This is a genomic window from Brevundimonas sp., assembly GCF_030704825.1.
GTDB lineage: Bacteria > Pseudomonadota > Alphaproteobacteria > Caulobacterales > Caulobacteraceae > Brevundimonas.
This window is the reverse complement of the sequence record NZ_JAUYNX010000038.1, coordinates 54,580-108,851: the sequence shown is the minus strand read 5'-3', so window position 1 is coordinate 108,851 and position 54,272 is coordinate 54,580. Positions and strand designations below refer to the sequence as shown.

Annotated in this window: 58 protein-coding genes and 1 tRNA gene (2 of these 59 only partly in view); 34 read left to right on the top strand and 25 right to left on the bottom strand. The window is 69.0% G+C overall.

Features of this window, described 5'->3' with window-relative positions:
* Together Q8Q71_RS16665 and nhaA are read right to left on the bottom strand one after the other, a co-directional pair.
* Nucleotides 1–1,035, bottom strand: the 5' portion of a protein-coding gene (locus Q8Q71_RS16665; RefSeq protein ID WP_305760718.1) for a TonB-dependent receptor. The gene continues 1,566 nt to the left of window position 1, outside the view; only the first 1,035 of its 2,601 coding nucleotides appear in the window; it begins with the start codon at nt 1,033–1,035; the stop codon falls past the left edge of the window.
* A 230-nt stretch (nt 1,036–1,265) separates the two neighbouring features.
* The gene (gene nhaA, locus Q8Q71_RS16660; protein WP_305760717.1) at nt 1,266–2,480 is read right to left on the bottom strand and encodes a Na+/H+ antiporter NhaA; all 1,215 of its coding nucleotides are present in this window, start codon (nt 2,478–2,480) and stop codon (nt 1,266–1,268) included.
* A gap of 201 nt (nt 2,481–2,681) precedes the next feature.
* Between nhaA and Q8Q71_RS16655 the strand changes: the two genes are divergently transcribed.
* The 5 genes from Q8Q71_RS16655 (at nt 2,682) to Q8Q71_RS16635 (ending at nt 8,249) form a co-directional block, all read left to right on the top strand.
* Entirely contained in the window at nt 2,682–4,097 is a 1,416-nt protein-coding gene (locus Q8Q71_RS16655; RefSeq protein WP_305760716.1) for a protein adenylyltransferase SelO, read from the top strand.
* A 174-nt stretch (nt 4,098–4,271) separates the two neighbouring features.
* On the top strand, nt 4,272–4,694 hold the full coding sequence (locus Q8Q71_RS16650; RefSeq protein WP_305760715.1) for a DoxX family protein: 423 nt from the start codon (nt 4,272–4,274) through the stop codon (nt 4,692–4,694).
* A 114-nt stretch (nt 4,695–4,808) separates the two neighbouring features.
* Complete coding sequence (locus tag Q8Q71_RS16645) at nt 4,809–5,294, top strand: MerR family DNA-binding transcriptional regulator (RefSeq protein WP_305760714.1); 486 nt, start codon at nt 4,809–4,811, stop codon at nt 5,292–5,294.
* A 4-nt stretch (nt 5,295–5,298) separates the two neighbouring features.
* Nucleotides 5,299–7,083 carry an acyl-CoA dehydrogenase C-terminal domain-containing protein gene (locus Q8Q71_RS16640; protein WP_305760713.1) on the top strand — a complete coding sequence of 595 codons (1,785 nt, stop codon included), beginning with the start codon at nt 5,299–5,301 and terminating at the stop codon, nt 7,081–7,083.
* A 2-nt stretch (nt 7,084–7,085) separates the two neighbouring features.
* Nucleotides 7,086–8,249, top strand: coding sequence for an acyl-CoA dehydrogenase family protein (locus tag Q8Q71_RS16635; RefSeq protein ID WP_305760712.1), 1,164 nt, complete (start codon nt 7,086–7,088; stop codon nt 8,247–8,249).
* On the opposite strand, the gene Q8Q71_RS16630 is transcribed toward Q8Q71_RS16635, so the two are convergent.
* Entirely contained in the window at nt 8,218–8,496 is a 279-nt protein-coding gene (locus tag Q8Q71_RS16630; RefSeq protein WP_305760711.1) for a hypothetical protein, read from the bottom strand. The genes Q8Q71_RS16635 and Q8Q71_RS16630 overlap by 32 nt on opposite strands.
* 153 nt (nt 8,497–8,649) lie before the next feature.
* Here Q8Q71_RS16630 and Q8Q71_RS16625 point away from each other — a divergent pair, with 153 nt between their 5' ends.
* The 3 genes from Q8Q71_RS16625 to Q8Q71_RS16615 all read left to right on the top strand — a co-directional run bounded on the left by Q8Q71_RS16625 (nt 8,650) and on the right by Q8Q71_RS16615 (nt 12,497).
* The gene (locus Q8Q71_RS16625; protein ID WP_305760710.1) at nt 8,650–9,369 is read left to right on the top strand and encodes a 16S rRNA (uracil(1498)-N(3))-methyltransferase; all 720 of its coding nucleotides are present in this window, start codon (nt 8,650–8,652) and stop codon (nt 9,367–9,369) included.
* Between the two features lie 76 nt (nt 9,370–9,445).
* A complete protein-coding gene (locus Q8Q71_RS16620) occupies nt 9,446–10,807 on the top strand; it encodes a glutamate--cysteine ligase (RefSeq protein ID WP_305760709.1) in 1,362 nt (453 codons plus the stop codon).
* 67 nt (nt 10,808–10,874) lie between these two features.
* A complete protein-coding gene (locus Q8Q71_RS16615) occupies nt 10,875–12,497 on the top strand; it encodes an ATP-binding protein (protein ID WP_305760708.1) in 1,623 nt (540 codons plus the stop codon).
* Nucleotides 12,498–12,509: 12 nt separating this feature from the next.
* Here Q8Q71_RS16615 and Q8Q71_RS16610 read toward each other — a convergent pair whose 3' ends face one another.
* Nucleotides 12,510–12,926, bottom strand: a complete 417-nt coding sequence (locus Q8Q71_RS16610) for a nuclear transport factor 2 family protein (RefSeq protein ID WP_305760707.1) — start codon at nt 12,924–12,926, stop codon at nt 12,510–12,512.
* Nucleotides 12,923–13,222: a hypothetical protein gene (locus Q8Q71_RS16605; RefSeq protein WP_305760706.1), complete on the bottom strand. Its 300-nt coding sequence runs from the start codon at nt 13,220–13,222 to the stop codon at nt 12,923–12,925. The genes Q8Q71_RS16610 and Q8Q71_RS16605 overlap by 4 nt, the downstream gene beginning before the upstream one ends.
* 137 nt (nt 13,223–13,359) lie before the next feature.
* Between Q8Q71_RS16605 and Q8Q71_RS16600 the strand changes: the two genes are divergently transcribed.
* Both Q8Q71_RS16600 and Q8Q71_RS16595 read left to right on the top strand, forming a co-directional pair.
* A complete protein-coding gene (locus Q8Q71_RS16600) occupies nt 13,360–13,941 on the top strand; it encodes a TetR/AcrR family transcriptional regulator (protein WP_305760705.1) in 582 nt (193 codons plus the stop codon).
* A 31-nt stretch (nt 13,942–13,972) separates the two neighbouring features.
* Nucleotides 13,973–14,722: a DUF72 domain-containing protein gene (locus Q8Q71_RS16595; protein WP_305760704.1), complete on the top strand. Its 750-nt coding sequence runs from the start codon at nt 13,973–13,975 to the stop codon at nt 14,720–14,722.
* Between the two features lie 4 nt (nt 14,723–14,726).
* On the opposite strand, the gene Q8Q71_RS16590 is transcribed toward Q8Q71_RS16595, so the two are convergent.
* The gene (locus Q8Q71_RS16590; RefSeq protein WP_305760703.1) at nt 14,727–15,134 is read right to left on the bottom strand and encodes a cupin domain-containing protein; all 408 of its coding nucleotides are present in this window, start codon (nt 15,132–15,134) and stop codon (nt 14,727–14,729) included.
* A gap of 75 nt (nt 15,135–15,209) precedes the next feature.
* Between Q8Q71_RS16590 and Q8Q71_RS16585 the strand changes: the two genes are divergently transcribed.
* The 4 genes from Q8Q71_RS16585 to Q8Q71_RS16570 all read left to right on the top strand — a co-directional run bounded on the left by Q8Q71_RS16585 (nt 15,210) and on the right by Q8Q71_RS16570 (nt 18,376).
* Entirely contained in the window at nt 15,210–15,587 is a 378-nt protein-coding gene (locus Q8Q71_RS16585; RefSeq protein ID WP_305760702.1) for a GFA family protein, read from the top strand.
* Nucleotides 15,588–15,646: 59 nt separating this feature from the next.
* Complete coding sequence (locus tag Q8Q71_RS16580; RefSeq protein ID WP_305760701.1) at nt 15,647–16,705, top strand: NAD(P)-dependent alcohol dehydrogenase; 1,059 nt, start codon at nt 15,647–15,649, stop codon at nt 16,703–16,705.
* Nucleotides 16,706–16,805: 100 nt separating this feature from the next.
* On the top strand, nt 16,806–17,531 hold the full coding sequence (gene phbB / locus Q8Q71_RS16575) for an acetoacetyl-CoA reductase (RefSeq protein ID WP_305760700.1): 726 nt from the start codon (nt 16,806–16,808) through the stop codon (nt 17,529–17,531).
* A 98-nt stretch (nt 17,532–17,629) separates the two neighbouring features.
* Nucleotides 17,630–18,376 (top strand): DUF4908 domain-containing protein, encoded by a 747-nt coding sequence (locus tag Q8Q71_RS16570; RefSeq protein WP_305760699.1) that lies wholly within the window; start codon nt 17,630–17,632, stop codon nt 18,374–18,376.
* Nucleotides 18,377–18,379: 3 nt separating this feature from the next.
* Here Q8Q71_RS16570 and gloB read toward each other — a convergent pair whose 3' ends face one another.
* Nucleotides 18,380–19,108: a hydroxyacylglutathione hydrolase gene (gene gloB / locus Q8Q71_RS16565; protein WP_305760698.1), complete on the bottom strand. Its 729-nt coding sequence runs from the start codon at nt 19,106–19,108 to the stop codon at nt 18,380–18,382.
* Nucleotides 19,109–19,153: 45 nt separating this feature from the next.
* On the opposite strand from gloB, the gene Q8Q71_RS16560 reads away from it, so the two are divergent.
* The 5 genes from Q8Q71_RS16560 to Q8Q71_RS16540 all read left to right on the top strand — a co-directional run bounded on the left by Q8Q71_RS16560 (nt 19,154) and on the right by Q8Q71_RS16540 (nt 23,859).
* Nucleotides 19,154–19,930, top strand: coding sequence for a class I SAM-dependent methyltransferase (locus Q8Q71_RS16560; protein WP_305760697.1), 777 nt, complete (start codon nt 19,154–19,156; stop codon nt 19,928–19,930).
* A gap of 10 nt (nt 19,931–19,940) precedes the next feature.
* A complete protein-coding gene (locus tag Q8Q71_RS16555; protein WP_305760696.1) occupies nt 19,941–20,444 on the top strand; it encodes a histidine phosphatase family protein in 504 nt (167 codons plus the stop codon).
* Nucleotides 20,441–20,797: a DUF952 domain-containing protein gene (locus tag Q8Q71_RS16550; RefSeq protein ID WP_305760695.1), complete on the top strand. Its 357-nt coding sequence runs from the start codon at nt 20,441–20,443 to the stop codon at nt 20,795–20,797. The genes Q8Q71_RS16555 and Q8Q71_RS16550 overlap by 4 nt, the downstream gene beginning before the upstream one ends.
* Nucleotides 20,788–21,825 (top strand): quinone-dependent dihydroorotate dehydrogenase, encoded by a 1,038-nt coding sequence (locus Q8Q71_RS16545; RefSeq protein WP_305760694.1) that lies wholly within the window; start codon nt 20,788–20,790, stop codon nt 21,823–21,825. Before Q8Q71_RS16550 ends, Q8Q71_RS16545 begins: the two co-directional genes overlap by 10 nt.
* A gap of 66 nt (nt 21,826–21,891) precedes the next feature.
* Nucleotides 21,892–23,859 (top strand): ATP-binding protein, encoded by a 1,968-nt coding sequence (locus tag Q8Q71_RS16540; protein ID WP_305760693.1) that lies wholly within the window; start codon nt 21,892–21,894, stop codon nt 23,857–23,859.
* On the opposite strand, the gene Q8Q71_RS16535 is transcribed toward Q8Q71_RS16540, so the two are convergent.
* Entirely contained in the window at nt 23,820–24,266 is a 447-nt protein-coding gene (locus Q8Q71_RS16535; RefSeq protein WP_305760692.1) for a very short patch repair endonuclease, read from the bottom strand. The two genes, Q8Q71_RS16540 and Q8Q71_RS16535, sit on opposite strands and share 40 nt — an antisense overlap.
* A gap of 55 nt (nt 24,267–24,321) precedes the next feature.
* Nucleotides 24,322–24,807 (bottom strand): peroxiredoxin, encoded by a 486-nt coding sequence (locus tag Q8Q71_RS16530; RefSeq protein ID WP_305760691.1) that lies wholly within the window; start codon nt 24,805–24,807, stop codon nt 24,322–24,324.
* Nucleotides 24,808–24,935: 128 nt separating this feature from the next.
* Between Q8Q71_RS16530 and Q8Q71_RS16525 the strand changes: the two genes are divergently transcribed.
* Entirely contained in the window at nt 24,936–25,505 is a 570-nt protein-coding gene (locus Q8Q71_RS16525; RefSeq protein ID WP_305760690.1) for a YqgE/AlgH family protein, read from the top strand.
* A 565-nt stretch (nt 25,506–26,070) separates the two neighbouring features.
* On the opposite strand, the gene Q8Q71_RS16520 is transcribed toward Q8Q71_RS16525, so the two are convergent.
* The 11 genes from Q8Q71_RS16520 to coxB all read right to left on the bottom strand — a co-directional run bounded on the left by Q8Q71_RS16520 (nt 26,071) and on the right by coxB (nt 36,298).
* Nucleotides 26,071–27,738, bottom strand: coding sequence for a bifunctional diguanylate cyclase/phosphodiesterase (locus Q8Q71_RS16520; RefSeq protein ID WP_305760689.1), 1,668 nt, complete (start codon nt 27,736–27,738; stop codon nt 26,071–26,073).
* Nucleotides 27,739–27,770: 32 nt separating this feature from the next.
* Nucleotides 27,771–28,361, bottom strand: coding sequence for a GNAT family N-acetyltransferase (locus tag Q8Q71_RS16515; protein WP_305760688.1), 591 nt, complete (start codon nt 28,359–28,361; stop codon nt 27,771–27,773).
* A 25-nt stretch (nt 28,362–28,386) separates the two neighbouring features.
* Nucleotides 28,387–29,598: a pitrilysin family protein gene (locus Q8Q71_RS16510; protein WP_305760687.1), complete on the bottom strand. Its 1,212-nt coding sequence runs from the start codon at nt 29,596–29,598 to the stop codon at nt 28,387–28,389.
* Between the two features lie 50 nt (nt 29,599–29,648).
* Complete coding sequence (locus Q8Q71_RS16505; RefSeq protein WP_305760686.1) at nt 29,649–30,401, bottom strand: SURF1 family protein; 753 nt, start codon at nt 30,399–30,401, stop codon at nt 29,649–29,651.
* The gene (locus Q8Q71_RS16500; protein ID WP_305760685.1) at nt 30,391–30,783 is read right to left on the bottom strand and encodes a DUF983 domain-containing protein; all 393 of its coding nucleotides are present in this window, start codon (nt 30,781–30,783) and stop codon (nt 30,391–30,393) included. Before Q8Q71_RS16500 ends, Q8Q71_RS16505 begins: the two co-directional genes overlap by 11 nt.
* Nucleotides 30,780–31,688 (bottom strand): cytochrome c oxidase subunit 3, encoded by a 909-nt coding sequence (locus Q8Q71_RS16495; protein ID WP_305760684.1) that lies wholly within the window; start codon nt 31,686–31,688, stop codon nt 30,780–30,782. The genes Q8Q71_RS16500 and Q8Q71_RS16495 overlap by 4 nt, the downstream gene beginning before the upstream one ends.
* Before the next feature lie 50 nt (nt 31,689–31,738).
* Nucleotides 31,739–32,257 carry a cytochrome c oxidase assembly protein gene (locus Q8Q71_RS16490; protein ID WP_371315977.1) on the bottom strand — a complete coding sequence of 173 codons (519 nt, stop codon included), beginning with the start codon at nt 32,255–32,257 and terminating at the stop codon, nt 31,739–31,741.
* 50 nt (nt 32,258–32,307) lie between these two features.
* Nucleotides 32,308–32,487, bottom strand: a complete 180-nt coding sequence (locus Q8Q71_RS16485) for a hypothetical protein (protein ID WP_305760682.1) — start codon at nt 32,485–32,487, stop codon at nt 32,308–32,310.
* A 5-nt stretch (nt 32,488–32,492) separates the two neighbouring features.
* Nucleotides 32,493–33,467, bottom strand: a complete 975-nt coding sequence (locus Q8Q71_RS16480) for a heme o synthase (RefSeq protein ID WP_305760681.1) — start codon at nt 33,465–33,467, stop codon at nt 32,493–32,495.
* Nucleotides 33,468–33,584: 117 nt separating this feature from the next.
* On the bottom strand, nt 33,585–35,261 hold the full coding sequence (gene ctaD, locus Q8Q71_RS16475; protein ID WP_305760680.1) for a cytochrome c oxidase subunit I: 1,677 nt from the start codon (nt 35,259–35,261) through the stop codon (nt 33,585–33,587).
* A gap of 23 nt (nt 35,262–35,284) precedes the next feature.
* Complete coding sequence (gene coxB / locus Q8Q71_RS16470; protein ID WP_305760679.1) at nt 35,285–36,298, bottom strand: cytochrome c oxidase subunit II; 1,014 nt, start codon at nt 36,296–36,298, stop codon at nt 35,285–35,287.
* A gap of 255 nt (nt 36,299–36,553) precedes the next feature.
* Here coxB and Q8Q71_RS16465 point away from each other — a divergent pair, with 255 nt between their 5' ends.
* The 4 genes from Q8Q71_RS16465 to tldD are packed head-to-tail and all read left to right on the top strand — an operon-like array spanning nt 36,554 to nt 39,778.
* The gene (locus Q8Q71_RS16465) at nt 36,554–36,928 is read left to right on the top strand and encodes a PadR family transcriptional regulator (protein ID WP_305760678.1); all 375 of its coding nucleotides are present in this window, start codon (nt 36,554–36,556) and stop codon (nt 36,926–36,928) included.
* Nucleotides 36,925–37,497 carry a DUF1700 domain-containing protein gene (locus tag Q8Q71_RS16460; RefSeq protein ID WP_305760677.1) on the top strand — a complete coding sequence of 191 codons (573 nt, stop codon included), beginning with the start codon at nt 36,925–36,927 and terminating at the stop codon, nt 37,495–37,497. Before Q8Q71_RS16465 ends, Q8Q71_RS16460 begins: the two co-directional genes overlap by 4 nt.
* Before the next feature lie 13 nt (nt 37,498–37,510).
* Nucleotides 37,511–38,287 (top strand): GIN domain-containing protein, encoded by a 777-nt coding sequence (locus tag Q8Q71_RS16455; RefSeq protein ID WP_305760676.1) that lies wholly within the window; start codon nt 37,511–37,513, stop codon nt 38,285–38,287.
* 60 nt (nt 38,288–38,347) lie between these two features.
* On the top strand, nt 38,348–39,778 hold the full coding sequence (tldD, locus tag Q8Q71_RS16450) for a metalloprotease TldD (RefSeq protein WP_305760675.1): 1,431 nt from the start codon (nt 38,348–38,350) through the stop codon (nt 39,776–39,778).
* 88 nt (nt 39,779–39,866) lie between these two features.
* Here tldD and Q8Q71_RS16445 read toward each other — a convergent pair whose 3' ends face one another.
* The gene (locus Q8Q71_RS16445; RefSeq protein ID WP_305760674.1) at nt 39,867–40,886 is read right to left on the bottom strand and encodes a TraB/GumN family protein; all 1,020 of its coding nucleotides are present in this window, start codon (nt 40,884–40,886) and stop codon (nt 39,867–39,869) included.
* Between the two features lie 170 nt (nt 40,887–41,056).
* Between Q8Q71_RS16445 and Q8Q71_RS16440 the strand changes: the two genes are divergently transcribed.
* The gene (locus Q8Q71_RS16440; protein ID WP_305760673.1) at nt 41,057–43,096 is read left to right on the top strand and encodes a TonB-dependent siderophore receptor; all 2,040 of its coding nucleotides are present in this window, start codon (nt 41,057–41,059) and stop codon (nt 43,094–43,096) included.
* A 126-nt stretch (nt 43,097–43,222) separates the two neighbouring features.
* The gene (locus tag Q8Q71_RS16435) at nt 43,223–45,319 is read left to right on the top strand and encodes a TonB-dependent siderophore receptor (protein ID WP_305760672.1); all 2,097 of its coding nucleotides are present in this window, start codon (nt 43,223–43,225) and stop codon (nt 45,317–45,319) included.
* A gap of 107 nt (nt 45,320–45,426) precedes the next feature.
* Here the strand turns inward: Q8Q71_RS16435 and Q8Q71_RS16430 are convergent, their stop codons facing one another.
* Entirely contained in the window at nt 45,427–47,301 is a 1,875-nt protein-coding gene (locus Q8Q71_RS16430) for a peptide MFS transporter (RefSeq protein ID WP_305760671.1), read from the bottom strand.
* A 184-nt stretch (nt 47,302–47,485) separates the two neighbouring features.
* Between Q8Q71_RS16430 and Q8Q71_RS16425 the strand changes: the two genes are divergently transcribed.
* The 7 genes from Q8Q71_RS16425 to Q8Q71_RS16395 all read left to right on the top strand — a co-directional run bounded on the left by Q8Q71_RS16425 (nt 47,486) and on the right by Q8Q71_RS16395 (nt 52,702).
* Complete coding sequence (locus Q8Q71_RS16425) at nt 47,486–48,430, top strand: hypothetical protein (RefSeq protein WP_305760670.1); 945 nt, start codon at nt 47,486–47,488, stop codon at nt 48,428–48,430.
* Nucleotides 48,431–48,582: 152 nt separating this feature from the next.
* Complete coding sequence (locus Q8Q71_RS16420; RefSeq protein WP_305760669.1) at nt 48,583–49,647, top strand: isoaspartyl peptidase/L-asparaginase family protein; 1,065 nt, start codon at nt 48,583–48,585, stop codon at nt 49,645–49,647.
* Nucleotides 49,644–50,015, top strand: a complete 372-nt coding sequence (locus Q8Q71_RS16415) for a cupin domain-containing protein (RefSeq protein WP_305760668.1) — start codon at nt 49,644–49,646, stop codon at nt 50,013–50,015. Before Q8Q71_RS16420 ends, Q8Q71_RS16415 begins: the two co-directional genes overlap by 4 nt.
* Nucleotides 50,015–50,521, top strand: coding sequence for an isoprenylcysteine carboxylmethyltransferase family protein (locus Q8Q71_RS16410; protein ID WP_305760667.1), 507 nt, complete (start codon nt 50,015–50,017; stop codon nt 50,519–50,521). Before Q8Q71_RS16415 ends, Q8Q71_RS16410 begins: the two co-directional genes overlap by 1 nt.
* Nucleotides 50,512–50,778 carry a hypothetical protein gene (locus Q8Q71_RS16405; protein ID WP_305760666.1) on the top strand — a complete coding sequence of 89 codons (267 nt, stop codon included), beginning with the start codon at nt 50,512–50,514 and terminating at the stop codon, nt 50,776–50,778. Before Q8Q71_RS16410 ends, Q8Q71_RS16405 begins: the two co-directional genes overlap by 10 nt.
* A 116-nt stretch (nt 50,779–50,894) precedes the next feature.
* Nucleotides 50,895–51,650: a hypothetical protein gene (locus Q8Q71_RS16400; protein WP_305760665.1), complete on the top strand. Its 756-nt coding sequence runs from the start codon at nt 50,895–50,897 to the stop codon at nt 51,648–51,650.
* Nucleotides 51,651–51,694: 44 nt separating this feature from the next.
* Entirely contained in the window at nt 51,695–52,702 is a 1,008-nt protein-coding gene (locus tag Q8Q71_RS16395) for a fumarylacetoacetate hydrolase family protein (RefSeq protein ID WP_305760664.1), read from the top strand.
* On the opposite strand, the gene Q8Q71_RS16390 is transcribed toward Q8Q71_RS16395, so the two are convergent.
* Nucleotides 52,699–53,016, bottom strand: a complete 318-nt coding sequence (locus tag Q8Q71_RS16390) for a hypothetical protein (protein WP_305760663.1) — start codon at nt 53,014–53,016, stop codon at nt 52,699–52,701. The two genes, Q8Q71_RS16395 and Q8Q71_RS16390, sit on opposite strands and share 4 nt — an antisense overlap.
* A gap of 174 nt (nt 53,017–53,190) precedes the next feature.
* Here Q8Q71_RS16390 and Q8Q71_RS16385 point away from each other — a divergent pair.
* Nucleotides 53,191–53,275, top strand: a tRNA-Leu gene (locus Q8Q71_RS16385).
* A 16-nt stretch (nt 53,276–53,291) separates the two neighbouring features.
* Here Q8Q71_RS16385 and Q8Q71_RS16380 read toward each other — a convergent pair.
* Together Q8Q71_RS16380 and arsC are read right to left on the bottom strand one after the other, a co-directional pair.
* Complete coding sequence (locus tag Q8Q71_RS16380) at nt 53,292–53,840, bottom strand: hypothetical protein (protein WP_305760662.1); 549 nt, start codon at nt 53,838–53,840, stop codon at nt 53,292–53,294.
* Nucleotides 53,841–53,902: 62 nt separating this feature from the next.
* Nucleotides 53,903–54,272, bottom strand: the 3' portion of a protein-coding gene (gene arsC / locus Q8Q71_RS16375) for an arsenate reductase (glutaredoxin) (RefSeq protein WP_305760661.1). Its footprint extends 44 nt past the window's final position; only the last 370 of its 414 coding nucleotides appear in the window; the start codon falls outside the window, past its right edge; the stop codon is at nt 53,903–53,905.

Genomic DNA, 54,272 nt, shown 5'->3' with positions numbered 1-54,272 from the left:
CCAGTTACGCCACGATGTGACCGAGGTCAGGGTGGCGTTCATCGACTCGAGATCGATGTTGGCCTCGGCCGACAGGCCCATGTCCTCGACGCTCTGTCCGGTCTCGCGGTTGGCGAAGCCGGTGCGCGAGAAGGGCAGCAGGCCGAAGCCGGCGGCCGGCGGGCGCTGGCCGGTGCCGTTCGACAGCAGATCGACGAACGGATAGGTCGGGCCGGTGCGGATCTGGGTGCCGACGCAGCAGTATTCGTCGCGGGTGCTGTAGTCGGCGATCAGCTTGATCGAGGCGTTGTCGTTCGGCAGGATCAGCAGCTGGCCGCGAACGGTGGAGAAGGCGACGTTGTTGTCGTCGGTTTCCTGACGCGGGCCGTCCCCGGTGTCGATGTTCATGAAGCCGTCGCGCTCGCGCGTGCCGGCGTACAGGCGGTAGGCCACCTGGTCGTTGATCGGGCCGGTTATGGAGCCGGAAACGCCCCAGGCGCCATAGTTGCCCATGGTGACTTCACCGTTGAAGCCGGGGGTGAACGACGGCGCCTCGGTGATGATGTTGATGACGCCGGCCGAGGTGTTCTTGCCGAACAGGGTGCCCTGCGGGCCCTTCAGGACCTCGATGCGCTGCAGTTCGCCCAGGTCGCCGAAGCCGACCGAGTTGCGCGAGCGATAGACGCCGTCGATGACCACGCCGACCGAGCTTTCCAGGCCGGGGTTGTCGCCGACCGTGCCGACGCCGCGGATGCGGGCGGTGGTCGAGGCTTCCGACGAGGTCGAGGTGACCGTCATGCCGGGGGTCAGGATCTGCAGGTCCTTGATGTCGCGGACGCCGGCGTCCTGCAGCACTTCCTGCGACAGGCTGGTGACCACGATCGGCACGTCCTGCAGGTTCTGTTCGCGCTTCTGGGCGGTGACGATGATGTCGTCGATGGTGGCCGGACCCTCCTGGTCCTGGGCCTGCGCCGAGGACACCCCGGCGAGGCCGAAGGCGCAGGCGCCGACGACGGCCGCCGAGACGGTGGTGCGAAGAAGGTTGGTAAGGCGCATGGTGGCTCCCCGACATGGGCCGGGACCCCGTGCTGGACGGCGACCCCGGCGTTTCCTGATCCCTGGCCCGCGCTCTTCTTGATGGAACGCGGTAAGTCCAGCCTTCGGGGTAATCCAAGCCGGACTCAGCGACAAGGAGCGGCGCGCGCCGGGGTCGCATTTCCGTCTTGGCGGAAGGCCGACTGTGACGCAAAAGCGACAGAAATCGGTGACGCTAGGTCAATATTCGCCTAGTCCGCGTCAGTATCCGCGCCTTGCTGAGCCAAAATCTTGCGCCGCCGACCGGCCGCCGCAAGAACGGCCGCACCCGCGATGGCGGAGAGGAAGGACCCGCCCAGGACCCCCAACTTGACCTCGACCTGTTCGGGCGAGTCGATGGCCCCGGGAAACGCGAGCACGCCGATGAACAAGCTCATGGTGAACCCGACGCCGCAAAGCAGGCTGACGCCGTAAAGCTCCAGCCAGGTCGAACCGGTGGGGCGTCGCCCCAGTTTCAGCGCCGAGGCCAGCCAGGCGGCGCCGAAGACGCCGATCTGCTTGCCGACGAACAGGCCGAGGGCGACGCCCAGCACAAGCGGCGCGAAGGCCTGTTCCAGCGACAGACCCGCGAAGGAGACGCCGGCCTTGGCGAAGGCGAACAGCGGCAGGACCAGATAGGCGACATAAGGGTGGAGATCGTGCATCGCCTCCTTCAGCGGGCTCTGACTGTCGTCGGTCCGGTCGGCGACCGGGACGATCATGGCGAAGGCCACCGCGGTCAGGGAGGTGGACAGGCCCGAAAGGACGGTCAGGTACCAGACCAGGCCGAAGCCCAGCACCCAGAAGGGCGCGGCGACCCGGCGGCGGGCGGCGAACAGGGTCCCGACCAGCAACAGGCCCGCGATCCAGGCCAGGGGCACCCAGGCCACGCCGCTGGAGAACAGGGCGGCGATCAGGGCGATGGCGCCGAGATCGTCGACGATGGCGAGGGTCAGCAGGAAGACCCGCAGGGAGGACGGCAGCTTGCGCGCGGCGACCGCGAAGACCGCGAGGGCGAAGGCGATGTCGGTGGCCAGCGGGATCGGCCATCCGCCGTGGGGCCCGGCCAGGAGCCCGGAGACGGCCAGGTAGACCAGGGCCGGGGCGATCATGCCGCCGGCCGCCGCCAGCACGGGCGTGGCCAGCTTGCGCGGATCGCTGAGCTCTCCGCGCAGGATCTCGTATTTGATCTCCAGCCCGACCACGAGGAAGAAGACGGCCATCAGGCCTTCCTTGATCCATTCGGAGATCGTCAGCTCCAGCATCAGCGGGCCGATCTGCAGCACATGCTCGCTCTTGAGCCAGCCGAAATAGGCCCCGGACAGGGGCGAGTTGGCGACGATCAGCGCGGTCAGGGCCGCCAGTCCCAGAACCACGCCGGAGGCGGCCTCGGTCTTGAGGAAATCGAGGGTGATCCTGCGCGCCACGGCGGCCTCCGGCTCGGGAAGGGACTGTCGCGGCGTCAGGTTATCGACGGACGCCGGACCGGATTCGCGCCGTCTCGCGACGGGCGCCAGCCTGGCCGGGAGCCCCGGCCTGATCTCTGCGCCGCAACATACGCAAGGCCGCCCGTGTTTCAACCGCATTGCGCGGTTGCGCCGGGCCGGCGGAGGCCGCATTTGCGGCCGATGCCGCCATCGTCCGCCTATCGCCCCGAGCCCCGCTTCCTCGATCTGGGGGAAGCCTGGGGCGACGCCGTGCGGGCGGCCGACTTTCCCGCGACGATCCTGCGCGTCCGCAACGACCGGGCGGCCGCGAGCGTCGGTCTGGACACCCTGACCGACGCCGAATGGACTGCTCATTTCGGCCGGTTCGAGCCCCTGCCCGGCCAGCCCGGGCCGGTCGCCATGCGCTATCACGGGCATCAGTTCCGTACCTACAATCCCGACCTCGGCGATGGACGCGGCTTCCTCGCCGCCCAGATGCGGGACGACCGGGGGCGGCTGCTCGACCTGGGCACCAAGGGATCGGGCCAGACTCCCTGGTCGCGCGGCGCCGACGGGCGGCTGACGCTGAAGGGCGGGGTGCGCGAGGTGCTGGCGGCGGCCATGCTGGAGGCGCTGGGCGTTCCGACCAGCCGGGCCCTGTCGCTGATCGAGACCGGCGAGGCGCTGGAGCGCGGGGACGAGCCGTCGCCGACGCGGTCGGCGGTGCTGGTGCGGCTGTCGCACAGCCATGTGCGGTTCGGGACCTTCCAGCGGGCGGCGTATCTGGGCCGCGCCGACATGGTCGAGGCGCTGGTCGAACACGCGCGGTCGCTTTACCACCCGGACGTGGCGGCCGGAGACACGCCCGGCTTCCTGCGCGCGGTGGTCGAGGCCTCGGCCCGGTTGACCGCGCGGTGGATCTCGGCCGGTTTCGTCCACGGGGTGCTGAACACCGACAATCTGAACGTCACCGGCGAAAGCTTCGACTATGGCCCGTGGCGGTTCCTGCCGCACTACGAGCCAGGCTTCACCGCCGCCTATTTCGACCAGACCGGCCTCTACGCCTTCGCGCGTCAGCCCGAGGCGGTGTTCTGGGCCCTGACCCAGCTGGGCGGCGCCCTGAAGCTGGTCGCGGCGGCGGAGCCGCTGACCGATGCGCTGAACGGGTTCGGCCCGGCCTATATCCGCGAACTGCGCGCCGCCTTTCTGGCCCGGCTGGGCGTATCAAGCCTCGGCGAGGCGGCCGACCAGAGACTGCTGGATGCGACCCTGGCGCTGCTGCGCGAGGGCGGGGAGGCGCTGCGCTGGGAGCCGCTGTTCTTCGACTGGTTCGGCGGCTTCGCCTCGTCGGCCCGGGCGCTGCAGGGGCCGCGCGGCAAGCTGTACCAGGGCGAGGCGTTCGACGTCTTCCGCTTCGCCCTGTTCGAACATGCGCCGGACCGTCCCGAACGACTGGAGGCCCCGACGTTCGCCGCGGCGGAACCGGAGGAGATGCTGATCGACGAGGTGGAGTCGATCTGGGCCGCGATCGATGCCGACGACGACTGGACGCCGCTGTACGCCAAACTGGCCCGCCTGGAGACCGCGCGTCAGGTCTGGTCACTTAACCCGGCCTAAATCCGGTTCAGATTACAGGGAATTATAGATACGGCCACGCTTCGGCCCCGTAGCTCTCGCAGAAGGCGGTCACGGATGGTTACGCTCACGCTTCGCGCCCTTGCGGAATGGCTCGTGCGATCCGACATCGCCACTGTTGCCAATCAAAAGAGCGCCCTCCCCGGCGTAAGAAACATGACTTCTCAAGCTCTCTCCCCGGCCCGCTCGCGCCTGAACGCCAGCTACCGCAACCTGACCCTGTGGACGCTCCAGGGATGGCTGGCGATGTTCTTCATCGCCGCCGGCTACGCCAAGCTGAGCGAGCCGATGACGAACCTCGTCGACCTGATGCGCTGGCCCGCCCTGGTCGGCGAGAACATGGTCCGCGGCCTCGGCGTCGCCGAAATCATCCTCGCCGTGCTGGTTCTGGCGCCGCTGGTGTCGTGGAAGCACGGTCAGCCCTTGCTGGTCACGGCCGCCAGCGGCCTGCTGGCGCTGGAGGCCTTCATGCTGGTTCTTCACGCGGCCGGCATGGACGTGGGCCCGGCGCTGACCAATCTGGTCCTGATCGCCATGACCGTTCCGGTGCTGTGGATGCGGGCCCGCGAGGTTCGCTGACGCCCTGACCCCGAGGGTGCGATGACGGCCGCCGGTTCGCCCCGCGCGGCCGTCTTCAATTCCGGAGCCAACTGAAGGCTTCCCTTTACGTGCACGTCAAGTTATGACGTCGGCATGGCGACCGCCGACGATCATCGCACCTATTCGATCCGCCAGCTCTGCCGCGAGTTCGGAGCGACGGCCCGCGCCTTGCGCTTCTACGAGGACAAGGGCCTGCTGACCCCCGCCCGAAAAGGGCAGACGCGGGTTTATGACGCCCGCGACAGGGCCCGGCTGAAGCTGATCCTGCGCGGCCGGCGCATCGGCTTCTCCCTGCAGGAGATCCAGGAGATGCTGGATCTGTACGACCACGACAATCACAACGCCCATCAGATGGCCGTGGCGCTGCGCCGCCACCGCGCTCAGATCGCCGCGCTGAAACAGCAGCGCGAGGACCTCGACGCCGCCATCGAGACGGCGGAGGAGGCCTGCGCCGTGATGGAGCGCAAGCTGGGCGAGCACCGCCCCGACCTGCTGCCCGGGGCCGAGGAATACGCGAACCTGCTGAAGTCGCGCCTGAACCCCGACCACAACGTCCAGCCCTTCAAAGCGAGAGCGTAACTCCATGGCCTACAAGGCGCCTGTCCGCGACCTGACGTTCGTCCTGAACGAGGTTCTCGACATCGACCGTTACGCCAACCAGCCCGGGTTCGCCGACGTGTCGTCGGACCTCGTCGCCCAGATCCTCGAGGAAGGCGCCAAATTCGCCGAGGAGGTCATCGCCCCGCTGAACCGCGTCGGCGATCAGGAAGGCTGCAAATGGGATAACGGCAAGGTCACCGGCCCGACGGGCTGGAAGGAAGCCTACAAGGCCATGGTCGAGGCCGGCTGGCCCGCCCTGTCGGCCCTGCCCGAGCACGGCGGCCAGGGCATGCCCTCGGTGGTGGCCATGGCCTTCGGCCAGATGACCGCCGCCGCCAGCGCCGCCTTCTCCATGTATCCGGGCCTGACGGCGGGCGCCTACTGGGGTCTGAACGCCAACGGGTCGGACGCGCAGAAGGCCATGTATCTGCCGAAGATGGCCACCGGCGAATGGGGCGGGACCATGAACCTGACCGAGCCGCAGTGCGGCACGGACCTGGGCCTGATCCGCACCAAGGCCGTGCCCAACGGCGACGGCAGCTACAACATCACCGGCCAGAAGATCTGGATCAGCTCGGGCGAGCACGACTTCACCGACAACATCATCCATCTGGTGCTGGCCCGGATCGAGGGCGCACCGGCGGGGATCAAGGGCATCAGCCTGTTCGTCGTGCCCAAGGTGTTCGTCAACGAGGACGGGTCGCTGGGCGAGCGCAACGAGGGCGCGGCCTGCGCCGGCCTCGAGCACAAGATGGGCATCCACGGCAACGCCACCTGCGTCATGGCCTATGAGAACGCCAGGGGCTGGCTCGTGGGGACCGAGAACAAGGGCATGGCCGCCATGTTCGTGATGATGAACGAGGCGCGCCTCGGCACCGGCCTGCAGGGCCTGTCGATCGGCACCGCCGCCTATCAGGCCGCGGTCGAGTTCGCCCATGAGCGCCTGCAGGGCCGGTCGCTGACGGGACCGAAGAACCCCGACGGTCCGGCCGATTCCATCATGGTCCACCCCGACGTGCGGCGGATGCTGCTGGAGGCCAAGGCCTTCGTCGAGGGCGGCCAGGCCTTCACCCTGTGGACCGCGCTGCAGGCCGACCTGCAGCATTCGAACGATGAGGCCGAGGCGCAGAAGGCCCGCGACTACATGGGTCTGATCACCCCGGTGCTGAAAGCCTATCTGACCGACAAGGGCTTCCATGTCGCCTCGCTGGCCATGCAGGTCCACGGCGGCAGCGGCTACACCGAACATTTCCCGGCGTCGCAGTATCTGCGCGATGCGCGGATCACCATGATCTACGAGGGCGCCAACGGCATCCAGGCGCTGGATCTGGTGGGGCGCAAACTGCCCGCCAACGGCGGCCGGGCGATCATGAGCTGGTTCGCCGACATCGACGCCTTCGTGACCGAGAACGGCGCCGAGGGCCCGATCAAACCCTTCGTCGACGGCCTGGCCGACGCCAAGAAGAAGCTGCAGGAAGGCACCATGTGGCTGATGCAGAACGGGATGCAGAACCCGGACAATGCGGGGGCGGCGAGCACCGACTATCTGCACATCTTCGGCCTGACCGCGCTGGCCTATATGTGGGCGCAGATGGCGAAGGCGGCGCAGGCGAAGGTGGACGCGGGGTCGACCGATCCGTTCTACGCCAACAAGCTGATGACCGGCCGGTATTTCGTCGAGCGGATCCTGCCGGATACCGGCGCGCATCTGGCCAAGCTGAAGACCGGCGCCGAAGTGCTGATGCAGATGCCGGCGGAGGCGTTCTGAGCGTGAACGTCCTCAACGTCCCCGAGCCCGAGTTCATGCAGGAAGAGGAGATCGTCCTCTTCTCCGACAGCGTCGGCAAATGGATCGACGAGCACGCCTCGCCGGAGGCGGTGCAGTCGTGGCTGGCCAATTCCAGCGTGCCCCGCGAGCTGTGGACCGCGTCTGGCGAGGCGGGCCTGCTGGGGCTGTCGATGCCTGAGGAAGACGGCGGCATGGGCGGGGACTACCGGCACGAGGTGGTGCTGATGCGCCAGCTGGGCTGGAAGGGCGCGGATCACTTCGGCATCTCGCTGCACAATGCGATCGTGATGCCCTACATCTGGCACTACGGCACCGCCGAGCAGAAGGCGCGCTGGCTGCCGCGGCTGCAGTCGGGCGAACTGGTCGGCGCCATCGCCATGACCGAGCCGGGCGCCGGGTCGGACCTGCAGGGCGTCAAGACCACCGCCATCAAACAGGGCAATGGCTATGTGGTGAACGGGTCCAAGACCTTCATCACCAACGGCCAGTTGGCCAATTTCATCATCGTCGTGGCCAAGACCGATCCGTCCGAGGGCGCCAAGGGCACGTCGCTGATCGTGGTCGAGACGGATGGGGCCGAGGGCTTCGAGCGCGGCCGGAACCTGCACAAGATCGGCATGGAGGGGAACGACACCTCGGAGCTGTTCTTCAACGATGTGAAGGTCCCGGGCGAGAACATCATCGGCGGCGGCGAGGGCCAGGGTTTCATCCAGCTGATGCAGCAGCTGCCGCAGGAGCGGCTGAACATCGCCGTCCAGGGCGTGGCCGCGGCCGAGCGCGGGCTGCGGGAGACGCTGGCCTACGTCAAGGAGCGCAAGGCGTTCGGGAAACGGGTGATCGACTTCCAGAACACCCAGTTCAAGCTGGCCGAGGTGAAGACGAAACTGACGGTCGCGAAGGTGTTCGTCGACCACTGCCTGGGCCTGCATCTGCAGGGCAAGCTCGACGCCGCCACGGCCTCGATGGCCAAATACTGGGTCACCGACATCCAGGGCGAGGTCATCGACGAGATGCTGCAGCTGCACGGCGGCTACGGCTATATGAATGAATATCCCATCGCCCAGCTGTACAAGGACGCGCGGGTGCAGCGGATCTACGGCGGGACGAACGAGATCATGAAGCTGCTGATCGCCCGGACCCTGTAGCGGGGACGTCCTCTTCGGGCTCGGCGCAGATGGCGGCGGCGTCGAGCCGGGCCACCGGCCACAGCTGGCCCCCCGCGTCCTGGACCAGAACCTCGACGTCGTGATCGGAGGCGACGGCCTCGCGCGCCAGCGCCATGGCGGCGAGGGCGGCGCTCTCACAGGTCGCATAGCGGCCGATGCGGCGACGCTCGCAGACGACGCGCCAGCAACCGTCCGCCCTGATGATCGCATAGACGAGCCGGGCCATGGCTACCTCCGGCCCTTAAAATTCCAGCGATATGTTAACGCGGATATACGGCCGAGCTTCCTGACGGTGTATTTTGTCGACAATTCTCGCTCAGGTAGCCAGGGCGAGGGCGGGCGGCAGACAGGAGCCCGAGTCCTGGACTATGAGACGCCGATGATCCGCCTCCACGTCCCCCAGCCCCTCTCCCCCAACGCCGCCGTCGCCCCGACGCTGGACCAGTCGCGCTATCTGACCCAGGTCATGCGGCTGAAGATCGGGGATGGGCTGCTGGTGTTCAACGGTCGCGACGGGGAGTGGCGCTGCGTCATCGCCGAGGTGCTCAAGAAGGGCGTGGTGCTGCGCGCCGGGGAACAGGTGCGGCCGCAGTCGACCGGCCCCGATGTCGAACTGCTGATCAGCGTGGTGAAGAAGAGCGCCCTGGAGTTCGCGGTCGAGAAGGCCGTCGAACTGGGCGTGCGGCGCATCCGGCTGGTCGTCACCCACCGGACCCAGACCCAGCACGTGCGCATGGACCGGCTGGACGCCATCGCCATTGAGGCCGCCGAACAAACCGGGCGGGTCGATGTGCCGGTGGTCGACGAGCCGGTGAAACTGGGAGAACTGCTGGATGGCTGGGAGGCCGGGCGGCGGTTGATGTTCTGCGACGAGACCGGCGGCGACCCGACGGGTCCGGCGCTGCAGGCGGCGGGCGAAGACCCGTGGGCCGTCCTGATCGGCCCCGAGGGCGGCTTCTCGCCCGAGGAACGCGGGCGGCTGCGGGCCCTGCCCTTCACCACCGCCGTGTCGCTGGGGCCGCGCATCCTGCGCGCGGACACCGCCGCCATCGCCGCCCTGACGCTGTGGCAGGCGGCGGTCGGGGACTGGGATCGGTAAGCAAGAACCGCCCTCCCCCTTGAGCGTTGCGGTTCGGCCGCCCATCTAGCCGCGACAAGAGGGGTTACAGATCCGCATGGCCGACGCCGAACCGCTTTCCCGGGAAGACCTGATCGGCGCCATGTCGAAAGGGGCCAAGCCGAAGGACCAATGGCGCATCGGCGCCGAGCATGAGAAATTCGGCTTCGACCGCACGACCCTGCGCCGCCCGGCCTATGAGGGCGAGGGCGGCATCCTGGCCATGTTGACGGGGCTGCAGCGGTTCGGCTGGAGGCCGGTGGAGGAGGCGGGCCACGTCATCGCCCTGGAGCGCGAGAACGACGAGGGCCTGACCGCCTCGATCTCGCTGGAGCCGGGCGGCCAGTTCGAGCTGTCGGGCGCGCCGCTCAAGGACGTGCACGACATCTGCGACGAAACCGGCCGCCACCTGATGGAGGTCAAGCAGGTCGCCGACCAGCTGAACCTGGGCTTCATCGGCGCCGGCTTCGATCCGATGTGGCGGCGCGAGGACGTGCCGGTCATGCCCAAGGGCCGCTACAGGATCATGCGGGCCTATATGCCGAAGAAGGGGACGCTGGGTCTCGACATGATGCTGCGCACCTGCACCATCCAGTCGAACCTGGACTTCGCGGACGAGGCCGACATGGTCGCCAAATTCCGCACCTCCCTGGCGCTGCAGCCGATCGCGACGGCCCTGTTCGCCTGTTCCCCCTTCATCGAGGGCAAGCCCAGCGGCTTCCTGTCGTCGCGCGCCAATGTCTGGACCGACACCGATCCGGACCGGACGGGCATGCTCGACTTCGTCTTCCAGGACGGCTTCGGCTACGAGCGCTACGCCGACTACGCCCTGGACGTGCCGATGTATTTCGCCAAGCGCGGCGAGACCTATGTCGATCTGTCAGGGCAGTCGTTCCGCCGGTTCATGACCGAAGGCCTCGACGCCCTGCCCGGCGAACGGGCGACGAAGAAGGACTGGAACGACCATCTGACCACGCTCTTCCCCGAGGTCCGGCTGAAGTCCTATCTGGAGATGCGCGGCGCCGACGGCGGGCCGTGGAGCCGGATCTGCGCGCTGCAGGCCCTGTGGGCGGGCGTGCTGTACGACGGGGCGGCGCTGGCGGCGGCCTGGGACCTGGTCAAGGACTGGGACATCGCCGACCATGAACGCCTGCGCCGCGATGTGACCCGGCTGGGGCTGAAGGCCGAGGTCGCCGGACGGTCGGTGCGGGACGTGGCCGTGGACATGGTCCACATCGCTCGCGAAGGGCTCCGCAACCGCGCCCGTTTCAGCGGCGGCATGGTCGACGAGCGCGGCTATCTGTCGGAGCTGGAAGACATCGCCGACAGCGGCGTCACCCCGGCCGACCGGCTGCTGGAGCTCTACCACGGCGAGTGGGGCGGCGATGTCCGCCGGATGTACCGGGACTTCGCCTACTAGGCCGGCAATGCGACCTTAACCACGCGGCCCCAAAGGTCTGCCCCGAAAGTTCGGGGATCCCAGTACCATGAGTTGCACCGCGCAGATCGAACCGGATGAGGAGGATCTCGCGGCGGCCTTTCTCGCGGGCCCGACGATGGGCGCGGGCGCCGACCTGTCGACCTTCTTCGACGTGTCCCTGGACCTGCTGGTCATTCGCGAGCTCGATGGCCGGGTGGCGAGGGTCAGTCCCTCCTGGCATACCGCGCTGGGCTATACGCCCGAGGAAATGCGCGGCGTGCTCCTGCTGACGCTGGTCCACCCCGACGACATGCCCGGGACCCTGGGCAGCGTGCAGGAGGTGGAGAACCGGCGTCCCGGCGACCCGGTTCTCGGCCATATCAACCGCTATCGCCACAAGGACGGCGGCTACCGGACCCTGGAGTGGCGGGCCCGGCGCTTCGGCGATCACATCTACGCCGTCGCCCGCGACGTCACCGACCGCGTCGCCGCCGAGCAGGCGCTGATCGACGCCAAGGCCGCGGCCGAGGCGGCCAACACGGCCAAGTCCGAATTCCTCGCCAATATGAGCCATGAGATCCGGACCCCGCTGAACGGGGTCATCGGCATCGTCGACGCGCTTTCACGCACGCCGCTCTCGCCCGAGCAGGCCGAAATGGTCGGCCTGATCCGCGGGTCGGGCGTGACCCTGGAACGGCTCGTCTCCGACATCCTCGACGTCTCCAAGATCGAGGCCGGCCAGCTGGACCTGGAATCCCGCGCCTTCGATCTGGAGGAGGCCCTGGAGCCGCTCGCGGTCATGGGCGCGCGGGCCGAGGACAAGGGCCTGGCCTTCCACGTCGAGCGAGCCCCCGAGGCCCGCGGCCTGTTCATCGGCGACAGCACCCGCATCCGTCAGGTGCTGGGCAACCTGTTGTCCAATGCGATCAAATTCACCGCCGACGGCTCGGTCACCGTCCGCATCGAGACCTGGCCCGACGATCCGGACGCGCCGACAGCGGCGCACCAGCTCGCGATCACGGTCGAGGACACCGGCGTCGGCTTCAACGCCGGCCACGCCGCCCGTCTGTTCGAGCGCTTCAACCACGCCGACGGCCCCATCACCCGCCGGTTCGGCCGCCCCGCCCTGGGCCTGTCCATCTGCCGGTCGCTGGTGGTGATGATGGGCGGCTCGATCGAGGCCCGGTCGACGCCCGGCGCCGGCAGCCGTTTCCGCTTCGTCCTGCCGCTGGATCGCGCGGGCAGCCTGGCCGAGTACGACGCCCGCGAGCCGGCCGCCGCCGGAGCGGCGGCCCTGCCCGTCACGGGCCGGCCGATCCGGGTCCTGCTGGCGGAGGATCACCCGACCAACCAGCGGGTGGTCCAGCTTATCCTCGGCGGTCAGGGCGCCGAGGTGGTCACCGCCGACGACGGCGCCCAGGCGGTCGCCGCCTTCGAGGCCGACGTCTTCGACGTGGTCCTGATGGACATGCAGATGCCGGTCATGGACGGCCTGACCGCCACCCGGGCGATCCGGGCCTTCGAGGCGTCCACGCCCCACCGGCCGCGCACGCCCATCGTCATGCTGAGCGCCAACGCCATGGCCGAACACCGGGCCGATTCGTTCGCGGCGGGCGCGGACAGTCATGTGGCCAAGCCCATCACCGCCGCCAGCCTGCTGGGCGGAATCCAGGCCGTGCTGGGGGACTGAAGCCCCAGCCGTTCACGCCGTCGCGCCGGGACGCTCGAACGGTCCCAGCGCCTCCCGGACCAGTTCGGTGTCCATGTATTCGGTCAGCCCGACGAGCTGGCCATCGCGGAACCGCATGACCCAGCAGTAGGTATTGTCGTAGCGTTTACCGTCCACCGTCTCGGCGTCGCCGGTGCACTGCACCGCCGCCCAGTCGCCTTCGACGACAAGGCGTTGCGCCGTGTTCCGGTAGGATTTGAACCGCGCCATCAGCGGGCGCAGCAGCTCGCCGCGCACCGCCGCCTTGCCACGATAGACACCGGACCAGTCGGTGGAACCGATCATGGTCCAGGTGAAGTCCTCCGCCATGGCCTCGACGAAAGGCCGGCCGTCGCCTTTCGCCAGACCATCGAAGATCGCGGCCAGGAGGGCGCGGTTGTCGGCGCTCACCGGACCGCCGCCGTATTGCACTGCGTCAGCTGCGCCTCGCTCAGGGCCGCGCCGTCGCGCTCATAGCGGGCGACCGCGCCGAAGCGGGCGACGAAGCGGCGGCATTCGCGCAGGGGCGGCTGGGAAGCGCCGGGGCCGCGGGCCACGCAGGCGCCGTCAGGGCCGCAGGTCCAGTTGCGGCCATCGAAGACGGTGGTCCGGGCCTCCCCGGGCGCGACCAGGGTGGCGCGGGCGTCGAGAACGGGGGCGGGTTGGGCGGCGGCCATGGTCGCCGCGATAAGGGTCATGAGAAGCATCGGAGCCTCCTTGGGGCTGTTCATTGCGTCCGGTTCGTGCGAAAGTGACCGACCGTGCACATATGAGTGACCGCTCGGTCACTTCTAGTCAACAGAAAAGTGGCCGTTCGGACACTTTTGTTATGGAGATGTTTTGCATGCCGCCCAAAGGCGCCGCCACCCACGCCCGGCTGATCGACGAGGCGATGACGCAGGTCACCGTGCGCGGGCTCGCCGCCGTCAGCCTGCAGGACGTGGCCGGGGCCGCCGGGGTGTCGAAGAGCGCGGTGCTGAAGCATTTCCAGTCGAAGGAGGCGCTGCAGGCCGAGGTGGTCGACACCATGATCGAACGCTTCACCGAGGCGGTGTGGCGGCCGGCCGAGCCTCTGCCCGCCGGCCGTGAACGGCTGGACCGCATCTTCAAGGGCGAGCTGGACTGGATCGATGGCGAGGATCGCCCCGGGGGATGCCCGCTGAAGGCCGCGGCCATGGAGCTGGACGACCAGCCCGGCCCCCTGCGCGACACGCTGAAGGACAGCCAGCTGCGCTGGGCGCGGGTGCTGAAGCGCGAATTCCGGACCATCAATCCGAATGCCGATGACGCCACGCTCGAGGTGCTGGTGTTCCAGTTCAAGGGCATCGTGCTGGCCTACGGCCACTCGCGTCGCCTGCTGGACGACGAGACGGCGCGCGGGCAGGCGATGGCGGCCTATCGGGCGCTTGTGAGTCCGCCCGCCTGATCCTAGGTCCGTCATGGACAGGGAGGACGACATGACAGGCAAAATCCGCGTCGGCATCGGCGGCTGGACCTACGAACCATGGCGCGGCGTCTTCTATCCCGAGAAATGGAGCCAGAAGCGCGAGCTGGAATACGCCAGCCGGCACACGACCTCGATCGAGATCAACGGCACCTACTATTCGGGCTTCAAGCCCGAGACCTGGATGAAGTGGCGCGACGAGACGCCCGACGACTTCGTCTTCGCGGTCAAGGCCAGCCGCTTCTGCACCAACCGGAAAGTCCTGTCCGAAGGCAACGACAGCCTCGACCGCTTCCTCGATCAGGGCCTGACGGCGCTGGGCGACAAGCTGGGGCCGATCAACTGGCAGTTCATGGCCACCAAGAAGTTCGACCCCGTCGATTTCGAGGGCTTTCTGAAACTGTTGCCGAAGGAGAAGGACGGGGTGCGCCTGCGCCATGCGCTCGAGGTGCGCAGCGGCACCTTCGACAACGAGCAGTTCTTCGACCTGGCCCGGAAGTACGGCGCGGCCATCATCTACGGCCATGACGACGAGGCGCCGCAGTGGCCACGGATCGATCAGGATACGGCCGACTTCAAATACGCCCGGCTGATGTCGAGCCGCGAGGACGAGCCCACGGGCATGACCTCGAAGGAGCTGGATGGCATCGTCAAACAGACGCGCGACTGGGCGAAGAAGGGCGACGTGTTCGCCTATTTCATCGCCGGGGCGAAGGTGCGCAATCCGGCGGCGGCGCAGGCGCTGATCGCGAAACTGGGCTGAGGCGTCAGGCTTTCGGCTGGTTCTCGAACCATTCGACGATGCCGGCCATGTCGCGCTCGAAGCCGCCGGGGATGTAGATGTTCAGCACCCCGGCGCGCTTGTCGGTGCGGTTGGCGAAATCGTGGGTCACGCCCGCCGCCGCGCGCACGAAACTGCCCACGCCGGCGTCGATCCAGTCGTCGCCGACGAGGACGCTCATGGTCCCCTCGATAACGTAGAAGATGTCGTCGTGGTCGGCGTGGCTGTGGGGGCCGGGTCCCGAACTGTGCGGCTCCAGAAACCACTCCGAGATGGAGTAGGCGGCGTCCGTCTCGCCCTCGTCAGCCTTGAAGACGGCGCTCATGGCGCCCATCGCATAGGCGCGACCCTCGCCGGGACCCAGGACGATCGGTCGGTGACGGGCGTCGGACATCACGGCCTCCATGGACAGGCGGACCTTGCCGTCGCCTTATGGCCGGCGCAACACCGACGGTGAAAGGAAACGGGCATGACGAAGGCTTCAATCCTCCATGGCGCCTGCCACTGCGGGGCCCAGCGGTTCTCCGCGCCGGCGCCGGAGACGGTGACGCGGTGCAACTGCTCGATCTGTTCGAAGCGCGGGGCGCTGGCGGCCTATTATGCGCCGGACCAGGTCGAGCTCAGCCTGACGCCCGACCTCCTCGCCGACTATCAATGGGGCGACCGGATGATGACCTTTCACCATTGCGCGGCGTGCGGGTGCGCCGTCTTCGACGAGGCCCCCGCCTGGACCACGGATGAAGGCGAGGACCGGCCCGCGCGCATCATTCTGAACGCCCGCCTGTTCGATGATTTCGATCTGGCCGCCGTCCCCGTGCGGCATGTCGACGGACGCAACGGCTGGTGACCTTGCGGATTCGACCCCGCGTAGGCACCTGCCTCTGAAGCCAAGATCGAGGATCCTCCATGCCCATCGCCACCCGCGCCTTCGCCGCCACCTCCAGCACCGCGCCGCTGTCGCCCTTCAGCTTCGACCGGCGCGACCCGGGCGCGGACGACGTGGCCATCGAGATCAAATTCGCAGGGGTCTGCCATTCCGACCTGCATATCGTGAAGAACGACCTGGGCAATACGACCTATCCGATCGTACCGGGTCACGAGATCGCCGGCGTAGTGACGGCGGTGGGCGAGAACGTCGCCCGCTTCAAGATCGGCGACCGGGTCGGCGTCGGCTGCATGGTCGACAGCTGCCGCCGGTGCAAACCGTGTCTGGAAGGCGAGGAGCAGTACTGCGTCCCCGGCATGACCCAGACCTACGGCTCGCCCGATCCCAAGGGCGCGGCCGTGGGCCAGAAGATCACCCAGGGCGGCTATTCCACCGCCATCGTGGTCGACCAGAACTATGTGGTGACCATCCCCGACAGCATCCCGCTGGACGCCGCCGCACCCCTGCTGTGCGCCGGCATCACCACCTATTCGCCCCTGCGCCACTGGAAGGTCGGGCCGGGATCGAAGGTGGCGGTGATCGGACTGGGCGGTCTCGGCCACATGGCGGTCAAACAGGCCGCCGCCATGGGGGCGGAGGTTACCGTCCTGTCGACCTCGGACCGCAAGAAGGCCGACGCCGAGCGGATGGGGGCCAAACATTTCCTCATCAACTCGGACAAGGCGGCGATGAAGGCGGCGGGCGAGAGCTTCGACCTGATCATCAACACCGTCTCGGCCACGCACGAGATCGCCAGCCACGTCGGCCTGCTGGCCAAGGACGGGACCATGGTCATGCTGGGCCTGACCACCGAGGGCCTGCCGGTCTACGCCATGGGCCTGTTGTGGCGCCGTCGCGCCGTCGCCGGCTCGCTCATCGGCGGCATCCGCGAGACCCAGGAGATGCTGGACTTCTGCGCCGAGCACGGTCTGGCCTGCGACATCGAGCTGATCGCCCCGGACCAGATCAACGAAGCCTACGCCCGGCTGGAGAAGTCGGACGTGCGCTACCGCTTCGTTCTGGACATGGCCCGCATATGATCCCGTCGCCGGAGAGCTTCCCGCGCAACCTCTCAGCGTCTAAACCGTAACCATATGAGGCCGCGCGGCAGACGCGGTCCGAAGGGACAAGGAAACGCACATGGCTCGAGTGGCTCTGGTTACGGGCGGCACCCGCGGCATCGGCAAGGCGATCGTCCAGCGGCTCAAGGAGGACGGCATGGCCGTCGCCGCCGGCTATTCCGGCAATGTCGAGGCCGCCGAGGCCACGGCGAAGGAACTGGGCGTGGCCATCGTCAAGGGCAATGTCGGCTCGTTCGACGACTGCGCCCGGGCCGTGAAGGAGATCGAGGACCAGCTGGGTCCGATCGACATCCTCGTCAACAACGCCGGCATCACCCGCGACGGCTTCTTCCACAAGATGAGCGCCGACCAGTGGTCCGACGTGATCCGGGTCAACATGGACAGCGTGTTCAACATGACGCGCCAGGTGATCAACGGCATGCGCGACCGGGGCTTCGGCCGCATCGTCAACATCAGCTCGATCAACGGCCAGAAGGGCCAGATCGGCCAGACCAACTATTCGGCCGCCAAGGCCGGCATGATCGGCTTCACCAAGGCCCTGGCGCTGGAGAACGCCCGCAAGGGCGTGACCGTGAACTGCATCGCACCGGGCTATATCGACACGGAAATGGTCGGGGCCATGGACGAGAAGGTGCTGGCCGGAATCATCGCCCAGATCCCCGTCGGAAGGCTCGGAAAAGGCGAGGAAATCGCCGACATGGTGTCGTGGCTGGCCGGCGAACGTGCCGGATATGTCACAGGCTGCACCCTGTCGCTGAACGGCGGTCAGTATCTGGTCGGCTGATCGCCGTCCGCCCAAAATCCGCCGCGCGGGGATTCCACGACTTCGCCATGGAGTTGACGGCAAGGGTCAGAACGGCGCGAACGCCGCTTCCGGCCGCGATGGCGATCGCCCTCGCGGCGGCGGCGCTGTCCCTGCTCGCGATGCCCGCCGAAGCCCAGGCCCAGAACCGCGGCAACGCCCAGGCCGAACAGAGCCAGGCCCTGCGCGAGCGCGGCGTTCCGACCCGCGCCCTGCCGCCGACCGGGCGCTATGTCGCCGATTCCGGAGACGCCTTCACCCTGGATCGTTCCGGCCAGCGTCCCCTGCTGCGCTTCGACCGCCGCGACGAGACCTGGGTCCTGCGTCCGACCGCCGCCCCGCGTGGCGACGTCATCTATCGCAACGACGCCGGCGACCAGTTGCTGAGGGTCACCCCCGGCGGCGGCATGACCGTCTACACCGCCCGCGCGCCGGGCGGCTCGCCCGCGTCCCTCGCGGGCCCGGGACAGAGCCTGACCCCGCCGACCCTGGGGCCGTTCCTGCTTTTCCAGCTGATGGAGCGCCGCAGCGCCATGATCAGCCAGGCCCTCGGCCGGCTGGTCGAGATCAATCTGAGCGGCGAGCGGTCCGAGGCGCTCTGCGTCGAGGCGCTGATCGTGACCACCGACGCGGTGATCCGGATCGCGCGGTCGCCGACGGCGCGCCAGCACCTGGGCCAGCTCAGGAGCATCACCATCATCGAGGGTCAGCGCACATCGGTGACCTTTGCGCGCGGCCAGCTGACCGTTGTGGTGAATCCGGACGAGGGCATGGCGGGTCGACCGTCGTCGGCCCGGGTCATCCGCACCATCCTGCCGCAGGACTAGCGCCTAGCCGGTGAAGCCGTCCTTGGCCGCCCGCACAGCCGCGAAGGCGTCGGCGTCGCCGGCGCACAGGAAGGGATTGAACGCCTTTTCCGCGCCGATGGTGGTCGGAACGGTCGGCTGGCCGCGTTCGCGCGTCGCGAAGATATCGGCCGCCCGGGCCGCCAGTTCGGGCCGGTCGTCGAGGCTCAGGGCGAAGCGGGCGTTGGCCGCGGTGTATTCATGCGCGCACCAGACCACGGTCTCGTCGGGCCAGGCCGCGAGGGTCCGAAGACTGTTCCACATCTGCGCCGGCGTGCCTTCGAACAGCCGCCCGCAGCCGAGGACGAACAGCACGTCGCCGACGAAGGCCTGGGCGTCCGCCGGCGAGCGATAGACGATATGCCCGAGGGTATGGCCGGGGGCGTCCGTGACCTCCAGCGCCGTTTCCCCCAGCATGACGGTGTCGCCGCCGGCGACGACGCGGTCGATCGGCGCGGCGCGGCGCACCTCCTCGGGCCCGATGATCTCGCAGCCCGTTTCGGCCTTCAGCCGCGCATTGCCCTGGGTGTGGTCCGGGTGCCAGTGGGTGTTCAGGATCAGGTCCAGCCGCCCCCAGCCGCTCCGTTCCAGCTCGGCCAGAATGGCGGCGGCGTCGGGCGTGTCCACGGTGGCGACGACGCCTGAAGCGCGGTCCCGGACCAGGAAGCCGTAGTTGTCGTGGAGGCAGGGAAACAGGCGAACATCCAGGGTCATGCGCGCATTCTAGCAGCGGGCCCGGACCGGGCCTATGGTGGGGACATGCGGCGCAGCATCGAGGAACTCCGGACCTTCTACGGCGAGCCCGCCGGGGCGCTGGCGCGTCGGCTGCTGGCGCGTCGGCTGGAGGACGCCTGGGGCGAGGCGACGAACAGCGATGTTCTCGGCGTCGGCTACGCCACGCCCTGGCTGGACGCCTTCGTCGGCGCGCGTCGGGTGGTGGCGGCCATGCCCGGCGGTCAGGGCGTCGAACCCTGGCCCTCCGCCGGCAAGAATCGAAGCCTGCTGGTCGACGACCGCCGCCTGCCTTTCGCCGCCGGCGCCTTCGACCGGATCCTGCTGGTCCACGCGCTGGAGGAGGCGGACGACGCCCAGGGGCTGATGATAGAGGCGGTCCGGGCCCTGTCGCCGGCGGGCCGGATCATCCTGGTGGCCGCGGCGCGGGGCGGCCTGTGGTCGCGGGTCGAGGCTACGCCTTTCGGTCATGGACGCCCCTTCACCCGACGCCAGCTGGAGCGGCTGGTGCGCGGCGCGGGACTGGAGCCGACGGCCTGGTCCCAGACCCTGTACGTACCGCCGTGGGGACCGCTGTTGCCGTTGGCCGACGGCTTCGAACAGATCGGCAAGCGGGTGCTGCCGGGGGCGGCCGGCGTCATTCTGCTGGAAGCCACGCGGCAGGCCTATGCCCACATCCGCCCCGGAACCGCCGTCGCCACGGCGCCGGTGCTGACGCCGGCGCTCCAGCCGCAACCGGCGACGCGCGACGGGCGCGCGGATCCGGTCGCCCGGCATCTGGCAGGAAACGGCGAACGCCCTTAAAGCCCTGCCCATGCAGCGACTGATCCTGATGCGCCACGCCGAGGCGGAACGGGCGGCCGGCTCCGGCCGCGACCGCGACCGCGTCCTGTCCGCGCGCGGGCGGACGGACGCCGCCGCCATGGGCCGGGCCCTCGCCGCGCGGGGAATGCATCCCGATCTGGCGCTGGTGTCGCCCGCCGCCCGCACGCGCCAGACCTGGGAACTGCTGCACGACGCCTTCGGCGACGTCCAGGTGCGCGAGGACGAGCCGCTGTACAATGGCGGGGCCGACACGCTGCGCCGGTTCGTCGAGGCGGCCGAGGACGAGGCCGGCTGCCTGATGGTCGTGGCGCACAATCCGGGAATCCACCTGCTGGCCGTCGAATATCTGGTCGAGAGCGCCGCCTCGCCATCGGTGCTCGACCGCATGAGCGGAGGATTCCCTCCCGGCGCGGCGGCGATCTTCACCGTCGACGCGGCCGGCCGCTGCGCCTTCGAGGGCTTCGTCCAGCCCCGCGACCTTGGCGGCGAATGAGCGACGTCGCCTACAAACTGGTCGATCGCGACGAGTGGAGCGCCGCGCGCGCCGTCGGCGCCTACGCAGGTTCGGCCGTCGATCTGGCCGACGGCTACATCCATATGTCGACGGCGGGGCAGCTGGCGGAGACGGCTCGCAAACACTATGCGGGACGATCCGGCCTCCTGCTGGTCGAGGTGGCGCTGCGGCCGCTGGGCCAGGCGCTGAAGTGGGAGACGTCGCGCGGCGGGACCCTGTTTCCCCACCTCCACGCCGCCCTGCCGATGACCGCGGTGACGGCCGAACGCGGCCTGTCGGTCGACGCCGCCGGCGTCATGCGTTTCGACGATGGAGGCGCGGGATGGCCTTGACCGATCTCGGCGCGGCCCTGTTGCGCAGACTGGATCCGGAAACCGCCCACGGCCTGGCCCTCCTCGCCCTGCGAACCCTGCCCCTGCCCGCCGCGCGCCCGGACGACCCCATCCTGCGGACGACCGTCGCCGGTCTCGACCTGCCCAATCCGGTCGGCCTGGCCGCCGGCCTGGACAAGAATGGCGAGGCCCTGCACGGCCTGGCCAGGCTGGGATTCGGCTTCATCGAATGCGGCTCGGTCACGCCCCGGCAGCAGCCGGGCAATCCGAGGCCCCGGCTGTTTCGCCTGACCGAGGACAGGGCGATCATCAACCGGATGGGTTTCAACAACGCCGGGCTCGAGGCGTTCGCCGCCCGGCTGGCCGATCGACCGCGAAACGCCGTCGTCGGGGCCAACCTCGGCGCCAACAGGGACACGGAGGACAAGGCAGCCGACTATGTCGCGGGGCTGATCCGTCTGAAGGGCCTGGCCGACTATGTGACCGTCAACGTGTCCTCGCCCAATACGCCGGGCCTTCGCGCCCTGCAGGGGCGGGCCGCGCTGGACGATCTGCTGGGCCGGCTGGCCGAGGCGCGGGGGACGGATCCGACCCCGGTCTTCCTCAAGATCGCCCCGGACCTGACCGCCGCCGAGATCGCCCTGATCGTCGAGGCCAGCCTGGACCACGGCATCGACGCCCTGATCGTGTCAAACACCACCCTGGATCGGCCCGAAAGCCTGCGCGCGCCCGATCGCGGCGAGGCGGGCGGCCTGTCAGGCGCGCCTTTGAAGGGGCGGGCCATGGCCGCCCTGCGCGCCGCCGCCGAGGCCTCCGGCGGCCGTCTGCCGCTGATCGCGGCCGGCGGCGTCGACAGCGGCGCCGAGGCCTACGACCGCATTCGCGCCGGGGCCTCCGCCGTCCAGCTGTATTCCGCCCTCGTCTACGAGGGGCCCGGCCTGATCGGCCGCATCAAGCGCGACCTGGCCGAGCGCCTGCGCATCGACGGCTTTTCCACAGTCGCCGAGGCGGTTTCGACCGCCCGTTGACGGAGCGTTAGGGCAAGCAGGACATGATGGCGGGACGGGCGAAATCGTCTGTTCCCGGGGAGCCGTATGGCGTTCGTCACAGCCGACATGCCCGCCGCCGCGTCCGCCGCCGATCCCGGCGACTGGGCCGTCGCGATCCGCCAGCGGCGCAAGGCCCTGCTGCAGCGGCTCGGCATGGCCGCGGCCAGCGCCCTGATCTTCAGTCCCTTGCTGGGCTGGTCGTTCAGCACCGCCTGGGTCATCGGCTATTTCTTCATCCAGCTTCTGGACATGTGGATTTTCGGCCCGATCAACAGCGGCAAGGCCCATCGCCTGAAGGGCGTGCGGCAGGTCCTGGGCTGGATCGTGCTGACCGTCAACGCCGCCTATTTCGGCAGCCTGTCGATCCCCATGTGGCTGATCGGCGGACCGATGGGCGGCATCTGCGCCTCCATGCTGCTGTCAGCAGGCGCGATCTATGCGGTGATCAATGCGCCGCGTTCGACCTCGGTCATGCTGATGACCGCGTCGGTGCAATTCCTCTATCTGGCGGCGACGCCGGTGTTCATGGCCGTCTATGGCGCCTCGCCCGGCTTCGTCACCGCGGCGGCCATCGCCGTCGGCGTCTTCATCACCTACTGCCTTTCGACCTGGCAGCGCATGAACGAGGCGCGGCTGGCGGAAAGCGCCGCCCGGGTCGAGGCCGAGGAAAAGCGGGCCCAGGCCGAGCGCATCATGGAGGGCCGCAGCGCCTTCCTCGCCGCCATCGGCCATGACCTGCGCACGCCGATCAGCGCCATTCTGACCGGCGCGGCCGGGCTGGAGCGCGGCGCGACCGACGCCGCGGGGCGATCGCAGGCCCAGCTGATCACCGACGCCGGCTTCATGATGAAGGCCTTGCTGGACGACCTGCTCGACCATGCCAAGCTGGACGCCGGCCACATGACCGTGGACGAGGTCGACTTCAATCTGCGCGAACTGCTGAACCAGACCGCCCGGCTGTGGCGCGGTCCGGTCCGCGCCAAGGGGCTGAAGTTCAGGATCGAGGGGGCCGCGTCCATACCGACCGGCGTGCGCGGCGATCCGATGCGCGTCCGCCAGGTGCTGAACAACCTGATCTCCAACGCCATGAAGTTCACCGAGACCGGGTCGATCACCCTGCGTCTCAACGCCTGGAGCGAGGATCCCGGCGGCCACGCGGTGCTGATCGAGGTGGCCGACACCGGTCCCGGCATGACCGCCGCCCAGGTCGCGCGTCTGTTCACCCCCTTCGACCAGACCATAGCGGGCGTCAGCGCCCAGCACGGCGGCACTGGCCTGGGCCTGGCCATCAGCCGTCAGCTGGTCGAGCTGATGGGCGGCCAGCTGACCGCCCGCAGCCGCCCCGGCGCCGGCGCCCAGTTCACGCTGGCGCTTCGTCTCAAGGCGGGCGAGGCCGTGACGGCCGCGCCCACCGTACTCGACCAGGAAAGCCGGGACGCCATCGCCCGCGCCCTGTCCGACCGCCCTTCCAGCCCCGCGAGCCCCTCCCCCGCGGCGCAGTCGCTGGTCGCGGCCGCGCCGCCAGTCGCGCCCGAGCCGGTCGTCGCCGGGTCCGCCGGGCCCGAGCCGGCGGCGGATGCGGACATGGACGATGACGAGGGTCGGCCCATGCGGGTGCTGGTCGTCGACGATCACGACATCAACCGCCGCGCCATCCAGCTGATCCTGCAGCCCCTTGGCTGCGACATCGCCACCGCCGCCGACGGCATGGCGGCGCTGAAGATTTGCGAGAACACCGCCTTCGATCTGATCTTCATGGACGTGCGGATGCCCGAACTGGACGGCCGCGAAACCACGCGCCGCATCCGCGCGGGAGACGGGCCGAACGCCGGCGTGCCGATCATCGCCGTCACCGCCGACACAGCGCCGGAAGACATCGCCGCCTGCACCTCGGCAGGCATGACCTATTTCGTGCCCAAGCCGATCACGCCGCCGATGCTGCTGGGCGCCATCACCCATGTGATGACCATGGCTCAGTCGGACGAGGCGGGGGCCGAGACCGTCGCCGCCTGACCCCGGACCCCGGCGACCAGACGGTCGGCGAAACCGGCCGCCTTCATATCGCACTCCCAGACCGTGACGACGCGCCAGCCGTCGGCTTCCAGCGCCCGCCGGCTGGTTTCGTCGCGTGCGCGGTTGCGCGCGATCTTGGCGCGCCAGTAGGCGGCGTTGGCCTTGGGCTCACGGGAGCCGCGCGGGCAGTCGTGCCCGTGCCAGAAGCAGCCATGCACGAAGACCGCGACGCGCCGCCCCTGCATGACCAGATCGGGCCGCCCGGGCAGGCCGCGCCCGCCCAGCCGGTAGCCGATCCCCGCCGCGCGCAGGATGCGGCGCACGGCGAGTTCAGGCGTGGTGTCGCGGCCCTTCACGGCGCGCATGACCGCGCTGCGCTGTTCGGGGGTGAAGACGTCGGTGCTCACCAATCAAACCCCGCGCTCAAGCAGCGAGCGACCGCGTCGCGAGCGATAGCGCCCCTTAAAGCTGCGCCAGCAGATGCTCGGCAGAGGACACCTTGAACTCGCCCGGCTGTTCGATGTTCAACTGTTCGACCACGCCGTCCTTGACCAGCATCGAATAGCGCTGCGAGCGCTCGCCCATGCCGAAGCCCTTGGCGTCCATGGACAGACCCAGCTGGCGGGTGAAGTCGCCGTTGCCGTCGCCCAGCATGACGATGTCGTCCTTGCCGATGCCCTGGCTGTCGGCCCAGGCGCCCATGACGAAGGCGTCGTTGACCGAGACGCAGGCCACCGTGTCGACGCCCTTGCCGGTCAGATCCTCGCGCAGGTCCTTGAAGCCCGGCAGATGCTTCGCCGAACAGGTCGGGGTGAAGGCGCCGGGCACGGCGAACAGGGCCACGGTCTTGCCGGCGAAGATCTCGTCGGTGGTGACCGGCCTGGGGCCGTCGTCGGTGGCGCGGGTCAGGTTGGCCGAGGGGATGCGGTCGCCGATCTGGACGGTCATGGCAGGCTCCGGGAAGGTGTGAGGACGCAACGTCCCCGACCAGATAGGGGTTGCGGACCGCGCCGCCAACCGCGCTTCGCCCCATGACCCGCCTTGCGTCCGCCCGCCCGCGTCCCGATGATAGGAAGATGGACGATTTCCAATCCCTGGCCGGCCGGCTTCTGGTGGCCATGCCCGGCATCAGCGACCCGCGGTTCGAGCACGCCGTCATCCTGATCTGCGCCCACCGCCCCGATCACGCCATGGGACTGAGGCTGGACCGGCCCGCGCCGGGCGTGGACCTGAAGAAGGTTCTGGCGAAACTGGAAACCGCCGCCCCCGACGCGGCCGCGGGTCGCGCCGTCCTGGTCGGCGGGCCGGTCGAGCGCGAACGCGGCTTCGTGCTGCACACCGACGACTGGCTGATCGACGACGCCTCCGTGCCGTTCGGCGACGGCCTGGCCATGACCGGCACGCGCGAGGCGCTGCTGGCCATGATCGACCCGCTGGCGGGCCCGCGCCGGTCGGTGCTCCTGCTCGGCTACGCCGGCTGGGACGGCGGCCAGCTGGAGGATGAGCTGGGCGAGAACGTCTGGCTCACCGCCGACGCCGATCCCGAGCTGATCTTCGATCCCGACTACGACGGCAAATGGGGCCGGGCCCTGGCCGGGCTGGGCGTCGATCCGGCGCAGCTGTCGGGGCAGAGCGGGCGGGCGTAGAGGGGTACCGCAGCCGCCCCTTAGCGGACGCTTTGGTTTGGGCTAAAGCGAGGTGGGCCCGCAGGGCAGGCGCTTATGACGAAAATCGCAACCTATCGGCCACGTCTGATAGTCACATGGGCCGTTTTGAACATCGTTGGCCTGGTGGCCTGTTTTTGCGTGGTTTGGTACCTGTTCGGGCCGCTTTTTTCCCGAGGGCGCGCGCCCACATTCGACGGCGATACGAGGCTGATTGCTCTGGACATTGGGGTGACTGCAGTCCTCACAATCACTGGACTACTCGTCGCATACAGTGCGGTTCGCGTCCTCGGGTTTACAGCTGGCGCTGCTCTGATCTCATGCCCACGGGGCGTGTTTTACCGACGGACATTCTATCCGACTGACTTTGGACCCGTGGTCCGTTTCGAGTTGGGTCGAGGAGGCAAACTACACCTGGTCTCTGACACTGGTCGGACAGCGTTGATGCTAATAGGTGTCCAAGAGGACGCACGGACCGTGACGGACCGGCTTCAGGCAATGATGTTAGCTTCCCGCCCATAGCGGACGTCAGGTCTCAAAGCCCCCCCTACGCCGACCGCGCCTTGATCGGGGCCGTGCCGTCCGCCAGCGACTCGTTCAGATAGACCTCGGCCTCCTGGGCCGGCAGGGCCTGGGCGTAGCCGAAGCCCTGGCCGTAGTGGCACTGGGCGTCGAGCAGCAGCTTGGCCAGGCCGGCGTTCTCGACGCCTTCGGCGACGACCTCGAGGGCCAAGTCCCGGCCCAGGTTGACCACCGACTTGACGATCTTGGCCGAGCCCTCGTCCTTGTCCATGGTCAGAACGAAATAGCGGTCGATCTTCAGCGTATCGAACGGCAGCTTGGCCAGCCAGGTCAGGGACGAGAAGCCGGTGCCGAAATCGTCCAGCGCCAGCGAGGCTCCCGCCTCGCGCAGGCGGGTCAGGGTCTCGGCCGCGCGCGTGGTGTCGCGCATGATGTCGCCCTCGGTGACCTCCAGCTTCAGCGCCCCCTTGGGCAGGCCGGCGTCGGCGATGATCCGGGTCACGTCCTCGACCAGATTGGCCCGTTCGATCTCGCCCACCGACAGGTTGACGCTGCAGAACAGCTTGCCCGCCGACGGGTGCCGCGCCAGCCATTCGGCCAGCTGGCGCGCCGACTGGGTCATCATCAGCAGGCCCAGGTCGTTCATCAGGCCCATTTCGTCGGCCAGGCCGAGGAATTCGTCGGGCGGCACCAGGCCTCGCTTGGGATGGCGCCAGCGGGCCAGGGCCTCGAACCCGGCCACGGCGCCGGTCAGCAGGTTGACGATGGGCTGGTAGAAGGGCTCGATCTCGCCGCGCACGAAGGCGTTGCGCAGGTCGGCCTCCAGGGCCAGCCGGGACAGGCTGTCGCTCTCCAGCGCCCGGCCATAGGCCGCCACCCCGCCACGCCCCGCGGTCTTGGCCTGTTCGACGGCCAGCTCGACCCGGCGCAGCAGTTCGGCCGGATCGGGCGCGTCGGGTCCGCCCTCGGCCTGGGCCGAGCCGATCGAGACGGTGGGGTAGATGTCGAAGCCGGCGACCCGCAGCGGCTGTTCCAGCGCCTCGCGCACCCGCTCGGCGACCATGCCGGACCCGCGCGGCGCCAGCACCGCGAACTCGTCCTCGCCGATGCGGGCGGCGTTGGCGTCGTGGGAGAAGGCGGCGTTCAGGCGCGACCCCAGCGCCGACAGCACCAGATCGGTCCGCTCGTGGCCGAGGGCCTCGTTCAGCCGGCGAAGGCGATCGACGTCGGCCACCACCAACTCATAGTCGCCGGGCTGGGTCAGTGTCTCGCCCGCCCGGGTCAGGAAGGTGCGGCGGTCCAGCAGGCCGGTCAGGTGATCCCGGTGCGAGGCCGCGAACTTGGTTTCCAGAGCCACCACGCCGGCGGCGCGCAGCCCGTCTTCCAGCCAGACGCCGCGCCAGATGCAGGTTTCGGCGTCGCGCATGCGCAGGCGGATGGCGACCTCGGTCCCCTCCTCCTGCGGCTTGAGAATCTTTTCCGCCAGCGACCGGTCCTGCGGAACCGCCACGGCCGTGAAGGCCGCGCCGGAGCACTCGGGCGCCAGCGGGCCGAGGCCGAGCGCCCGCGTCGCGCCGGTGAACCGCATCTGGTCATCCGACGGGGTCCAGATCCACAGGGCGGTGTCGGCGGCGGCCAGCGCCTCGATGGCGGTCGTCGCGTCCCAGGCCAGACTTCTGGAGCGAGTGTTCAAACGCCTGAAAGGTCCCCAAAGGACGACCGGAATCAGCCGCCGCGCCCGGCTCCGTCATTCACGACGCCGAACAGCAGATGATCTGCCCATGCGCCGTTAATTTTGAGATAAGCATGCGCCTGTCCCTCCAGCGCGAACCCCGCTTTTTCCAGCACGCGCCGGGAGGCCAGGTTGTCCGGCACGCAGGCCGCCTCGACCCTGTGCAGGTTCAGGTCGTCGAAGGCGTAGCTGACCATGGCCCGGACCGCCTCCGTGCCGTGCCCCCGTCCGGCGAAGGGCCGGCCGATCCAGTAGCCCAGGGTGCCGGTTTCCGCCACGCCGCGCCGGATATTGGACAGGGTGATGGCCCCGACGAGCGACTGGTCCGAATCGGCGAAGATGAAGAAAGGCCAAGCGTTGCCCGCCTCCATCTCGCGACCGTAGATGGCCAGCCGGCGCCTGAACGCCGCGCGGGTCAGGTCGTCCTCGGGCCACAGCGGCTCCCAGGGCTGGAGATAGGCGTGGGATTCCTGTCGCAGGGCGGCCCAGGCTTCGTGGTCGGAGGCGCGGGGCGGGCGCAGGATCAGCCCCCGACCCTTTACGACAGGCCCCGTCGCCTCGTTGATCCAGTCCAGCAGGGCCATGGGGGCGAGGATAGCGGCCCGGGGGTCAGCCGAAAAGGGCGTCGCGAAAGGCCGCGCCCGCCGGAGCCGCGGTCTTGGGTCCCAGCACCGCCGTCGCCGCCCGGCCGGGCGCGAGGGCGGCGGCCGCGGCCGCGCGCACATCCTCGCCCGTCACCGCCAGGGTCCGCTCGGCCATGGTCTGCGACGGGATCGGCGCGCCGAAGAGCAGCGTCTGGGCGGCGACCCGCCCCGCCCGCGCCGCCGGGCTTTCGTCCGACATCCACAGGCCGGCGTTCATCACCGCCCTGGCCCGCGACAGCTCGGCCGCCGTCGGGCCGGTCCTGGCCAACGCCTTGAGCTCGGCCGCGCATACCTGCGCCAGTTCCACCGCCCGGTCGGCCGAGGCGCCGGCGTAGATGCCGAGCACGCCGGCGTCCTCATAGGGCTCGTGATAGGCATCGATGGCGTAGGCCAGTCCGCGCTCCTCGCGCGCGCTCTGGAACAACCGGGAAGCCATGCCGCCGCCGAGGATCTCGGTCATCAACCGCGCCGCCGCATAGGCCGGGTCGGCCGACGAGGGCGCCGGCAGCTGGAAGACGATATTGGCCTGTTCGATGCGCCGCGACAGGGCGGCGGCGCCGCCGGTGAAGCGGGGCGCTTCGGGTTCGGCGGCCGGGGTCGCCGTCTGGTCGCCGAACCAGCGCTCCGCCAGGGCCAGAAGCTCGGCTTCCTCCACCGCTCCCGAGACCGCGACCACCATTCGCTCGGGCGAATACAGCCGGGCCCGCCAGTCGGCGATCGAGGCCCGGGTGATCGGCTCCAGGCTGGCGACCGAGCCCAGGATCGGCCGTCCCAGGGGCTGGCCCTCGAAGGCCCGGGTCTGGGCCATTTCGAACACGTGATCGTCCGGCGTGTCGAAGGCCTCGGCGATCTCCTGGGCCACCACGTCCTTCTCGCGCTCGATCTCCTCGGGATCGAGCGTGGGCCGGAACACCAGGTCCGACACCACCTGCATGGCCAGCGGCAGGGAGCCGTGCAGCGCCCGCACCTCGAAACTGGTCCGCTCATAGCCGGTGGCGGCGTTCAGGGACCCGCCCTCGGCCTCGATTCGCTCGACGATCTCGCGCGCGTCCATGTCGCCCGCGCCCTTGAACACCAGATGCTCGAGGCAGTGGGACCAGCCCGAGGTGGCCTCGGTCTCCCATTTCGCCCCGCCGCGCACGGCGACGGTCAGGGCCAGGGTGCGCAGGCCGGGCATGGGATCACAGACGACGCGGACGCCGTTGGACAGGGTGTGCAGGGTGGCGGTCAGGAGTCTTCTTCTTTCCCTGTCGCCTCGCTCGCGGAGCGAGGCTGTTTGAGGGGCTTTCGACGAAGCAGGACGATGTAGAAACCGGCGAGCGCCAGCGCCAGTCCGAACCAGGTCAGGGCGTAGCCGAGATGGTTGTTCGAGAAGGCGGCGGGCGGGGCGGACGGCTGCAGCGCCCGCCACTCCGGATTGGACGAGGTCAGGGCGAACAGGGTGTTGGGGTCGGGATCGGCCACACCGAGCGCCTGCGCCATGCCGACGTTGTCGCGGGCGAAGAAGCGTCCGTGGTCCGCGGGCAGGGCCATCGGTCCCGGCGGCGGCGCCTCGCGCAACTCGGCGATCACGCGGAACGGCTCGGTCGAGGCCGCGACCGGCGGGCGGGCGGAGACGCCGTCGGCGACGAAGCCCCGGTCGATCAGGAATTCGGCCGGAAAGTCGGTCGGGCGGCAGGCCGAGACGAGGCGAACGCCAGACTGGCCTTCATGGATGGTCTGGAGCTCGACCCAGGGCGCGGTGGCCAGTCCCGGGCAGTCGACCAGGACCTTGCGGAAGGCCGGCTCGTGCAGGGCCAGGACGTCGGCCAGGGGTGCGGGCGGCAGGGCGGCCGCCGCCCCGGCCTGGTCGATCAGGCCGTTCTTCCACTGCATGCGCTGGACCTGCCAGACCCCCAGGCCGCACAGCAGGGCGAAGGCCAGGGCGCAGACGACCGTCAGGCCCCACGGGAACCGGGCGCGCGTCGCCTCAATCGTCATGGCGCGCCTGCCCCGCCCTGTTGCGCATCTGCAGGGCGATCATCACGCCCTTGCCCGGCCGCATCAGCCCGACCGACAGCGCCGCGACCAGCGGCAGGGCGACGACCAGCATGGCCCAGATCGGCGGATTGTACGCGACCTGCACGAACAGGGCGCCGAAGACCACGATCCCGCCAGCGATCTGCATGATGAAGATGGCGGCGCCGTCGCCGGTGTTCAGCCGGGTGAAGTCGAAACCGCAGACGGCGCAGCGCTCGACCACCTTGAGGAAGCCCGCGAACAGCGGCCCCTTGCCGCAACGGGGACAGCGACAAAGCAGACCGGCGCGGATCGCATCGATCCGCGCCGGTTGAAGTTCAAGCCCGGTGGGGCCCTCCGTCACCCGAAGGTGACGTAGACGAAGGCGAACAGGAACAGCCAGACCACGTCCACGAAATGCCAGTACCAGGCCGCGGCCTCGAAGCCGAAATGCTTCTGCGGCGTCATCTGGCCGGCCAGCAGGCGCAGCAGGCAGACGGTCAGGAAGATGGTGCCGATCAGGACGTGGAAGCCGTGGAAGCCCGTCGCCATGAAGAAGATCGAGCCGTACAGGCCGGAGCTGGCCGCCTCTTCGTTGAAGAACAGGTTCTCGTGGATGATGTGGTTGTACTCATAGGCCTGCACCGCAGTGAACAGCACGCCCAGAAGCACGGTGATCAGCAGGCCGGTCTTCGCCGCCTTGCGGTCGCCGACCTGCAGCGCGTGGTGGGCCCAGGTGACCGTGGTGCCCGACAGCAGCAGGATGACGGTGTTCAGCAGCGGCAGCTGCCAGGCGTCCAGCGTCTCGACGCCCTTGGGCGGCCAGGTCGACCAGGCGGCGGCGGTCTCGGCCCAGTTGCCCACTTCCGGAATGTGGGCGCGGGCTTCATTGAAGACCGCCATCTCGAAGAACATCCAGAAGAAGGCGGCGAAGAACATCACCTCCGAGGCGATGAACAGCATCATGCCGTAGCGCAGGCCGATCGAGACGACCGGGGTGTGGTCGCCGCCGCGGCTTTCCTTGATCACGTCGGCCCACCAGCCGAACATGGACACCAGCACGCCGGCGAGACCCGCGAAGAACAGGGCCGCCTGGCCGTCCGACAGAAGGGCGGCCGCGATCGGGCCGGCGTCGGGTCCGACGATCCCCTTCATCCACACCACGGCGCCGACCATCATCGTGGTGACGGCGATCGAGGCGATCAGCGGCCACGGACTGGGGTTCACCAGGTGGTAGTCGTGATGGGGAGTGGCGTGGGCGTCGGCCATCGGGGTCTCTTGCAACAGTCGAGAGTCGTAGGGGCAGGCTATAGCGTCGGCTATCCCGCCGCGCCAGTGGTCTGGGCGGCGTTTGAGGCCTGATCGAAGCCCCGGCTCGGATAGAAGGTGTAACTGAGGGTGATCTCTTCCACGCCGCGGCTCTCGCGATCGGTCGCCATCTCGGGGGCGACGAAATACTGCACCGGGAATTTCATCGTCTGGCCGGGCTGGATGGTCTGCCCCTCGAAGCAGAAACACTGCAGCTTCTGGAAATACGGTCCGGCCCGTTCCGGCACGACATTGTAGGCCGCCGTGGCGTGGATCGGCTGGTCCGAGGTGTTGGTCACGTCGAAGAAGGCCATGCCGGTCTCGCCGATGCGGACCCGCTGGCTGATCTGTTCGGCGCGGAAGATCATCGGCAGGCCGCGCACATTGGTGTCGAAGCGGATCAGCACCGTCTGGTCCAGCTGCCTGTCCGGCGCCTTGTCGGCGCGTTTCACCGTCCCGTCGAAGCCCGTGACCTGGCAGAACAGGCGGTAGAGCGGCACGGCCGCGAAGGCGGCCCCGGTCATGCCCATCACGACAAGCGTGCAGACGATGGCGGCGACGGCGTTGGCGGTGGGCCTTTTCACCGGGCGTATTCGACCGGCTGGCCGGTCGCGATGGCGTCCTTGCGGGCGTCGATGTTGCGCTTGAGGTTCAGCACGGTGACGGCGAACACCAGCACGATGAAGGCCACCAGGGCGCCGGCGATGGCGAGGTTGCGCTTGTTGCGGGCGGACAGTTCTTCGGGGGTCAGACGGCGCATGATCTTTACAGTCCGGGAAGGGCGGTCAGGCTCTCGACCAGCAAGGCGGCGAACAGCGCCATAAGATACAGGATCGAGAAGGCGAACAGGTTGCGCGCCGGTTTGGCCTCGGCGCGGACATCATACAATGCGGCCTCTCGTCCCACGGCCTCGGCCTTGTCCGGCTGGTCGCCGGCGCGGCTGCGCCACAGGCGGACGGCGAGAAGCAGAAAGCCGAGGCCCCCGGCGATCGACACCGCCAGATAGAGGATTCCGCCGAAACCCAGCAGGCCCGGGGCGATCGCGACCGGCACGAAGACGAGGCTGTAGATCAGGATTTGCAGCCGCGTGCTTTTCGCTCCCCGCGCCACCGGCATCATCGGAATGCCGGCCCGGGCGTAGTCGCCGGCCGAATACAGGGCCAGGGCCCAGCTGTGCGGCGGGGTCCACAGGAAGATGATGGCGAACAGCAGCCAGGCCTGCCACGGCGCCGTCCCCGTCGCCGCGGCCCAGCCGATCACCGGAGGAAAGGCTCCCGCCGCGCCGCCGATGACGATGTTCTGGGGCGTCCGCCGCTTCAGCAACAGGGTGTAGAAGACCGCATAGTAGAGGATGGTCATCAGCAGCAGGCCGCCGGCCAGCCAGTTGGTCGTCATGCCCAGCAGCATGACGGCGAACACCGACAGGATGACGCCGAAGGCCATCGCATCATTCCTGTTCACGCGCCCCGCCGCCACGGGTCGTCCGCGCGTGCGCCGCATCAGGGCGTCGGTCTCGCCTTCCAGCGCCATGTTCAGGGCCCCCGCCGCCCCGGCGCCGACGGCGATGCACAGGATGGCGATGGCGGCCGAAATCCAGTCGATGTCGCCGCCGGCGGCCACCAGACCGGTCACGGCGGTGAAGACCACCAGCGACATGACGCGCGGCTTCAGCAGCTGGAAGAAGTCTTCCGGCTGGGCCGTCGAGACGGCAGGAGAGGGATGGGCGGCGGGTTCAGTCATCGGTCTCTTCCGCGCCCGGATGGCGCGTCGCGCAGTCGCGCGGTCTGAAAACTTCGAAGGCCGCCCTTTCGATCTGAAAGAGCGGCCCCCGATTGGTCTGGTCCGAAGCGGACCGGTCTAGTGCTCGTCGTTCTTGACCACCGGCAGTTCGTTGAACTGGTGGTGCGGCGGCGGCGAGGACAGGGTCCATTCCAGGGTGGTGGCGCCCTCGCCCCAGGGATTGGCCACGCCCGGCCGGCGACGGATCGCCGATTCGGCCAGCATGATCAGGAACACCACGACGCCGGCGATGGTGATCACATAGCCGAAGGACGAAACCTGGTTCCACAGGGTGTAGCCGTCGGCATAGTCGACGATCCGGCGCGGCATCCCCTGCAGGCCCAGGAAATGCTGCGGGAAGAACACCAGGTTCACCCCGACGAACATCAGCCAGAAATGGATGCAGCCCAGGGCCTCGTTGTATTTCACCCCGAACATCTTTTCGTACCAGTAGTAGAAGCCTCCGAAGATGGCGAAGACGGCGCCCAGCGACAGCACGTAGTGGAAGTGGGCCACGACGTAATAGGTGTCGTGCAGGCTGTAATCGATGCCGGCGTTGGACAGCACCACGCCGGTCACGCCGCCGATGGTGAACAGGAAGATGAAGCCGATCGCCCACAGCATGGGCGTCTTGAAGCTGATCGAACCGCCCCACATGGTCGCGATCCAGCTGAAGATCTTCACGCCCGTGGGCACGGCGATGATCATGGTCGCGGCGATGAAATAGGCGCGCAGGTTCACGCCCATGCCCACCGTGTACATGTGGTGCGCCCAGACGATGAAGCCGACGAAGCCGATGGCGACCATGGCGTAGGCCATGGCGAGGTAGCCGAAGATGGGCTTCTTCGAGAAGGTCGAGACGATGTGGCTGATGATGCCGAAGCCCGGCAGGATCAGGATGTAGACCTCGGGGTGGCCGAAGAACCAGAACAGGTGCTGGAACATCACCGGGTCGCCGCCGCCGGCCGGGTCGAAGAAGCTGGTGCCGAAGTTGCGGTCGGCCAGCAGCATGGTGATGGCGCCGGCCAGGACGGGCAGCGACAGCAGCAGCAGGAAGGCGGTGATCAGCACCGACCAGGCGAACAGCGGCATCCGGTGCAGGGTCATCCCCGGGGCGCGCATGTTGAAGATGGTGGTGATGAAGTTGATCGCGCCCAGGATCGAGCTGGCGCCCGCCACGTGCAGCGAGAAGATGGCCAGGTCCATGGCCGGCCCCGGATGGCCCTTGGTCGACAGCGGAGGATAAATGGTCCAGCCGCCGCCGAAGCCGAGGCCGCCGCCGGGCTCGCCCGGAACGAACATAGACAGGATCAGCAGCACCCAGGCCGCCACCAGCAGCCAGAACGAGACGTTGTTCATGCGCGGGAAGGCCATGTCCGGCGCGCCGATCATGATCGGCACGAACCAGTTGCCGAAGCCGCCGATCATCGCCGGCATGACCATGAAGAAGATCATGATCAGGGCGTGGCCGGTGACCACGACGTTGTAGCCGTGGTTGGAGGCCTCCACGAGTCCGGTCGTGGCCAGCCACGAGCCCTGCGTGAAGACCTGGATGCCCGGTTCAGCCAGTTCCCAGCGGATCAGGCCCGACAGGGCGCCGCCGACCAGGCCCGCCATGATGGCGAACAGCAGGTACAGGGTGCCGATGTCCTTGTGGTTGGTCGACAGGAACCAGCGGGTGAAGAAGCCCGGCTTGTGGTCGTGATCGTCATGACCGTCGTGGTCATAAGCGAGGTTTTCGGCTGCGGTGGCCATATCTGTGGGGCTCTCGCGGTTCGTTACTGGGCGGCCGGGGCGACGGCGGGAGCCGTGGCGGGCGCGACGGGTTGGGCAGGGGCGGCGGGGTCGACCGTCGGGACGGAGGTCGGGGCGGCGACGGCGCCGTCGGCCGCGGTCGGGGCGCCGGTGGTGCCGGCGGCGACCTGGGCGGTCGTGCCGCCGGGCGCCTGTTCCGGCGTGCGGGGGGTCATGGAGCCGCCCTTGGAGGCGACCCAGGTTTCGAACTCGGCCTGGGTGACCACATTGATCTGGATCGGCATGAAGGCGTGGTCGACGCCGCACAGTTCGGAGCACTGGCCATAGAAGGTGCCGACGCGGTCGGCGCGAAACCAGGTCTCGTTGACCCGCCCCGGAATAGCGTCGGTCTTCAGGCCGAAGGCCGGCAGGGCGAAGGCGTGGATGACGTCGGTCGCGGTGACCAGCACCCGTACGGTCTTGCCGACCGGCACCACGATCGGCTCGTCGGCGGCGAGACGGTACAGGCTGTGCGGCATGCCGCGCGAGGCGACATCTTCTTCCGGCAGCATGTTGGAGACGTACTCCGCGATGCCCTGGTCCGGATATTCATAGCTCCAGTTCCACTGGTTGCCGGTGGCCTTCACCGTCAGGTCGGGCGTCGGCATGTCGTGATAGGCGAACAGCAGGCGGAACGAGAACAGGGAGATGCCGACCAGGATCAGCACCGGCAGGACCGTCCAGATCACCTCCACCAGGGTGTTGTGGCTCCACCTGGCCGGAACCGGATTGGCCTTTTTGTTGTAGCGGATCACGATCCAGATCAGCAGCCCCAGCACCAGCAGGGTGATGAAGGTGATCACCGGCATCAGGATGACGTCGTGGAAGAAGGTCGCCTCGACCTTCAGCGGCGAGGCCGAGGGCTGCAGCCCCATTTCGCCGTCGGTGGGCTGGCCGACCAGCGGCGCAGCCCACGACGGCGTGGCGGAGAATACGGCCAGGCAAAGGGCGGTGAAACCACCGCCGACGATCGCCCGGGCCCGCGTGCCCATCCCCATGCGAGATATCCTCATAAAATCGTTTCGTCGCAGACGCTTGCGAGTGAATCGCAAACAGGCGCCGGGATCCGGCGATCCGCAGCGGTACTTCGCGCGGTCCATATCGCCCCCTCCCGCCCTTGCCAAGCGATTGCCGCCGGATTGAACGCCGCAGACCCATCGCCGCCCGGATTAATTCTGCGTCATGTTATGACAGCTACCTTGCACGGACAGATACCTTGCGATACGTCTTCGTCATCACAAGGAGGGCCTGCAGTGCCTGAAACCATAGAGATACAGCTGAAGAAGGGGGTGTTGACGCTGTGCGTCCTGGCCCTGCTGAACCGGCACGACAGCTACGCCTACGAGATCGCCTCCACCCTTTCGGTCGCGATCGACATGGGCGAGGGCACCATCTATCCGCTGATGCGGCGGATGCAGGCCGACGGACAGGTCGAGACCTATCTGGTCGAATCGCCCTCGGGGCCGTCGCGCAAATACTATCGCCTGACCGACGCCGGCCGCCGGGCGCTCGACGTCCAGACGACCGAGTGGCGCGCCTTCGCCCGCGCGGTCGAATCCGTTCTCGCCGCTCCGGCCGAAACGCCCGGAACCGCCGACAAGCCTGCCGACAAGGGAGCTGACCAATGACCCGCGACGAATTCATGGGCCGGTTGCGGCGCGGACTCGTGGGCCTGCCCACGATGACCGCCGCCGAGATCGCCTCGGACTACGAACTGCATTTCGAGGACGGCGTCGCCGCCGGCCGGACCGAGGCGGAGGTCGCCGCGGCGCTGGGCGATCCCGACCGGCTCGCCCGCGAGCTTCGCGCCGAGGCCGGCGCCCGGCGCTGGACGCAGGAACAGAATCCCTCGGCGGCGGCCGGCGCCGTCTTCGGCCTGATCGGCCTGGGCGCCATCGACATCCTGATCCTGTTGCCGATCGTCCTGCCGGTATTCGGTGCGGTTCTGTCCGTGCTGATCTGCGGCGTCTTCATCTTCATCGCCGGCGGCTTCGTGCTGGTGGCGGGCCCGTTCCTCGGCGCCCCGGGCGGCGTTCTGGCGGCCCTGTTGATGGGCGTCGGCCTGATGGGTCTGGGCCTGTTCATGGGCGGGCTGATGGCCGTCCTGACCAAGTGGCTGATCGACGCCACCGTCTGGTACGCCCGCCTCCACTACCGCGTGCTCAAGCCCGCGCTCGACAACCAGCCCCAGGCCTGAGGGAGGACCTGACATGATCCGCAATCTACTGGTCATCACCGGCGTCGGCTTCGGCCTGGCCCTGGTCGGCATCGGCGGCTCCGTCGCCCTGGTCAAGAACGACGTACAACGCCACGACTGGACCTGGGTGGTCACCGACAGCGACGTCGGCGAGGACCATTTCCGCCTCGAACGCGGCGAGGCCGCTCCCGACATCACCCGCAATCTGGCCTGGACCGGCGGCGAGCGCCTGTCGGTCGACCTCCCCGGCCGGGTCACCTACGTGCAGGGAGAGACCCCCGGCGTCCGGGTCACCGGGCCGAAGAACGTGGTCGAACGCGTCCGCTTGCAGGACGGCCGCCTGACGCTCGAGGGCGATGACGGCGCCGAGCGCGGCTATATTCGCTGGAGCGGCTCGGGCATTCGCGCGTGGAGCGAGACCGACTCCCTGCGCGTTGTGGTCACGGCTCCGGCGGTGAACACCTTCGATGTCGGCGACGACGGCCGCCTTTCGATCCGCGGCTACGACCAGCGGACGATGAACCTGACCCTGAACGGCGAGGGCGATGTCGACGCCCGCGGCGAAACCGTCACCCTCGACCTCAAGATCTACGGCGACGGCGATGCCGACCTGCACAGGCTGCAGGTCGTCGACGCCACCATCCAGTCTTCCGGCGACGGGGAGACCCGGGTCGGACCGACCGGCCGGGTCAATGTCGACGTCTCCGGCGACGGCGACGTCAACCTGACCCGGCGCCCGGCCCAGCTGGAACAGGCGACCAGCGGCTGGGGCGAGGTCGAACAGGACTGAAGTCCCCCGACTTCGCACGATGACGGTGACGCGGGGACGGTCAGCCCCTACTTAGGCTCCATGACCGTTCCCGTTTCTCCGCCCGCCATCCTCGACAGCGCCGACCTCGGCGCCGACGAGGCCCTCTCCATCCTGCAAGGCGCGCTGGCGGGGGCCGACGACGGCGAACTGTTCCTCGAACGCTCCGAGCTCGAATCGCTGGTCTTCGACGACGGGCGCCTCAAGTCCGCCGCCTACGACGCCTCCGGGGGCTTCGGCCTGCGGGTGGTCGCCGGCGAGACCGCCGGCTACGCCCACGCCAACGAGATCAGCGGCTCCGCCCTGCGCCGCGCCGCCGACAGCGCCGCCCTGGCCAGGTCGGGCCACGCCGGGATGACGGCCGAGGCTCCGAGGGCCACCAACCAGAAGCTCTACGATGCGGTCGATCCTCTCGCCTCGCCCCCCTTCTCCGACAAGATCGCCCTGCTGTCCGAAATCGACGCCTGGGCCCGGGCCCGCGATCCGCGGGTGGTCCAGGTGTCCGTCTCCCTCGTCGGCGAGCGCCGCCACATCGAGATACTGCGCGGCGACGGTCGTCGCGTCGACGACATCCGCCCGCTGGTCCGGCTGAACGTTTCGGTCACGGTCGAGAAGGACGGCCGGCGCGAGAGCGCCTCGTCCGGCGCGGGCGGCCGGGCCGGGTTCGAGACATGGATCGCCCCCGACCGCTGGCAATGGCAGGTCGACGAGGCCCTGCGTCAGGCCCTGGTCAATCTGGATGCCGTCGACTGCCCGGCCGGCGAGATGGACGTGGTGCTCGGCGCGGGCTGGCCCGGCGTGCTGCTGCACGAGGCCATCGGCCACGGCTTCGAGGGCGATTTCCACCGCAAGGGCAGTTCGGTCTTCACCGGCATGATGGGCAAACGCGTCGCCGCCCCGGGCGTCACCGTTGTCGACGACGGCTCCATCGCGGGCCGCCGCGGCTCGCTGTCGGTGGACGACGAGGGCACGCCGACCTCGCGCACCGTGCTGATCGAGGACGGCATCATGGTCGGGCTGATGCACGACCGGCTGTCAGCGCGCCAGCTGGGCGCCCGCGCCACCGGCAATGGGCGGCGCCAGTCCTTCGCCCACATGCCGATGCCGCGCATGACCAACACCTTCATGGAGGGCGGCAAGGACTCGCAGGCCGATATGATCGCGAGCACGAAACGGGGCCTGTACGCGGCCAATTTCGGCGGCGGCCAGGTCGACATCACCAACGGCAAATTCGTCTTCCAGTGCACCGAGGCCTATCTGATCGAGGACGGCAAGATCACCGCCCCGGTCCGCGGCGCCACCCTCATCGGCGACGGGGCCACGGCCCTGCAGCAGGTGCGGATGATCGGCGACGACTTCGCCTTCGACCCCGGCGTCGGCGTCTGCGGCAAGGGCGGCCAGGGCGTCCCCGTCGGCATCGGCCAGCCCAGTCTCAAGATCGCGGGCCTGACGGTGGGCGGCACGGCGGTCTGACGCTACGTCCGGGATTGACGCAGGGGCCTGACAGCCGGGCGGCAGGACACGAACCGCCCGGGCCGACGAAGTATCCAGGGTAGACGAGTTAGGCGCCCCTTTCGGAGTCTGCCGCGTCAACACCGGCCTCGTCGGTCTCCGGGGCCTCCGCCTTCCAGTCCGGCCCCACCACGTCGAACCCCCGCGCCTCAAGCCCGTCCAGCACGCCGCCTTCCTGGGCCAGCAGCCGGATCGGGGCCACGCCCATGGTCACCCCGGGCGAGATCAGCGAGGTTTCGATCGCCGCCGCCCACTGCTGCCTCAGCTGCGGCTCGATCCCGGGGTCGCCCCAGGGCCAGCACTGGGCCAGCGCCTTGTCGATGGGCGATGCGATGACCTCGGGAACCCGCAGGGCCCACCAGTCCTCGGCCCGCTCGCGCGCCGCCTCGGGCCCTTGCTCGGCGGCGGCGATGGCCGTTTCGACGCAGGGCCGATGGACCGACTGCGGCGCCGAGATCAGGCTTTCGACGATCTCGTCGCCGCGCACGGTGCCCACGGGGCGGAACGGGACCCGGGCCCGCCGCGCCGCCCGCCGGATCACATCGGTGGCGTCGTCGCCGCCCCGCTGGCCGGTATAGCCGGCCTTGTCCCGCATCAGGTCGAAGCTGAGGAACAGCAGGCTCTTGCGTCGCCAGTCCTGATTGCGCTCGCCGGCCATCACCGCCTCAAGCCGGGCCTGGTATTCCGTCGTGAGATAATCGGCGCTGGTCATGCCCTGCGGCAACTGGCTGATGGTCCGGGCGCGCCAGATGATGCGGAACAGGTCGGTCACCGAGGCGCGGCCCTCCTGCGGCAACAGGATCTGGTCCGCACGCTCCGCCGCCGCTTCCAGGTCGTCCGGCCGCCACGACAGGTCGCGCGGAATGCCCGTGATGGCGCCGACCAGGATCAGGGTGCTGTCGCCCCGGGTCACCGTCCACATCGGCGCGCCAGACCGGCGGGCCAGGACGACCACCTCGTCCAGTTCGGCCGCCCCGGGCTCGGCCGTCTGGGCCCGGGCGGGCGCCGGCGACAGCCAGGCGCCGCCCAGAATGGCGAGGACAGAAAGAACGGCGGGAAACGATCTCACGACTATACCTTCTTCATGGGAACAGATCCAAGCAACCGCCAGTCCATTTCAGAACACATTGATGACAGGCACGTAATCTGTACGAGATTTAATCCACCTGTCCGTCTTGTAACTGGAGAGCACCGCGACGCGAAGCCACACCTTCGTCACACGACGAGGGGACCCCTGCAATGACCAAGACCATACTGCTGGCGACGACGGCCATCCTGATGACCAGCGGCGCGGCCTTCGCCCAGACCCCTCCGCCCGCGCCCGAGCCGCAGGCCGACGCCGCCCAGCAAGGCGTGCTGGTCTTCACGCCCGATTTCTTCGCCGACCATCGCCCCAACTCGGCCCTCGACATGGTCAACCGGATTCCGGGCTTCACCGTCGTCGACGGCGACGGCAGCCGCGGTTTCGAGGGATCGGTCGGCAACATCCTGGTCAATGGATCGCGCCCGGCCTCCAAGAACGACACCGGCTCGGCCGTGCTGGGGCGCACCCTCGCCGCCCAGGTCGAGCGGATCGAGCTGATCCGCGGCGGCGCGCCCGGCATCGACATGCAGGGCTTCGCGATCGTCGTGAACGTGATCACCCGGGCCGAGTCCAGCCGGCAGTCGATCCTCACCCTGAACAGCTACCTTTTCGACGGCGGGCGGGACGTCCATGGCGCCTCCTGGCAGTTCACGGCCAAGGAGGGCGAGCGGACCTGGGGCGTGACCCTGAGCGACGGCATTTCCACCAGCGACGCCAACGGCACGGGACCCGTGATCCGCCGCGACGCCAATGGCGCCGTCATTCGCCAGGAGGACTTCTTCAACGACCAGTACGGCGGTGGGACCTCGATCCGGGGCAACTTCGCCACGCCCCTGTTCGGCGGCAAGATCGACCTGACGGCGCGCTACGGCGTCAACGACTACTACAGCATCAACCTGCAGACGGCGCCCGCGGTGCGGCGCGAGAACCTGTTCGAGGAAGACGGCTCTGGCGGCGAGTTCGGGGCGGTCTACACCCGCCCGCTGAGCCCCCGCCTCAATCTCGAGACCCGGTTCATTCACCAGTTCAACGATTTCGAAAACGCCTCGACATCGCGCACCCGTGTCGGCGCCGTCGACAGTCCGGAACAGCTTTTCGTCGCCGAGGGCGACGCGTCCGAAACCATCTTCCGCAGCCTGCTGCGTTTCGAACGCTCGCCCGCCCTGACCTTCGAGGGCGGCGGCGAGGTCGCCTACAACATGCTGGAGATCGAGCAGGCCTTCACCGTCGGCGGCGTCGCGGTGCCCCTCCCCTCGGCCTCGGTCAAGGTCGAGGAGACGCGCGGCGAGGCCTTCGGCAAGGCGACGTGGCGCGTTCGCCCGACCCTGACCCTGGAAGGCGGCCTGCGCCTCGAGGCCTCGACCATCACCCAGTCGGGGGACGCCGACCAGGAGAAGAGCTTCTTCTTCGCCAAGCCCCGGCTTCAGGCGACCTGGACGCCGATGCCGAACAACCAGTTCCGCTTCAGGTTCGAGCGTGAACTGGGCCAGCTGGACTTCGGCGACTTCGCCGCCTCCTCCGATCTGGACGAGGAGAATGTGCTGGGCGGCAACGCCGATCTGGAACCCGAACAACGCTGGATCACCGAAGTCACCTATGAGCGGCGCTTCTGGACCGACGGCATCGTCAGCATCGGCCTGCGTCACGACGAGATCGTCGACGCCATCGACGTGATCCCGCTGGACGGCGGCCTGTCGGCGGTCGGCAACATCGGCGACGGCACCCTGGATCAGCTGGTGGTCAATGTGCTGGTGCCGACGGACAGGTTCGGCTTCACCGGCGGACGTCTGGGCTTCCGCAACACCTGGAACCACACAGAGGTGACCGATCCGACCACGGGCGAAACGCGCGCCATCTCGGGGCTACGGCCGTCGCAACCGGTCTTCACCATCGCCCAGAACATTCCCTCCTGGAAACTGGAGTGGGGCGGCGCCTGGATCGCGACCCTGCACCAGTTCAACTACGATCCCGACCAGACCTCGGGCTTCCGCGGCGCCGACTATTTCGAGCTCTGGGCCGAGTACAAGCCGAGCCCCACCCTCGCCCTGCGGGCCCAGATCAACGTCTGGGATGATTTCGAGGTGCAGCGCACGGTCTTCGCCGATCGCACGGCGGCCCGGCCCGTGGCCTTCTACGAGAACCGCTACATCAACCCCCGGACCTTCATCTCCCTGCGGCTTCGCAAGACGTTCTGATTCCAGGGCCGGCGGGGCGGCCATCGAGCCGCCCCAAGCCTGTCGGCGAATTAATCCACCTGTCCCGCTTTTAACTGGAGGCCCGGCAGGCGCGCGCGCACCTTTGCCTTAACCGGGAGAGGGTTCATGAGAAAAGCAGTCTGGCTGGCCGGAGCGGCCGCGTGCGCCCTCTCGGGGCCGGCGTTGGCCCAGACCTCGCCCTCGCAGGCGGCCGCCCAGACCGCCGCCAGCGCGCCGGTCCCGACGGGCCCGGCCGGGAGCGCCCCTTCGGTCGACACCGCCCAGCAGGGCGTGCTGGTGTTCGAGCCGGCCTTCTTCGCCGACGCCCGGCCCGACACCGCCCTGGACATGATCGCCCGCCTGCCCGGCTTCAGCCTGGACACCGGCGACACCGACGCCCGAGGCCTGGCCGGCACGGCCGGAAACGTCCTGGTCGACGGCGCACGGCCCTCGACCAAGAGCGACGGTCTTGATGACATCCTGCGCCGCATCTCGGCCGCCGGCGTGTCCCGCATCGAACTGATCCGCGGCGGAGCGCCGGGTATCGACATGCAGGGGCGATCGGTCGTCGCCAATGTCGTCCTGATCCGCACGGTCACGGTCGAGCGGGTGATCGAGGCCAACGCCTATTTCTATCCCGATGGCTATATCGGCCCCGTGGTCTCGGCCCGATGGTCCCGGCGCGAGGGCGACAATCAGATCGAGGGGTCGCTGAACGCCTTCAGCGACCGCACGGACGGGACGGGCGAGGGCTTTCGCCGCCGCTACAACGCCGCCGGCGATCTGATCCAGGACGCCGACCTGGTGCTGTGGGACCGCATCCGTACGGTGCGGGCCACCGGGGCCGTCCAGCGCCGCGTCGCCGGCGGCCTGCTGCGCATCAACGGCCTGCTGGGCTGGTTCGGCCAGGAGAATTCCCAGGACCTGCTGATCCGTTCCGGCGCCGGATCCGACAGCTTCAACGACGAGGAATCGGACGAGGTCGACAGCGAGCTGGGCGTCAGCTGGACCCGCGACCTGGGACCTCGCACGGCGCTCGAGCTCACCGGCCTGCAGCGGTTCTCCACCGAGGACTATACCGGCGTCTCGGAAAGCAGCGGCGACGGCTCGATCTTCATGTCCGACGCATCGGCGGGCGAATCGATCGCCCGCGCCATCGTGCGCTTCCGGCCCAACGACCGCTGGGCGTTCGAGACCGGCGGCGAGGCGGCCTACAACTTCCTCGACAGCGCCACCGCCTATGAGGAGAACGGCGTGCCGATCCCGCTGCCGTCGTCCTCGGTCAGGGTCGAGGAACTGCGCGGCGAAGCCTTCGGCCAGGTCACGTGGCGGCCCGGCCCGACCCTGACCGTCGAGGGCGGGCTGCGGGTGGAGGTGTCCGAGATCAGCCAGTCCGGCGACAGCGACCTGACCAAGGCCTTCGTCTATCCCAAGCCCCGCATCCAGGCGACCTGGACGCCCTGGACCGGCCACCAGTTCCGCGTCCGCGCCGAGCGCGAGGTGGGACAGCTGGACTTCGACGACTTCGTCGCCTCGGCCGACATCGACATTGGCCAGGTCGAGGGCGGCAACCCCGATCTCGAACCTGAAAAGACTACCCTGCTGGAAGCCGTCTATGAGCGCCGCTTCTGGGGAGAGGGCGTGCTGAGCCTCACCCTGCAGCACGGCGAGGTCGAGGACGTGGTCGACCTCATCCCCCTGGCCGGCGGTTTCGACGCGGTCGGCAACATCGGCGACGGCTCGTTCGATCTGTTCGAAACACGCCTGACCCTGCCGATGGACAAGCTGGGCATCCCCAACGCGCGCCTCCAGGCCCGCGCCAGCTGGGTCCATACCGAGGTGACCGATCCTCTGACCGGCGAGACCCGCCGCTTCGAGGGCAATCAGGCCTTCGGCTGCGGCGTCGCTTTCAATCACGACCTGCAAGGCGGGCGCTGGTCGTACGGTTTCGACCACGGCTGCAACGTCGACAAGGGCCGCGCCTTCAGGGTGCGCGAGGTTCGCGCCTTCCACGCCGAACCGGGCGTCAGCGCCTATGGCCAGTGGAAGCCGCGCCGCGACCTGACGGTTCGTGTCGATCTGGGCAACGCCACCGACCGCGCCACCGGCTACGACCGCCACATCCACACGGGCCCGCGCGACACCGCCCCCCTGGCCTTCCGCGAGGTCCGGCGCACCAAGATGAGCCCCTGGCTGTTCGTCCAGATAAGAAAGACCTTCTGAAGAAGGCGATCCCCCACCCCCGAAACTCGAGGCGCGCCTGCCCGACGCGTCAAAAAGGGCGGAGCCGCGAGGCCCCGCCCTTCCTGTTCCTGGTCGATTGCCGGGCCCTACTGAACGCCGCGCATCATCCACTTCAGCACGGGCGAGATGACCAGCAGGATAAGGCCGATGCCCACGCCGTACAGGCCGATGGTCTGGAACACGCCTGCGTAGGTCTCCAGCGCCAGTTGTGGATTGGTCACCACGCCGCCGACCGTCTCGGTGGCCGTCGATTTGGCGACTATGCCCGCGATGATATGCGCCAGCGCCGAGGCCATGAACCAGGCCCCCATCATCATGCCGACCATCCTGGCCACCGACAGTTTGGTGATCATCGACAGGCCGACCGGCGAAAGGCAGAGCTCGCCGATGGAGTGCAGGAAGTAGGCAAGGAACAGCCAGAGCAGCGGCACCTTGAAGTCCACGGTGACGAAGGCCTTCGAAGCCCACACCAGCAGCAGGAAGCCGGCGCCGACCAGGATGAGGCCGAAGGCGAACTTCAGGGGCACGCTGGGGTTCAGGCCGCGTTTGGCCAGCAGAACCCACAGCGCCGCCATGACGGGACCGAAGACCACGATCATGCCGGGGTTGAAGGTCTGGGTCTGGGCCGCGTTGAACCAGCCCGGCATCTGGGTGGACTGGTCAGCGAACAGGGTCAGCGAGGAGCCGGCCTGCTCGAACAGGGTCCAGAACAGAACCGAGAACATGGTCAGAATGATCGCCGCCAGCATCTTCCAGCGGTCGTCGCCCCTCAGGAAGGTGAGGGAATACAGCAGCAGGCCGGCGAACACCGTCGGCACGAGATACAGCAGCGACGCCTCGACCGCGTCGTGCTGCTGCACGACCAGCCAGGTCGGGATGACGAACAGGATGCCGAGGATGTAGATCCAGGCTTCCCGCGGGATGCCCAGGGTCTTCTTGTCCAGCTTGGCGCTGGCGGGCGGATCGGCGCGTCCGCCAAGCCACTTCTGGCCCAGCCAGAAGGTGATCAGACCGGCCAGCATGCCGATGCCGGCCAGGCCGAAGCCGTAGCGCCACCCGTATTCGATGCCCAGCCAGCCGCACAGGGCGGTAGCAAGGATCGAGCCCAGATTGATGCCGACATAGAAGATGGTGAAGCCCGAGTCGCGGCGCGGATCGTTCTGCTCGTAGAGCGAGCCCACCACCGTCGAAATGTTGGGTTTCAGGAAGCCCACGCCGACGATGATCAGTGCCAGGGCGAAGAACAGAACATACTGCCCCTGGACATCAACGGCCTTGCGAATCTCGTAGTCGTCGGGACCGATCAGGGCCGGCAGGGCGCCGGGAGCTGTCACGGCGTCGGGACGCGCGGCGTCCGCCACCGTTTCCGGCGCGGTCGCGATGGCGGTGGCAGGGCCGTCCGCCGGCACGGCGGCCGCTTCCGGGTCCGTGACGGTCGCCGCCGCCGGCACGGTGGCGGGCGTCGCCGCCGCGGCCTGGGCCTGGGCCGACTCCGCCGCCGTGGGAATGCCGGAGACGCGAATGCCCTCCGGTCCGACGTCGATCGGCACCTTCTCGTCGCCCACCATGGCGAACAGTTGGCGGTCGGCGTCACGGCCCTCGACCTCGATCCGGTATTCCTGACCGCCGTACTGGATGTACTCGCGTCCGCCCGAACCCTCGAAGGCCATGGTGAAGTGACCGGCGACCAGCAGCAGGGCGCCGATGGTCACGGCCTTGCGAGACCCCAGGAAGCGGTCGGCGATCGCGCCGCCCAGCACCGGCATCAGATAGACCAGCGCCGCATAGGCGGCGTAAATGCCCTGGGCTTCAGCCGAGCCAAACAGGAAATGCTGGGTCAGGTACAGAACCAGCAGGGCGCGCATCCCGTAGAAGGAAAACCGCTCCCACATCTCGGTGAAGAACAGGATCACCAGCCCGCGCGGATGTCCCAGAAAGGTCTTTTGGGGCGTCGTTGTCATCGAGCCTCCCTCGTCCGTCGTACTCAACGGCCCACTCCCATATTGCTGCGCCCCACCTGACGCGCGAAGGCGCATAAGCAGCACGCGGAGCAAGACCGGACAAGAGTTAAGGGTAAATTGGCTGTGAGGTGGCGCGTCGTCCGGCGGCGCGGCAGAATGACGGGAATCAGTTTGGCGGGGCCCCATGAGCACGACGCGGCGATCGGCGCTGATCGGACTGGGAGGCGGCGCCGTGGCGCTCGCGGGCTGCGCCCGCGGGTCAGCCGGTTCCGCCCCCAACGTGGTGGCGGCGGGCCAGCCGGCTGCCCTGCTGATCTGGGCGGTCGCCCGGGACCGGCTGGCGGGCTGGCCGCGCCGACCGTCGGCGAGCGCGCTGGCGGCCCTGCCGGCGCTGGCCGCCAGGCTGCCGGAACTGGGCGCGCCGGGCGGCGGCGGGCGCGCTCCCGACCTTGACGCGATCGCGGCCCTGAAACCGCGCCTGATGATCGACTACGGCGACACGGACAATGAGGATCGCGCCCTGGGCGACCGGATGCGGAACCGGCTCGAGGTCGACTGGCGATTGATCGACGGCGCCCTCACGCTCATCCCCGAGGCGATCCGCGAGGCCGGGGGCCTGCTCGAGGCCGACCTGACCGCGAGGCCCCTCGCCGACGAGGCGGCCGGGCTGCTGGAGCGGTGGCGGCGCGCGCCCGCCGGACCGACCTTCTATTACGCCCGCGGCGCCGACGGGCTGGAGACGGGTTTCCGCGGCGCCCTGGCCACCGAGGTGCTGGAAGGCGCGGGCTGGACCAACGTCGCCGAGGGTTCGCGCGACATCGGTCGCGTGAGCCCCGAACAGGTCGCCGCCTGGGATCCCGAGGCCTTGGTAACCCTGGATCCCGCCTTCGTCGCGACCGCGCGCCACAACCCGATCTGGCGCCGGCGACGCAATGGCCAGCGACGCCGCCTGCTGCTGTTGCCCGACAGCCCGTTCGGCTGGATCGACCGGCCGCCCTCGGTCAACCGGCTGCTGGGCTGCGCCTGGCTGGGCGATCCGGGCGATTCCCGGATGGCTCTCGCCAGCCTCACCCGACGTCTGTACGGCATGGCGCCCGTCGAGGTCGCCCTGCCGCGATGGATTCTCTGAAGGCGTCCCTTCCCCGTCCTCCCGTCCAGGCTTCGTCACGCCCCATCCTCGCCCCGTTCGGGTCGAGACTACCGGCTGTCCCCGCCGCGGTCGGCCCTTGAGTTGAGCTCGCGCTTGGCCGACGCTGCCGCCCCGTTTTCGGAAGACCGACCATGTTCGTTTCCCGCCTGATCCCCGCCGTCATCTCCCTCGCCCTGCTGGCCGCGCCAGCCGCAGCCCAGGACGCGCCGCACTGGTCCTTCGCCATCCACGGCGGCGCCGGGGTGATCGAGCGCGACAGTCTGACGCCCGAACAGGACGCCGCCTACCGCGCCGCCCTGCATCGCGCGCTGGAGGCGGGATCGGCGGTATTGGCTGGTGGCGGCTCGTCGCTCGATGCGGTCCAGGCCGCCATCGAACTGATGGAGGACGACCCGCTGTTCAACGCCGGGCGCGGGGCGGTTTTCACCGCCGCCGGGCGCAACGAGCTGGACGCCGCCGTCATGAACGGCTCGGACCTGACCGCCGGCGCCGTGGCCGGCCTGACCACCACCCGCCACCCCATCGCCGCCGCCCGGGCGGTGATGGAGCGGTCGCCGCACGTCATGCTGATCGGCGAAGGCGCCGACACATTCGCCGCCTCGGTCGGGCTGGAGCAGGTCGACCCGGCTTTCTTCTTCACCGAGCGTCGCTGGCGGGGGCTGGAGACGGCGTTGCGGGCGCAGAACCTGCCGATCCCTTCGCGGCCCGCCGGCGCGCCCGGGCCGCAGGCGGAGAATGCGCTGCCCGCCCCGCCGTTGAACGAGCGCAAATTCGGCACCGTCGGCGCGGTGGCGCTGGACAGCGAGGGCCGGCTCGCGGCGGGCACCTCGACCGGCGGCATGACCGCCAAACGCTGGGGTCGGGTCGGGGACGTCCCGGTGATCGGGGCGGGGACTTACGCGTCCAACGCCGACGGCTGCGCGGTGTCGGCGACGGGCGATGGGGAATTCTATATTCGCGCCAGCGTCGCCCGCGACATCTGCGCCCGCATCGCCGGCGGATCGACGACCCAGGGCGCGGCGCAGGCCGAGGTTGACGACGCCCTGGCGCTGGGCGGCTCGGGCGGGGTCATCGTCATGAACACGGGAGGGCGTCCGAGCTTCGCCATGACCAGTTCCGGCATGTATCGCGGCGCGGTGTCGAGCGACGCCCCGGCCGGCGTCGCCATCTACGGCGACGAGGACCTGCGGCCGTGACCCGGGGCGCCGTCCTCGACCTGGCCGACAAATTCGCGGCCTTCTCCGACCACTGGCGGCCGCGCGTCGCGGCGCAGCTGAACGGGCAGGACGTGCGGCTGGTCAAGGTTCAGGGTGTCTTCCCCTGGCACAGCCACGCCGACGCCGAGGAGATGTTCCTGGTCTGGAAGGGCCGGTTCCGGGTCGAGTTCCGCGACCGGGTCGAGACACTCGGCCCCGGCCAGTTGATCGTCGTGCCGCGGGGCGTCGAGCACCGCACCGGCGCCGACGAGGAAGCCGAGGTGCTGATCTTCGAGCCGTCCGACGTGATCAATACGGGCGACGCCCATGTCTCGGTCTTCACAGCTCCGCGGGGACAGACGATCTGATGGCCAAGCCCGACATTCCCGGCGTGATCGCCCCGCCGCCGCTGATCTATCTCGGTTTCCTGCTGGCCGGCTGGGGCTTGGCCGAGCTCGGGGCGCGACCCGGGATCGTCGAGGCCGGCTTCGGCTGGCTGGCGGTTGAGTTCGGCCTTGACCTGTCGGTCCGGCGCGCCGTCGCCCTGGGCCTGATCGTCGGCGGCCTGCTGCTGGACGGCATGGCGGCGGGCCTGTTCCGCCGCCGGGGAACGGCGGTCGAGCCGTGGAAGCCTTCGACCGTCCTGATCAACGACGGCCCGTATCGCCTCAGCCGCAATCCGATCTACGTCGGCTTCGCGGTCACCTATGCGGGTCTGGCCATCGCCATGAACAGCTTGACCGCCCTGCTCCTGCTGATCCCCTGCCTGTTCGTGGTCGACCGGTTCGTCATCCAGCGCGAGGAACGCTACCTCGCCGCCAAATTCGGTCCGGCCTATGACGTCTATCGCCGGGAGGTCCGCCGATGGCTGTAGGCGACGACGAACTGTCGGCCATGGCGATCGAGGAGCTGGATCAGGCCTGCAGCCTGATCTGGCCCGAGCTGATCAAGATCACGCCCTGGGGCGACAGCTTCATTGGCATCGCCCCCTCGGGCCGCGAGGTCGAGGTCGAGCGCCGCTACCTCTGGGCCCACGAACCCGAGGGCGCCGTGGCCGTCGAGGTCGAGGTGCGAGACGCCGGCGCCCGTACAGGGGCCGAGGCCCGGGCGCTGATCACGCCGCCGCGCTGATCGCTCGCCTCCGACGGGAAACCGCCGCGCCGTTAACCTTTCCCGTTGCCAAGCGGAGCCGTCGGGGCAAGATGCGCGCCGGACGACCGTCGCGGTCCGGCAAGAGGGGGAGCAGCATGTCCTACGGCGCCGACTTCGCCAACGCCGACCCGGCCAACGCCCCGCTGGACGCGCCGCTGTTCATCGGCGCCGATCCCTTCATCTGGGGAGCCATCCTGCTGGGGCTGGCCGCCGCCCTGCTGCTGGGCTGGTATCTGGGGGCCCGTTCCAGCACGCACCGCGACGATGCCGCGCACGCGATCTGGACGGCCGTCAGCGACGCCGCCCGATTGGCCATGACCGCGGACGACAACGCCCTGAAGGGCCGCGCCGAACATCTGCTCAAGGTCGTCGACAGCCGCCTGGGCAAGACGCTCGGCCTGGCCAGGGGCCTGTCGGGGCGGATCGGCAAGCTCAGGGACGCCGTCGACGGCAAGGGTCCGGCCGAGGCGCACGGCCACGGACATGGCAACGGCCATGGCGGGGGCCATGGAGCCGGGCACGGCGCCCACGCTCCCGCCCACGACGCCCATGCCACCCACGATGTCCTGGCGACCCCCGCGGTCACCATCGTCAACGTCCATTCCGCCGCCCCGGCCCATGCGCCCGCCGAGCATCACCCGCCGACCCATGACGCCCGGCACGAGAAGCGCGACCTGACCCAGCGCGAGCAGACCGACGCCCTGCGTCTGGCCGTCGCGGCCTTCAACCAGCACTGGCGCGATGAGGCCCACCGGGTCGCGGAACTGCGGGCCGCCCACGCCGAACTGTCCAACCCGGGGTCGGGCCGTGCGCCCGCCGGGCGCATCAGCGGAACCCGCGCCAAACACTGAAAACCCGGTTTCGCCCCCCGGCGAAACCGCCTAAGCCTTGAGCCATGAAACTCGCTTCGCTCAAGCACGGCCGTGACGGTCGCCTCGTCCTCGTCTCCAGCGACCTCGCCTGGTTCACCGACGCCTTCCTGATCGCCCCGACGCTGCAGGCGGCGCTTGACGACTGGGACCGGCTGGAACCCGACCTGCGCGCCCTGGCCGAAAGCCTCGAACACGGCGGCGTGCCGCGCGGCCGCTTCCACGAGCGCGAGGCCGCCTCGCCCCTGCCCCGCGCCTACCAGTGGGCCGACGGCTCGGCCTATGTGAACCACGTCGCCCTCGTGCGGCAGGCGCGGGGCGCCGAAATGCCCGACAGTTTCTGGACCGACCCCCTGATGTACCAGGGCGGGTCCGACGGCTTCCTGGCCCCGCGCGATCCGATCCCGCTGGCCGACGAAAGCTGGGGCTGCGACCTCGAGGCCGAGGTGGTGGTGGTCACGGGCGACGTGCCCCAGGGCGTGACCCGCGAAGAGGCGCTGGGCCATATCCGCCTCGTCGGTCTCGTCAACGACGTGTCCCTGCGCAATCTGATCCCGGCCGAATTGGCCAAGGGCTTCGGCTTCGTCCAGTCCAAGCCCGCCTCGGCCCTGTCGCCGGTCTTCGTCACCCCGCGCGCGCTGGGCGACCGCTGGGCCGACGGCAAGCTGAAGGGCGAATTGAACGTCCAGCTGAACGGCGCCGATTTCGGCAAGGCCGACGCGGGCATCGACATGACCTTCGATTTCGGAACCCTGATCGCTCACCTGGCGAAGACCCGCGCCCTGTGCGCCGGGACCATCATCGGCTCGGGCACCGTCTCCAACCGCGACGCCGGCGGCGGACCGGGCAAGCCGGTCAGCGAGGGCGGACTCGGCTATTCCTGCATCGCCGAGGTGCGCACGGTCGAGACCCTGCTACGCGGCAAACCCGAGACGCCCTTCCTCAGGGCCGGCGACACCGTCCGCATTGAGATGCTGGATGACCACCACCACTCCATCTTCGGGGCCATCGAGCAAACGGTGGAGGCGGTCTAGGCGCCCGCCAGTCGCAACGCGACCTCCAGCGCCTCCTCAACTGACATCTGCGCCATGGTCGGCGGCGGCCCTTCCGCGACGACCTCGTCGCGGCCGCGCGGCTCGGTCCACACCTGCAGGGGTTTGTCATCCGGCAGGGCTACCAGATCGGCGCTGATCGCCCGCCGGAAGGCTTCCGGGTCGGCCAGGGCGATAAAGCGATGAGCCTCGGTGCTCGCCGCGTGCGGGTTCGCCGTCTCCTGCGCCATCACGGCCGCCGGTCCCTGGCAGGACAGCAGGACGGCCGAAACAACCGCCAGCATCACACGCTTCATCTCGACCTCCGGGTTTCGGGAAGCAGAGGCGGCGAACCGCCTCTTCGGATGCGCGGGACGGATTAAGCTTTCGACAGCTGCACGGCCCGTTCCGGGCCACGTCCTTTGGCGGATTGACCCGGGCGGACGGCCCACGCTACCAAGCCCGCCTGCCGAGAAGACCGGGCGGCCTGTGCGGGCGTGGTGGAATTGGTAGACGCGCCGGACTCAAAATCCGGTTCCGAAAGGAGTGCCGGTTCGACCCCGGCCGCCCGCACCATACAATCCCGGCCGCGTCAGTCCGCGGGCGGCAGATATTCCGCCGGAATGGGCGCCGCGGGTGTCTCGGCCTGCCAGTAGACGCTGAGAATCCACCAGCGCGATCCGTCGTCGAACAGCTGGATGCTGTTTATGCCGCGCGCGAAGGGCCGCGGGTCCGACAGACGGTGCAGGCTTTCATAGCTGGACCAGACGTGGGCGATGCGGCCGAACCGTTCCGCGCGGCGGGCGATCTCGCGTTCATGAAAACCCTCGGCCAGCAACAGGGGTTCGCTGCGGGTGATGTATTCGTCGGGCGTGACCGAGCGGACGACACCCTGACCCTCGCGATTCACGCCCGAGGGCGCCAGGCGCGCGGTCGGGTGGAACAGGGACCGGAAGCGAGCCCAGTCACGGGGGACTCCGGCGTCGCCCGAGATGACGCCATAGAGGGCCGCGACGATGGCCTCGGGCGTGGCGACGTCGGCCGGGGCGGCGGTGGAGGGAACTGTCGGGGCCGGCGCCTGGGCGGCGGCCGGAGCGGCGCAACCGAGGACCAGCGCGGCCGCGAGTATCGAAAGACGCATCGAAAATCCTCCCCTGATCAAGGGAAGTATGCCGGGGCGCCAGGCGGGGCGCCAGCGCCGGCTTATCGAAGGTCGACCACTTCCCCGTCTTCCTTGACGAAGCGGTCGGGCCGACGATCCAGCAGATCGAAGACCTTTTCGGACGGCCGGCACATCGCGGCGCCACGCGGCGTGCGGACGAGGGGGCGGTTGACCAGGACCGGATGCGCCAGCATCGCGGCCAGGATCGCGTCGTCCGGCGTCGAGGCGTCCAGCAGCCCCGGATCGATCCCGGCCGCCTCCTTCCCGCGCAGCGCCTCGCGCGGCGTCAGCCCGGCCTCGGCGAACAGGTCGCGCAGCTGGTCCGCCGTCCAGCCGGCCTGCAGATAGTCGACCACCTCGGGCCGGTAGCCGGCGGCCTCGACCATGGCCAGGACGTTGCGCGAGGTGCCG

Bases quoted from the DNA above. Each gene is read 5' to 3' on its own strand.
- Q8Q71_RS16410 (WP_305760667.1), top strand. From the start codon at position 50,015: ATGGCCAAGCCCGACATTCCCGGCGTGATCGCCCCGCCGCCGCTGATC.
- Q8Q71_RS16480 (WP_305760681.1), bottom strand. From the start codon at position 33,467: ATGACTGAACCCGCCGCCCATCCCTCTCCTGCCGTCTCGACGGCCCAG.
- Q8Q71_RS16650 (WP_305760715.1), top strand. From the start codon at position 4,272: ATGACTTCTCAAGCTCTCTCCCCGGCCCGCTCGCGCCTGAACGCCAGC.
- Q8Q71_RS16655 (WP_305760716.1), top strand. From the start codon at position 2,682: ATGCCGCCATCGTCCGCCTATCGCCCCGAGCCCCGCTTCCTCGATCTG.
- Q8Q71_RS16625 (WP_305760710.1), top strand. From the start codon at position 8,650: ATGATCCGCCTCCACGTCCCCCAGCCCCTCTCCCCCAACGCCGCCGTC.
- Q8Q71_RS16595 (WP_305760704.1), top strand. From the start codon at position 13,973: ATGACAGGCAAAATCCGCGTCGGCATCGGCGGCTGGACCTACGAACCA.
- Q8Q71_RS16420 (WP_305760669.1), top strand. From the start codon at position 48,583: ATGTTCGTTTCCCGCCTGATCCCCGCCGTCATCTCCCTCGCCCTGCTG.
- Q8Q71_RS16405 (WP_305760666.1), top strand. From the start codon at position 50,512: ATGGCTGTAGGCGACGACGAACTGTCGGCCATGGCGATCGAGGAGCTG.
- Q8Q71_RS16590 (WP_305760703.1), bottom strand. From the start codon at position 15,134: ATGTCCGACGCCCGTCACCGACCGATCGTCCTGGGTCCCGGCGAGGGT.
- Q8Q71_RS16395 (WP_305760664.1), top strand. From the start codon at position 51,695: ATGAAACTCGCTTCGCTCAAGCACGGCCGTGACGGTCGCCTCGTCCTC.
- Q8Q71_RS16540 (WP_305760693.1), top strand. From the start codon at position 21,892: ATGGCGTTCGTCACAGCCGACATGCCCGCCGCCGCGTCCGCCGCCGAT.
- phbB (WP_305760700.1), top strand. From the start codon at position 16,806: ATGGCTCGAGTGGCTCTGGTTACGGGCGGCACCCGCGGCATCGGCAAG.
- gloB (WP_305760698.1), bottom strand. From the start codon at position 19,108: ATGACCCTGGATGTTCGCCTGTTTCCCTGCCTCCACGACAACTACGGC.
- Q8Q71_RS16600 (WP_305760705.1), top strand. From the start codon at position 13,360: ATGCCGCCCAAAGGCGCCGCCACCCACGCCCGGCTGATCGACGAGGCG.
- Q8Q71_RS16530 (WP_305760691.1), bottom strand. From the start codon at position 24,807: ATGACCGTCCAGATCGGCGACCGCATCCCCTCGGCCAACCTGACCCGC.
- Q8Q71_RS16435 (WP_305760672.1), top strand. From the start codon at position 43,223: ATGAGAAAAGCAGTCTGGCTGGCCGGAGCGGCCGCGTGCGCCCTCTCG.
- Q8Q71_RS16455 (WP_305760676.1), top strand. From the start codon at position 37,511: ATGATCCGCAATCTACTGGTCATCACCGGCGTCGGCTTCGGCCTGGCC.
- ctaD (WP_305760680.1), bottom strand. From the start codon at position 35,261: ATGGCCACCGCAGCCGAAAACCTCGCTTATGACCACGACGGTCATGAC.
- Q8Q71_RS16430 (WP_305760671.1), bottom strand. From the start codon at position 47,301: ATGACAACGACGCCCCAAAAGACCTTTCTGGGACATCCGCGCGGGCTG.
- Q8Q71_RS16490 (WP_371315977.1), bottom strand. From the start codon at position 32,257: ATGGGCATGACCGGGGCCGCCTTCGCGGCCGTGCCGCTCTACCGCCTG.
- Q8Q71_RS16440 (WP_305760673.1), top strand. From the start codon at position 41,057: ATGACCAAGACCATACTGCTGGCGACGACGGCCATCCTGATGACCAGC.
- Q8Q71_RS16425 (WP_305760670.1), top strand. From the start codon at position 47,486: ATGAGCACGACGCGGCGATCGGCGCTGATCGGACTGGGAGGCGGCGCC.
- Q8Q71_RS16630 (WP_305760711.1), bottom strand. From the start codon at position 8,496: ATGGCCCGGCTCGTCTATGCGATCATCAGGGCGGACGGTTGCTGGCGC.
- Q8Q71_RS16640 (WP_305760713.1), top strand. From the start codon at position 5,299: ATGGCCTACAAGGCGCCTGTCCGCGACCTGACGTTCGTCCTGAACGAG.
- Q8Q71_RS16390 (WP_305760663.1), bottom strand. From the start codon at position 53,016: ATGAAGCGTGTGATGCTGGCGGTTGTTTCGGCCGTCCTGCTGTCCTGC.
- Q8Q71_RS16485 (WP_305760682.1), bottom strand. From the start codon at position 32,487: ATGCGCCGTCTGACCCCCGAAGAACTGTCCGCCCGCAACAAGCGCAAC.
- Q8Q71_RS16545 (WP_305760694.1), top strand. From the start codon at position 20,788: ATGGCCTTGACCGATCTCGGCGCGGCCCTGTTGCGCAGACTGGATCCG.
- Q8Q71_RS16495 (WP_305760684.1), bottom strand. From the start codon at position 31,688: ATGGCCGACGCCCACGCCACTCCCCATCACGACTACCACCTGGTGAAC.
- Q8Q71_RS16460 (WP_305760677.1), top strand. From the start codon at position 36,925: ATGACCCGCGACGAATTCATGGGCCGGTTGCGGCGCGGACTCGTGGGC.
- Q8Q71_RS16605 (WP_305760706.1), bottom strand. From the start codon at position 13,222: ATGCTTCTCATGACCCTTATCGCGGCGACCATGGCCGCCGCCCAACCC.
- tldD (WP_305760675.1), top strand. From the start codon at position 38,348: ATGACCGTTCCCGTTTCTCCGCCCGCCATCCTCGACAGCGCCGACCTC.
- Q8Q71_RS16645 (WP_305760714.1), top strand. From the start codon at position 4,809: ATGGCGACCGCCGACGATCATCGCACCTATTCGATCCGCCAGCTCTGC.
- Q8Q71_RS16505 (WP_305760686.1), bottom strand. From the start codon at position 30,401: ATGACGATTGAGGCGACGCGCGCCCGGTTCCCGTGGGGCCTGACGGTC.
- Q8Q71_RS16615 (WP_305760708.1), top strand. From the start codon at position 10,875: ATGAGTTGCACCGCGCAGATCGAACCGGATGAGGAGGATCTCGCGGCG.
- Q8Q71_RS16580 (WP_305760701.1), top strand. From the start codon at position 15,647: ATGCCCATCGCCACCCGCGCCTTCGCCGCCACCTCCAGCACCGCGCCG.
- Q8Q71_RS16560 (WP_305760697.1), top strand. From the start codon at position 19,154: ATGCGGCGCAGCATCGAGGAACTCCGGACCTTCTACGGCGAGCCCGCC.
- Q8Q71_RS16570 (WP_305760699.1), top strand. From the start codon at position 17,630: ATGGCGATCGCCCTCGCGGCGGCGGCGCTGTCCCTGCTCGCGATGCCC.
- Q8Q71_RS16400 (WP_305760665.1), top strand. From the start codon at position 50,895: ATGTCCTACGGCGCCGACTTCGCCAACGCCGACCCGGCCAACGCCCCG.
- Q8Q71_RS16585 (WP_305760702.1), top strand. From the start codon at position 15,210: ATGACGAAGGCTTCAATCCTCCATGGCGCCTGCCACTGCGGGGCCCAG.
- Q8Q71_RS16555 (WP_305760696.1), top strand. From the start codon at position 19,941: ATGCAGCGACTGATCCTGATGCGCCACGCCGAGGCGGAACGGGCGGCC.
- Q8Q71_RS16620 (WP_305760709.1), top strand. From the start codon at position 9,446: ATGGCCGACGCCGAACCGCTTTCCCGGGAAGACCTGATCGGCGCCATG.
- coxB (WP_305760679.1), bottom strand. From the start codon at position 36,298: ATGGGGATGGGCACGCGGGCCCGGGCGATCGTCGGCGGTGGTTTCACC.
- Q8Q71_RS16525 (WP_305760690.1), top strand. From the start codon at position 24,936: ATGGACGATTTCCAATCCCTGGCCGGCCGGCTTCTGGTGGCCATGCCC.
- Q8Q71_RS16550 (WP_305760695.1), top strand. From the start codon at position 20,441: ATGAGCGACGTCGCCTACAAACTGGTCGATCGCGACGAGTGGAGCGCC.
- Q8Q71_RS16515 (WP_305760688.1), bottom strand. From the start codon at position 28,361: ATGGCCCTGCTGGACTGGATCAACGAGGCGACGGGGCCTGTCGTAAAG.
- Q8Q71_RS16380 (WP_305760662.1), bottom strand. From the start codon at position 53,840: ATGCGTCTTTCGATACTCGCGGCCGCGCTGGTCCTCGGTTGCGCCGCT.
- Q8Q71_RS16510 (WP_305760687.1), bottom strand. From the start codon at position 29,598: ATGCCCGGCCTGCGCACCCTGGCCCTGACCGTCGCCGTGCGCGGCGGG.